This is a genomic window from Castellaniella sp. (genome assembly GCF_041677825.1).
In the GTDB taxonomy this organism is placed as follows: Bacteria; Pseudomonadota; Gammaproteobacteria; order Burkholderiales; family Burkholderiaceae_B; genus Castellaniella.
The window spans coordinates 1-57,671 of sequence record NZ_JBAYPG010000011.1; the positions used below are offsets into that span (position 1 = coordinate 1).

Consider the following 57,671-nt stretch of genomic DNA (forward strand, 5'->3'; position numbering starts at 1 on the left):
ACCATCTTTCTTGGCGGCCCGCCATTGGTCAAGGCGGCCACGGGCGAAGTGGTCTCGGCCGAAGACCTGGGTGGCGGTGACGTCCATACCCGCCTCTCGGGGGTGGCCGACCATCTGGCTGAGAATGATCTCCACGCCCTGCGCCTGCTGCGCGATGCCGTGGCACGCCTGAACCGTCCCGCCCTGCCGGATGCAGGCCCCTGGCAGGCGCCGGCCTACGACCCGGCCGAACTCGATGGCATCATTCCGGGCGACACCCGCAAGCCCTACGATGTGCGCGAGGTGATCGCCCGCATCGTCGACGGTTCCGAGTTCGACGAATTCAAGGCGCGCTTCGGCACCACGCTGGTCACGGGCTTTGCACATCTCTATGGCATGCCCGTGGGCATCGTGGCCAACAACGGCATCCTGTTTTCCGAAGCGGCCCAGAAAGGGACCCATTTCATCGAGCTGTGCTGCCAGCGCAATATCCCGCTCATTTTCCTGCAGAACATCAGCGGCTTCATGGTCGGGCGCAAGTACGAGAACGAGGGCATTGCCCGCCACGGCGCCAAGATGGTCACCGCGGTGTCGACGGCGGCCGTGCCCAAGTTCACGGTGATCATCGGCGGCTCGTTCGGGGCCGGCAACTACGGCATGTGCGGCCGGGCCTTCGACCCGCGTCTGCTGTTCCTGTGGCCCAATGCGCGCATTTCCGTGATGGGCGGCGAACAGGCAGCCAGTGTGCTGGCCACCGTGCGCCGCGACAACATCGAACGCCAGGGCGGCCACTGGTCGGCAGCCGACGAAGAAGCCTTCAAGGATCCCGTGCGCGCGCAATACGAGCACGAAGGCCATCCCTACTACGCCACGGCACGCCTGTGGGATGACGGCATCATCGCGCCCGCCGACACCCGCCGGGTCCTGGGCCTGGGGCTGGCCGCAGCCCGTCAGGCTCCGCAGCAGCCCACCCGCTTCGGCGTCTTCAGAATGTAAGGAGTTCCCACCGTGTTTCAGACCCTGCTGATCGCCAATCGGGGCGAAATCGCGTGCCGTATCGCAGCCACAGCCCGCCGCCTGGGCATGCGCACCATTGCGGTATATTCCGCTGCCGATGCCCAGGCGCGCCACGTACAGGCCTGTGACCAGGCCGTGCACATCGGCGGCGCGGCACCGGCCGACAGCTATCTGCGTGCCGACGCCATTCTGGAGGCGGCACGCCGTACAGGTGCCGAGGCCATCCACCCCGGCTATGGGTTCCTGTCCGAAAATGCCGATTTTGCCCGGGCCTGCGCGCAGGCCGGCCTGATCTTCGTCGGTCCGCCCGCAGACGCCATCGCGGCCATGGGCAGCAAGGCCGCAGCAAAGCGCATCATGGCAGAAGCCTCGGTGCCCCTGGTCCCTGGCTATCATGGCGAGCGGCAAGAGGCCGGATTCCTCCAGGAACGCGCACAGGAGATCGGCTTCCCCGTACTCATCAAGGCCAGCGCAGGCGGGGGCGGCAAGGGCATGCGCATCGTCCACGAAGAGGCGGCCTTCGCGGCCGCCCTGGCGTCCTGTCAGCGCGAAGCGGCCAGCAGTTTCGGCGATGCCCGGGTGCTCATCGAGCGCTATCTGCTCAAACCCCGGCACATCGAGATCCAGATCTTCGCCGACACGCACGATCATTGCGTGCACCTGTTCGAGCGCGACTGCTCGGTCCAGCGGCGCTACCAGAAAGTCATCGAAGAGGCCCCCGCACCGGGCCTGACGCCTGAGCGTCGCGCAGCCATGGGCGCTGCGGCCATCGCCGCAGCCCGGGCGGTGGGCTACGTGGGCGCCGGTACGGTCGAATTCATCGTCGAACCCGACGGGCGTTTCTACTTCATGGAGATGAACACCCGGCTGCAGGTCGAACACCCGGTCACCGAAGCGATCACCGGCCAGGATCTGGTCGAATGGCAGTTGCGCGTGGCGGCCGGCCAGCCGCTGCCGCTCACCCAGGAGCGCCTGAAGATCCACGGCCATGCGATCGAGGCGCGGATCTACGCCGAGAACCCCGACAATGACTTCCTGCCCAGCACGGGCCAGCTGGATGTACTGCGCTGGCCCGAACACACTGCGTTTCGAGTCGGCGCCTTGCGGGTCGATGGCGGGATACGCGAAGGCGACACCATCACTCCGTACTATGACCCCATGGTGGCCAAGCTCATCGTCCATGGTGCCGACCGTGCCCAGGCCTGCCAGCGCATGCGGCGTGCATTGCAGGCCATCCGCTGCACCGGGGTGCATACCAACATTGCCTTTCTCGACCGCCTGATCGCCAATCCGGCCTTTGCCGCGGCCGATCTCGATACGGGCCTGATCGTGCACGAACACGAGCGTCTCTTTCCAGGCGCCCGTCCGGCACCCGAACAGGCGCTGGCCCTGGCCACCGCGCGCATCCTGCAGCACACCGGCCAATCGATGCGCCCGGCCGCAGTACAGCCCGGTACCCCCTGGGCCGTGCTCGATGGCTGGCGTGTGGTGGGCGCACATGAACAATCCTTCGTCTTTGCCAGCGCCACGGGCGAACACACCGTCCATGTGCGGCATCGCGGGTCACACTGGGCATGGCAGGCCGACCAGGGCCCCGAACATGACTTCGAATGGCACGCCGATCCTGCAGGCGGGGCCGGGCTGCGTATCCGGCTGGGTGACGTCGTCAGTCAGGGGGAAGCCTGGCTGCACGGTGAGCGCCTGGACGTATTTTGCGATACGGGCCGCCACACCCTGAACTGGGTGGATCCCATCGCCCAGGCTGTGGGCACGCTGGATCAGGCCGCCGGTGGCCTGAGCGCGCCCATGCCCGGCAGGATTCTGTCGGTGTCGGTGGCTGAGGGCGACACCGTGACGCGTGGCGCGGCCCTGATGGTCATGGAAGCGATGAAGATGGAACACACCATCGAAGCGCCACATGATGGCATCGTGGGCCAGATCCTGTTTGCGGTGGGCGACCAGGTCCAGGAAGGCGATACCCTCATCGAACTGCAGGAATCGGAATCCGGTACACTGTAAGGTGTTTCAAGTGTGCCGCCGCCATGTACGACATTCTGGTTTACCTGTTCGAAAACTATCAGGCACCCCAGGCCTGCCCACGGGCCGAGATCCTGGCCAGCAAGCTGGCTGCCGAAGGCTTCGAACACGAGGACATCGACGATGCCCTGCGCTGGCTGCAGGGCCTGGCCATCACCACCGAGCACTGCCAGTTGCTGTCGGCCGAAGGCCGGCAGTCGGCGCAGGCCAGGCGCATCTACACCCACGAGGAATACCGTGACCTCGGCACCGAGGCCATTGGCTTCATTGCATTCCTCGAGCACTCGGGGGCACTGCCGCCCTCATTGCGCGAAATCCTTGTCGAATGCGCCTGCTCGGCCAACCACGGCCCGCTGTCGCTGTCCGAGATCAAGGTACTGGCTCTGATGGTACTCTGGAGCCAGCAGGCCGAAGTCGAACACCTCATCTTCGAAGAGCTGCTGGCCCACGAAGAAGACCCGCCGCTGCACTGATCGCCATGGCCTGCGGCCGCGCCCCGCAACACCAGCCATGCGCTGGCCAGGCCGGTGTCAACAGCCACCGGGGTCGGCCCATGGACATGGGGGCGGTGGGCACGTGGGTAACAGGCCTGTGGGCCGTGCCATGACACCTTACGTTGGCCGTTTCGCGCCCAGCCCCAGCGGCCCCCTGCATGCGGGTTCGTTGCGCGCGGCCCTGGCCAGCCATCTCGACGCCCGTGCCCATGGTGGACGCTGGCTGCTGCGCATCGAAGACATCGACGAACCCCGAACCGTGCCGGGCGCAGACCGCACCATCATGCAGCAGCTGCAGGCATTGGGCCTGCACTGGGACGCACCGCCGGTCTGGCAGAGCCAGCGCCACCCCCTGTATGCACACGCCTTTGCACAACTGCAGCAGGCCCGCCAGGTGTATCCCTGCCACTGCCACCGCAAGGACCTGCCGCCCGGGCCCTATCCCGGTACCTGCCGGCCCGGCCGACACAATGACCCGCGGCAGCGTGACCTGAAACAGCGGCCTGCCGCTGATCTTGCATCGGACACCCCGCCTGCGCTGCGCCGCGGCGAGTCCGGGCAAGCAGCCCAGGCCACCTGCAGCTGGCGCTTCCAGGCACCCCATGGCCAGGAATCCTTTGTCGACCGCTGGTATGGCCCATGCCACCAGGACGTGGCGGCCGAAGTGGGCGATTTCATCGTTCGTCGTGCCGATGACCTGTGGGCCTATCAGCTGGTGGTCGTGGTCGATGATGGCGCGCAGGGTGTGACCGATGTGGTGCGCGGCAAGGACCTGCTGCCGTCCACGGCACGCCAGCGATGCCTGGCCCGCGCGCTGGGCCTGCAACCGCCGCGCACCTTGCATGTCCCCCTGCTGTGCGACAGCCAGGGCCACAAATTGTCGAAACAGAACCACGCACCGGCGCTGACCATACAGCAGCCCCTGACCTGCCTGCAACAGGCCTGGCGGGGCCTGGGCTTTGCCCCGCTGGCGGGGGTGCGCTCGGTGCCCGGTTTTCTGGCCCAGGCCACGGCCATCTGGGCCAGACGGTTCGGCCCCCGGAGCCACGGCGGCCATCCGGGCCAGCAGGCTGACCCAAATGTACGGATCGGGTAGGCCACGCTCGACCAGACGGGCCGAGCCGCGGGCCGGCAAATCACCCACCAATGACCGGATTCATGCCCACCCTGGCCAATCTGACGGGGCGGACCGAGGCCCAGTGCGTCAGCCGTCGGCCGGCTCGCCGGCCGGTTCGGCCGCCCCGGCCCGGGTCGTGGCTTTTCTGGCCGTGGTCTTCGCCGTTGCCGCTTTCTTTGCCGTGGATTTCGTCGTGCCAGGCTTCGTTGCAGCAGATCTGGCCGAGGCCGTCCCGGTCGCTGCTGCTTTCGTAGCTGCTGCTTTCGTAGCTGCTGCTTTCGTCGCTTCTGCTTTCGTGGATGCCGCCTTCGTGGATGCCGCCTTCGTGGATGCCGCTTTCGACGTGGCTGCTTTCGACGTGGCTGCTTTCGTCGTGGCCTTTTTGGCCGGCCGCGGTTCGAACTCGAAGCCGATCTTGCCATCGGCCTGGCGCACCAGAAAGGCCTTGAACTTGCGATGCGTACGGCTGGAGACGAAGCCATCGAGCAGATCGGTCTTGCCGTCAGCCAGGAGCTTGCGCATCTGGTCGGCGCTGATCGCCTGCTGGAGGATCACCTTGCCACTGCGGAAATCGCAGGTCTTTTCGGGGCCCACCGAGCGCTCGCAGACGTAGTTCATGCCGTGTTCGTAGACGCTGGCCTGGCAGCGCGGGCACGGTCCCAGGGACGTCTGGCCGGAAAAATCCACCGGCTCGGCATCGTCGTCGTCTTTCTGGCCGAAATCGAATTCCAGCTTGTACTCATCGTTGATGCGCAGCACCGCAGCGAATGGCCGGCCCATCTTGCTGATGAAACCGGTCAGTGGCCCGAGCACGCGATCCTTCAGCAGCGCCTCGACCTCGGCCACCTCGAACGTACGCCCACCGGGGTGCTTGCCTATCGAGAAATCGCAGGCAGTGCAGGCATAGCGCCGGTAGTTCTCGCGCACCACGCCGCCACACCGCGGGCACGGCGTCTGCAAGGTGACATAATCCCCCGGCACCGTATCACGCTCGTATTCCTTGGCACGCTTGACGATCACCTGCGTCATCTGCGCGATCTCGCGCATGAAACTGTCACGGTCCAGCTTGCGCTGCTCGATCAGTTTGAGCTGATGCTCCCATTCACCGGTCAGTTCGGGCGATGTCAATTCGCTGACCCCCAGGCCGGCCAGCAGCGTCATGAGTTGCCGGGCCTTGGCACTGGGCACCAGTTCGCGCCCTTCACGACGCAGATAGGCTTCGTTGAGCAGGCCTTCGATGATGGCGGCGCGGGTGGCCGGTGTCCCCAGGCCGCGCTCGGACATGGCCTCGCGCAAAGCCTCGTCATCGACCCGCTTGCCGGCACTTTCCATGGCCGACAGCAGCGTGGCTTCGGTATAGCGGGCCGGCGCACGGGTGGCCAGGCCACGCGCTTCCATGTCTTCGGTGCGGACCCGTTCGCCATCGGCCACGGCCACCAGCGAGCCCTCTTCGCCTTGCGCCTCGCGCCCGTAGATGGCCAGCCAGCCGGGAGCCACCAGCACCTTGCCTTCAGTCTTGAAGTGATGCCCTGCAACCTGGGTAATGCGCGTAGTGATCCGGAACTCCGCGGCTGGAAAAAAGACCGCCAGGAAGCGACGGGTCACCAACTCGTAGATCTTGAACTCCGCCTCGGACAGTTCGCGCGGAATCTGCAGCGTGGGAATGATGGCAAAGTGATCCGACACCTTGGCATCATCAAAGATACGCCGGTTCGGCCTGACCCACTGCTGCGCGACCACCTGGGCGGCAAAGGGCTGCACCGTGCGGGCCGTACCCGCCTCGCTGGCGGCCAGACCCGCCATGGTCTGCTGCACGGTCGACAGATAATCCTGGGGCAAGTACCGTGAATCGGTACGCGGGTAGGTCAGGGCCTTGTGGCGCTCGTACAGGGTCTGAGCGATGGACAGCGTGGTCTTGGCAGAAAACCCGAAGCGGGCATTGGCCTCGCGCTGCAGCGTGGTGAGATCGAACAGGGCCGGCGAGAGCTGGGTGCTGGGCCTGGACTCTTCCTGCACCGTGCCCGACTGCCCGCGACAGGCCGCCACGACGCTTTGCGCGGCAGCGGCCGACCACAGGCGGGATTCGCGGGCCTCGGGGTCGTTCTCGTTCTTCCTGAAGGCCGGATCGAACCAGCGCCCTTCGTAAAGGCCAGCCGCCGCAACGAATGTGGCATGCACCTCCCAGTAGTCGCGCGGCACGAAGCGGCGGATCTGCTCTTCACGCTCGTTCACGATCGCCAGCGTGGGGGTCTGCACCCGCCCGACCGGCGTCTTGAAGAAGCCGCCATCCTTGCTGTTGAAGGCCGTCATGGCCCGGGTGCCATTGATACCCACCAGCCAGTCCGCCTCGGCCCGTGAACGTGCAGCGGCCTCGAGCGGTTTCATGGCCTCGTCGTCGCGCAGGTTCTCGAAAGCCTCGCGGATTGCGGCCTGGGTCATGGAGCGCAGCCACAGGCGCCATACGGGCTTGTTGACCTTGGCATACTGCATGATGTAGCGAAAGATCAGCTCGCCCTCGCGCCCGGCATCGCAAGCGTTGATGACCGCAGTGACATCCTTGCGCCTGATCAGCTTGACCAGCAATTTCAGGCGCTCGGTCGAGCGCTTGTCGACAGGCCCCAGTTCGAACTGCTCGGGGATGACCGGCAAATGGGCAAAGCTCCACTTGCCGCGTACCGGGTCATTTGGGGCCACCAGGCCCAGCAGATGCCCGACACTGGAAGAGAGCACATATTGCTCGCTTTCGAAATAATCGCCCGTACGCGTGAAGCCGCCCAGGGCCCGGGAGATATCCAGGGCAACCGAAGGCTTTTCTGCAATGATGAGTGTTTTGGTCATGAAGTTCCACAGGCGGCACATGTGGGGCCGCATTGGCACGGATCATACGAGCCAGCCGGGCAGCGTGCAAGTTCGGCGGGTTCCGCGCGCCCTGCACGCCACCACCGCCCGTACTGGAAATTCATGCCGCTGGCCCGGCCCCGGCATGACCCGGCATGATCCCTGCCGGGGCGCCGGCGCGGGCCGCCCCGGCGATGCCCGCAAGGCCGGATGCACCAATGCGGAGCTGCTCAACGCGTGCCGCGCAAGGCGTCGATCAGTGCCTGGCCAAAAATATCGACATAGGCCGGGTACACGGCCTGCGTTGCGTGCACGAAGGCTGCGCGATCGACCTCATTGAGCTGCATGCCCTGGGCCTGCAGGGTCGTGGCGCCATCATGAATCTGGATCTTGCTGACGAAATCACGCATGTCCTGAGCGGCCTTGCCGGCCGCCTGGCGCATCTTGGCCTGGTCTGCGGGTGTGAGCCCGGCCCAGGTCTTGGCCGACATGACGATCAGCGCCGGTTCGTAGAACATATTGGTGGCAGACGCATATTTCTGCTCTTTCCAGATGCGTGTCGGCAGCAGCACGGCGTAGGGGTTGACTTCGCCATCGAGCGTGCCCGCGCGCAGATCGGCCACGATGCGCGGCCAGTCCTGTATCACGGGCTTCGCACCCAGGGCCTGCAGGGTCGCCTTGTGCAGCGGATTGTCGGCAATCCCCACCGTCATGCCCTGCATGTCGCCCGGCACCCGGACCGGACGCTGATTGTTGGTGACCTGGGTGAAGCCCTGATCACCCCACGCCAGGGCAACCAGATCGTGGTGGCCGAGCTCGGCCAGGATCTTCTGGCCAGTCTCGCCATCCAGCGCGCGGCGCGCGTGATCCAGGTCTGCGAACAGGTAGGGCAGGCTGAAGACTTCGATCTGCGGCACCATGTCACGGACTGCATTGCCCGGCACCACCGCCATGTCGAGCGTGCCATCCTGCAGGCTGCGCAGCATCGCGGAGGGATCGGCACCATCCGTGTTGGGACGCTGCTGTACGTGAAAACCCGAGTGCTGACCTTCCAGCGCGTCCTGGAAGGCCTGGGCCGCAATGCCGAAATGCGAGAAATTCGACAGCGGATAGGCAACGGACAGCGTTTTCTGCGCAAGTACCGGGGTACTGACGGTCAGACCGGCCAATGCCGCAGTGGCCAGCCAGGCCTTGATTCTATGACTCTGAAACATGGTGGAATCCTCCGGATGATAGCGTTCGGAACGCCGGGACAGGGGCTTGCGAGCCCGATGTTACATTTCTAGCATGAAGATACATCGAACCTCAACGAAAATATGCCCACTGTTTGATCTGCATCGAACCTGCATGCCGCGCGCAGGACACGGAAAAACTGCTAGAGTAGGCACCTGCTCCAATCAGGTGACCCTATGATGACACACAACATCGCCGTGATCCCGGGTGACGGGATCGGAATCGAAGTCATGCCCGAAGGCCTGCGCGTATTGCAGGCCGCGGGCACGCGTTTCGGCTTCGCCCTGCATTTCGAGACCTTCGACTGGGGCAGCGATCATTACATGCGCCACGGCAGCATGATGCCCGACGACTGGAAAGACCAGATCGGCGGGCATGATGCCATTTTCTTCGGCGCCGTGGGCGACCCCGGCCGCGTCCCCGATCACATTGCGGTCTGGCAGTCCATCCTCACCATCCGGCGGGAATTCGATCAATACATCAACCTGCGTCCGGCCCGCCTCATGCCGGGCGTGCCATGCCCCTTGGCCAACCGTGCCCCGGGCGACATCGACTTCCTGATCGTGCGCGAAAATACCGAGGGCGAATATTCGAACGCGGGCGGGCGCCTGTTCGCAGGTACCGAGCGCGAGATGGCCATCCAGGAATCCGTTTTCACCCGCACCGGCACGGACCGCGTGCTGCGCTACGCATTCGAACTGGCTTCGAAGCGGCCCCGCAAGCACCTGACCGCCGCCACGAAGTCAAACGGCATCTCGATCACGATGCCGTTCTGGGATGAGCGCGTGGCGGCCATTGCGGAAGAATTCCCGGATGTCACCTGGGACAAGTTCCACATCGACATTCTCTGTGCCCACATGGTACGGCACCCCGATCGCTTCGACGTCGTGGTCGCTTCCAACCTGTTCGGCGACATCCTGTCCGACCTGGGCCCCGCCTGCACCGGCACCATCGGTATCGCGCCATCGGCCAACCTCGATCCCGAACGCCGCCATCCGTCGCTGTTCGAACCCGTGCACGGCTCGGCGCCGGATATCGCCGGCCGGGGCATTGCCAATCCGGTCGGCCAGATCTGGTCAGCCGCCCTCATGCTCGACCACCTCGGGCACGCCGATGCGGCCTCGGCCATCGTGCAGGCGATCGAAGCCGTGCTGGCCCAAGGGCCCCGCACCCCCGACATGGGTGGCCAGGCCGTCACCACAGAGGTGGGCCAGGCCGTCACCCGTCAGGTGCTGGCGGGCTGAAATGCCTGCCGGCTGCGCCACAGCAGCCACAGGCTGGCGCCCGCCGGCACCACCAGCACGGCATAGGCCAGGACATAGCTGTGCAGGCCGCCCGCCACCAGCCCGAAGGCGGGCGGGCCGAGCACATTGCCCAGAAAGGTGATGGACAGCGTGCCGCCCGTGGCGATGCTGGCTTTTCCTGCCGGCGCCTGACGCGCCACTTCGGCCAGATAGACGCCATTCCAGCCGATGGCACAGAAGCCGAACACCAACAGCAGGGCCCCCAGCAACCAGAGCGGCCCTGATGGGCTGACCGGCATCAGGACAGCGCACAGGGCGACCAGCAGGGCAATGGCCCCCAGCGCACGCAGGGGGCCCAGAAAACGGTCGGATGCGTACCCCCAGAGAATGCGGCCTGCCACCCCCGCCATCTGCGACAGCGCCGCCAGCAGGCCGGCCGTCACCAGGTCGATGTCCATGTCCTCGTGCAGGCAGGTCACCAGATACGTCACCAGCGACAGCTGGGTGACCGAGAACAGAAAAGACACCGCGGCCAGCGCCCGCAGACTGCGTTGACCGAACACCAGGCGCAGCGGCCCGGCGAGATTGCCGATCAGCGACACCGGATGCGCCGGGTCCCGATCGGCATCCAGCGTACGGCACAGCGGCTGGATCAGCAGGGCACAGGCAAGGCTGCAGGCGGCCACCATGGCAAAGGCCATCTGCCAGGAGCCGAACTCGGCCAGCCCCGGCACCAATGCACCCGCCAGCACGCCTCCCAGCGGCACGCCGGTCTGCTTGATGGAAAAGACAAAGGACAGGCGATGCGCCGGCGTACTGCGGATCAGCAGGTGCGAACTGGCCGGTGTGATGGGGCCATAGCCCACGCCGATGAGCAGGGCCCCCAGCGCCGTGACGGCCACATGGGGCACCAGGCTGACCAGCAAGCCGCAGGCACACAGCACCAGACCCGCCTGGCTGGCGCGTATGGCTCCATAGCGCCGCACGAGGCCGCCCGAAACCAGACTGGAGGCCATGGCCGCGGCATAGGCCAGGGCGACATACAGGCCCACGTGCACCGGCGAGACCCCCAGCGAACGGGCCACCACCGGGGCCACCACGGGCAGCGTGAGCAGGCACATCGCCACCAGCGACTGCACGGCCAGCGTGGCCAGCAGAACAATGAGCCCCGAATCCGCCCGGGCACCCTGCGTTCGACGGCCGTGCACCCCGGGCATCTGCGGATCAGTCTTCGACGTACCAGGTGTCTTCGGACAGCATGACCTGCTGGTGTCCATAGCCCGCCGGCATCATGGGAAAGCAGTTCTGCAATGGCACCACGGCCACATCCAGAAAATAGGGCCCGTCATGCGCCAGGCAGGCCTCGAGGGCCGCATCGAGATCACGCGGGTGGGCGACGCGCGCCGCGCCCCAGCCAAAAGCACCGGCCAGGGCCACGAAGTCGGGGATGGATGCGTTGTAGCTGTGGCTGTAGCGCCCGCCGTGTATGAGTTCCTGCCACTGCCGTACCATGCCCATGTGCCCGTTGTTGCACACGATCACCTTCACCGGTGCCCGGTGCTGCATGGCCGTGGCCAGTTCCTGGATGTTCATCAATACCGAGGCATCGCCACTGATGCAGACCACGGTCTTGTCCGGATGGGCGATCTGCGCCCCGATGGCCGCCGGCAGGCCATAGCCCATGGTGCCGGCACCCCCCGAGGTCAGCCAGCGATTGGGCCGGTCGATCGAAAGGTACTGGGCAGCCCACATCTGGTGCTGCCCGACATCTGTGGACACCACGGCATCCTGCCCCTGCAGGCAGCGATCGATGCGCAGCATGAGATCCTGGGGCAGGATCACGTCTTCGGCTGGTGCCACCTTCAGGCAATCGCGCGCCTGCCACACCGCAATGCGCTGCCACCATTCATCCAGCCGCCCGCAGGCCAGCGGCCAGGCGCCCAGTTCCTTGTGCAGGGCGCGCAGCAGAGGGTAGCAATCACCCACCAGCGCCACATCGGCACGCACCACCTTGTCGATCGAGGCCGGGTCGATGTCGAGGTGGATTTTCTCGGCATGCGGGCAGAAATCGGACAGGCGGCCGGTGATGCGGTCATCGAACCGGGCCCCCACGCAGATGATGAGATCGGCATGGTGCATGGCCAGATTGGCCTGCAGGGTGCCGTGCATGCCCAGCATGCCCAGAAATTGCCCGTCGCCCGCCGGATAGGCCCCCAGGCCCATGAGCGTGAGCGTGCAGGGTGCCCCGGTGGCCTGCACCAGGCTGCGAAACGCATGGCAGGCATCCTGCCCCGAATTGATCAGCCCGCCGCCGCCATAGAACACCGGGCGGCGAGCACGGGCGATCAGGGCCGCCGCCCGCTTCAGGGCCGCCTCGGTACCCGGTGAAAACGGCTCGGGTGCATCGGCCTCGATCTGCACGACGGTGTGCTCTGGCTCGACGGCCGCCATCTGCAGATCTTTGGGAAAATCGAGCAGTACGGGCCCTGGCCGCCCGCTGTGGGTCAGGCGCAAGGCCTTGGCGGTCAGCTCGGCCACATCCTGTGCGCGCCGGACTTGCGCATTCCACTTGGTGACCGGACGGGAGATCGCCACGGCATCGCATTCCTGGAAGGCATCGGTGCCAATCGCACTGGTGGCCACCTGGCCGCTGATGCACAGCACGGGAATCGAGTCGCACAGCGCATCGAGCAGGCCGGTGGTGGTGTTGGACATGCCCGGCCCCGAAGTGACGAACACCACTCCGGTACGCCCGGTGCTGCGTGCGTAGCCTTCGGCAGCGTGCACGGCCGCCTGCTCATGGCGCACCAGTACGTGCCGCAGGCGGGGCTCGGCGTACAGCGCGTCATAGAGGGGCAGCACCGCACCCCCAGGGTAGCCGAATACCGTATCGACGCCGTGGGCAATCAGGGTATCGAGCAGGACTTCAGCGCCGTTGCGCTGTGTTGGCGCACAGGGAGTCGCCGGCCGGGCCGGGGACAGGATCGAGGCAGTCTGGGGAGCATTCACGGTACGACCTGTTTCGGGTGTGGGCCCGCCACGACGACGTGCGGGCTTGTGGCCCGGCGGCGCCAGAACGGGCAGGACAATGGCGAAGGACGCGCTGACCACAGTGGATGCTGCGCGGCCAAGAGCGATCGCCCCAGTGTATCGCTTTTCAGGCCGCTGGTACGGGTAAACCCATGGCCGTGAAACCACCATCCACGGCAATCACCTGCCCCGTGACGTAGGAAGAACCGTCGGGGTCGAGCAGCCAGCAGACCGGCCCGACCAGTTCATGGTCTGCGCCGTAACGCCCCATCGCCACCACCCGGTTCCAGTTGTCGCGCGTGACCTGCGTATGGATTTTGCGGGTGAGCGGCGTATCGATGGGGCCCGGTGCCACCGTATTCACCCGCAGCCCGCTGTGCGCCCACTCGACCGCCATGATGCGCGTCATGTTCAGCAAGGCCGACTTGGATGACCCGTACGCGACCCGGCCATAATTGCCGCGCATGCCCGACACCGAGGAAATCAGCACGATGGAACCGCTGCCGCGTGGCTGCATGACACGTGCCACCGCGCGCGCCGTGATGAAGGCGCCCGTCACATTGACATCCAGTATGCGGCGGAACATGGCCACCTCGGTTTCCAGCGCCGGCACCTCGGCCGCAATGCCAGCCGAGTGCACCAGACCGTGCAAGGGCCCGAAATCGGCTTCGCAGTCGGCCACCACCTGCTCGATGCGCGCTTCGTCGGTGACATCGGCCTGGGCAAACTGCAGCCGCCCGGCAGAGGCCCCGGCCAGCGCCTGACGCGCAGCCTCGATCTGCCCGGCCTGCACATCCACCGCGAGCACCCGCCAGCCTTTGGCCAGCAGCCCCTGCACCAGGGCCAGGCCGATGCCCGACACCCCGCCCGTCACCATCACGACCCTGTCTTCACTGGTATTGCGCATCGTCTGAAAGCTCCATTCGTTGTTCCACACACCATTCCTCGAGCACGACCTCGATCGTCATGCACGCTGGATTGCGCCCGCGCACAAACCGGCCGGCATGAAATTTCCCCTGCAGGTCCATCACCACCCCGGCCAGCAAGGCCTGCGGCAGACCATCGGCTGCAGCGCGGACCTCGCCCTGCAGGCTCATGATCTCGAGGGCCGGACCCGGGAGGTCGAGGCGACGCCCGCCCGCCACCTCGAGACAGGCATGCGCGAGGCTGCCCACACTGCTGCGCACCATGGCCACCGCCAGACCCGCCTCGCGTGCCGTGTGCTCGACGCTGCGCAGGAGATCCTCATTGGGATGGATGCGCACGTAGAAAATGCGCCCGGGAGCGCCCTGCTCAATGATCGCCATGAAGATTGTCCTCGGACAGGATGGGGTGGAAGACGGGCGTGCAGATTTCAGGATCATCGCCAATGACCAGACGCATGTGATCCAGTGCCCATAGCCAGGCCACGCCGGTTTGAGCCAGCATGCAGGCCTGCGGCAACAGGTGCCCGCCCACGAAATGGCCTGCGCGGTCGACCGTGAGCGCATGGCAATGGATTGCGGGCTGCCCTGCGGCCGTCTGGCCCACCGTGGCCCCGGCGCAGATCAGTTCCAGCGGCCCGGTGCGATCCCGCGGCGTGGTGTAGTGGGCCACCGGCACGACATCCGGGCTGGTCGCGATCTCGAAGTAGCGCAGGTGCGAAAACACCGCCTGCTGCAGCCCCAGACCGGCCGTGGAGACCTTCAATTGGCGCATGGCCGCCAGCACCGAAGTCTGCAATGTCTGGCCGGCCACCAGCGGAATACGCCAGACCTTCTGGCCATGCCCGGCCAGCACGTTGCGACGTACGGCATCGGGCGGCCCCGGGTGCTGCAGCACAGGCACGCCGGGATCGGGCCGGGTCGCGCTGTCGGGCCCGCCGGCCCAGGCACGGTTGCGATTGGCGAAATCAGCGATCATGATTCGATCAAGCTCAGGCAGCCGGGAACAGGCCGCGTTCCACGAGGGCCTCGCGCACGATCTTCTTGGTGATCTTGCCATAACCCGACTTGGGCAGCTCGGGCCAGATCACGCAGTGGCGCGGCTGCTTGTAGCGCGCGATGTGGGCATCCAGCCAGTGCTGGAAGGCGTCGGCATCCCAGGTGGCACCCTCTTCGAGCACCGCCACCATCACCCCGATTTCGCCCCAGACGGGATCCGGCATGCCCAGGATGCAGATCTCCTGCACCCACCCCGCTGCCAGGATCTTTTCTTCGATCTCGCGCGGGTAGATATTGGAGCCCCCCGAGATATACATGTCGGATTCGCGCCCGGTAATGGTCAGGTAGCCTTGCGCATCCAGATAGCCGATATCCCCCGTTCTGAACCAGCCATCGCGAAACGACTTGCGGTTGGCTTCCGGATTGTTGTAGTAGCCGGCAAACACCGCTGGCCCGGATACGCAGATCTCGCCTTGTTCGCCCGCAGGCAGATGGCGGCCGTCGGCATCCTGTATGCTGATTTCCATGCCCGTGCGCGGCCGGCCGCAGGACCCCGCATGCGGCATCAGGGCGTCATCGGCCGAGTGTTCCTCGGGCGGCAGCACCGTGATGTTGCCGGTGACCTCACCCAGGCCGAAATACTGCACGAGCACCGGCCCCAGCTTTTCGAGCGCCCGCTTCTGATCGGCACGGTACATGGGCGCGCCGGCATAAATGACATGACGCAGTGAGTCGTGGGCGTAGCGGTCCACACTTTCGTGTTCGACCATCATCTTGAGTATGGTCGGCACCGTGAAGAAATTGCTGATCCGGTGGCGTTCTATGGTGGCCCAAGCCGCCTCGGGTGAAAACCGCGCTTGCGTGCCAAACACCGTGGCCGCCCCGCGCGCCACCTGCGTCAGGTAGTGGATGCCGGCCCCGTGCGACAGCGGCGCCACCACCAGGCTGCGGTCGCGATGCGTGGTGCCGGGCATGAGATCGGCCAGGTGGTTGGTGAGCACGAACGCCATCTGACCGTGGGTCAGCACCGCCGCCTTGGGTTTGCCCGTGGTGCCCGAGGTGAAGAAGAACCAGCACGGGTCGTCGTACTCTACGGCCTGGGTGGCCCGGGCCTGACCCGCAGCAAGGGCGGCATCGATGCGCGCGCCAATGCCATCGGGGCCCGCCTGCGGGCCCAGGCCGGCCACCAGCCGCAGGCCATCGAGCGTGGAGGCCAGGGCGGCATGTTCGGGGTAGCCGGCATGACAGATGAAGGCCGCCACCCCCGCACTGCGCGCCAGATGATCGACCTCGTCGGGGGTGATGCGAAAATTCGTGGGCACCCACACGGCACCCAGGCGAAACGTGGCCAGCATGACCTCGATCTGCTCCACGCCGTTGGGAGAATGGGTCAGGATGCGATCGCCGCGCCCCAGGCCCGCCTGGGCAAACACCGCAGCCAGGGCGGCCACCCGCGACTCGAGGGTGCGCCAGGTGATCACCTGCTCGTCGACGATCAGGGCCGGTTCGTCGGGCAGGCGCGCCGCCGCCTGGCTGACGAACGTCGCCAGGTTCATGACCCGGCGCGATACGGGCACCAGGCCACCCAGTGGCGCTTTCGGGGCGTGTGCTGTCATTATTTGATCCGCTCGAGAATGCTCACGTAATTGGCGACGGCCGCCCCGCCCATGTTGAACACCCCGGCAAGGCGGGCGTCCGGGATCTGCATGTCGCCGGCCGTGCCAGCCAGCTGCATGCAGGCCAGCGCATGCATGGACACGCCCGTGGCACCCACCGGATGCCCCTTGGCCTTGAGGCCGCCAGACGGATTGACGGGCAGGCGGCCATCCTTTTGCGTCAGGCCCTCGCGCACCACCTTCCAGCCCTCGCCGCGCGCGGCCAGGCCCATGGCCTCGTATTCGATCATTTCGGCAATCGTGAAGCAATCGTGGGTTTCGACGAAGCTCAGGTCATCGAGCGTGACACCGGCCTGTTGCAGCGCCTGGCGCCAGGCCCGGGCAGCGCCTTCGAAGGCGAGCGGATCGCGCCGGCTGAGGGGCAGGATGTCGTTGACCTGCTGGCGCGCCCTGAAGCGTATGGCGCGCGGAAACTGATCGACCAGCGAATCGGCCACCAGCACCAGCGCGGCCGCGCCGTCGGACACCAGCGAGCAGTCTGTGCGCCGCAGGGGCGGGGCCACATACGGATTCTTTTCGGACACCGTGTCGCAGAACTCGACGCCCAGATCCTTGCGGATCTGGGCGTAGGGATTGTCGACCCCGTTCTTGTGATTCTTGGCTGCAATGACGGCCAGCTCATGGCTGAAGTCACCGTAGCGCTCGAAATACTGCGCGGCGAGCTGGCCGAAGATGCCGGCAAACCCCCCCAGGATGTCGGCCTCTTCCTTGCGATAGCTGGCATTGAGCAACAGGTCGCCCACCTCGGGGGTGGAGCGCGCCGTCATTTTTTCGGCCCCCACCACCAGCGCGACCTGCCCACGGCCCGATTCGATGAAGTCCATGGCCGCATGAATGGCCGCGCTGCCCGTGGCACATGCGTTTTCCAGGCGATTGGCCGGGACATGGGTGAGATCGGGGTCGGCCAGCGCCACCAGGGCGCCCTGGAAGTCCTGCTTCTGGAAGCCGTTGTTCATGACCCCGACATAAATGCCATCGACCTGCCGGCCGCTGATGCCCGCGTGTGCCAGAGCCGGCCCGGTGACCCGGGCCATCAGGGATTCGGTATCCGGATCAGACAGTTTCCCGAAGGGGATGTGTGACCATCCGGCGATGACTGCTTGCGTCATGGTGATGCCTCTTGGATTGGGTGGCCGCGGCGGCGGCCGATGAGAAAAAGATCGGCGCCAGGCCGGGTGCGGATGCCCGCGCGCAGAGGATCTGTTCGAGCGCACGGGCTTCCTGTGCCAGCAGGTCACCCAGGAACTGTTCGCGTTCGGGCGTTACGCGGCTTTCCACCGTCGCGATGCTGTAGGCCCCGATGACCTGGCCTTCGGGGTTGCGTACCGGCACGCCGAAACCCCAGGAGCCTTTCAGCACCTGCCCGCGATTGACGGCAAAGCCCTGCCTGCGCGTGGCCGCCACTTGACCCAGCAGCGATTCGCGCGTGTAGCCGGGAAAGGCCAGGCGGATTTCATCCATGACCGCAGCCAGCACCTGATCGATCTCGGCATCGGCCAGTGCCGCCAGCATGGACAGGCTGCCCCCCCCGACACCCAGTGGATGGCGGTCTCCCGCCTGGAGCACATGCGACTTGAGCGGATAATTGCCTTCATGGCGCAGCAGGCACAGCGACCAGGCCCCCTGGCGCACGGAAAAGAACGCGGCATCGCCCGTATGCTGCGCAAGGCGGCGCACCGGCATGTCCACATCATGGTGCAGGCCAAAGCGCGCCGCCGCCACCAGACCCAGGGCATGGCATTCCACCCCCAGAAAATACAGGCGCGTCTGCGCGTCTTGCTCGACCATGCCAGCCGCCACCAGGGCCGAGGCCAGGCGATGCGCAGTGGACTTGTTGAGCCCCGACTGCTGGCAGATGGACGACAGCGCCACGCCCTGATCGCGCCCGCGGGCGATCACGTGCAGCACGTTGAGTGCACGGTGCACCGCCTGCGTGCCGGCCGTGCGGTTGGGATCAGGCTGGTCGCCTTGTTTCACAATATGGACCTATAAGATGCTTCAGATCGATTATTTACCAACAATCGCCAAAAATCAAACGCTCTCTTTCACTAATAGGTGTAAATCCCGATGAGATCAACCGTTCCACAAGATAAAACTAATGGTTAGAATCGATGATGTCCATATTGGCCGGAAACGGCGTTCAATCCCAAGGAGATCCCATGAAACTATCCCGCCTGCGCCTCATTGCCCTGGCTTCGGCCGTGGCCTGCCTGGGTATGGTCGGCACGGCCTCGGCCGAAACCCTGCGCCTGTCGCACAACACGTCGGACACCACCACATGGCAGAAGGGGTCCGAAAAATTTGCCGAACTGCTCGACCAGGCCACCGATGGCAAGTACAAGGTGCGCATATTCCCCAACGCCACCCTGGCGGGTGGCGACCAGATGAAACAGGCCGAAATGACCAGCCGGGGCGCCATCGATTTCGTGGTCACCTCGGCCATCAACGTGACACCCATGGTGCCCGAAATGGCCGTGTTCTCGCTGCCCTACCTGTATGCCGACTACGCCGAGGTCGATGCCACCACACAGGGTGACGCCGGCAGAAAAATGGCCGACATCATGGCCGACCATGACATCATCGTGCTCGCCTGGGGCGAAAACGGCTTTCGCGAAGTGACCAACAACGTGCATCCAATCAAGACCCCGGCCGACCTCAAGGGCCTGAAGATGCGCGTGGCCGGGCCCATGTACATCGACGTCATGAAAGACCTGGGCGCCAATCCGCAACAGATGCAATGGACGGAAACCTTCTCGGCCCTGCAGCAGGGGGTGGTCGATGGCCAGGAAAATCCCATTGGCGCCGTCATCATCCCCCAGCGCGTGAACGAAGTGCAGAAATACCTCAGCACCTGGCACTATTCGTACGACCCCATCTTCATCGGCATCAGCAAGAAGCGCTGGGATGCCCTCGATGCGGACACCCAGCAGAAGATGCGCAAGGCCGCTGAAGACGCCATGGAATATCAGGTCGACATCACCCGCAAGGCCACCGACGACGGCATTGCCTACCTGCGTGAAAAAGGCATGGAAATCCACGAATCCACGCCCGAAGAACTGCAGCAGTTCCGCGCGGCCACCCAGGGCGCATTCGACACCTGGGCGGCCAAGGTCGGTGCCGATCTGGTCAAGACCTTCCAGGACAGCATCGCCGCCAAGAAAGGCTCCTGAGCCTGAGCCGATTCTGAAGGCCCCTCTGCCCGGTTGCCGCCGCTGCGCCGGGCGCATGGGGCCCCACGGGCCCGCCCGACAGGGCCGGCCCGTGCCATGCCCCGGGAGATCCCCATGCATCTGCTGTTGCGCGACGCCGAGAAGATCATCTGCGCCGTCATCTTTTCGCTCATGACCATCCTGGGCTTCGTCAATGTGGTCGTGCGCTATGTCACCAATTACTCATTTGCCTCGACCGAAGAAATCCTTGTCAATGGCTTTCTCCTGCTGACGGTCTTTGGCGCCGCCATCGCCGCCCGGTCGGGCGAGCACCTGGCGGTGACGCTGGTCTACGATCTGCTGCCCGGCCGGCCGCGCAAGTTCGTGCTGGCGGTCTCCATCGTCCTGTCGTGCATCCTCCTGCTGCTGTCGGCGTGGTTCAGCGCCGAACTCGTCTTCAATCAGATCTCCAGCGGCATCCGGTCCTACGCCCTGCAGATTCCGGCCTGGTACTACAGCATCGGCGTCCCGTTCGCCTTCCTGCTCGTGCTGGTGCGCTTCCTCCAGCACAGCGTCGAAATGTGGCGGGCCCTGGATCAGGAGATCCAGCATGTTTGAGCTGGGCGCCGGCACGCAGATGATCATCCTGTTCTTCATCTTCCTGGCCCTGCGCGTGCCGGTTGCCTTCGCGCTGGGCCTGTCGGCCATGTATGCCATGTGGGACCTGGGCTTTGGCCTCGATCTGGTGGGCGACCTGATCGCCACCGGCGTGTCCAAGTTTTCCCTGCTGGCCATTCCCTTCTTCATCCTCGCCGGCGCGCTCATGGGCTCGCTGGGCATTGCCGAGCGCATGATCCGTTTCTTCCGCGTGCTCATCGGCCGCCTGCCCGGGGGCATGGGCGTGGTGGGCACCGTGGTGTGCCTGTTCTGGGGCGCCGTCAGCGGTTCGGGTCCGGCCTCGGTGGCCGCCATCGGCCCGTTGATCATCAAGAGCATGGAAGAAGACGGCTACAGTCGCGCCTTCGCCGCCGGCCTGGTGTGCACGGGGGCTGCGCTGTCCATCGTCATCCCACCATCCATCGGCCTCATCATCTATGGGGTGATCGCCGAAACCTCGATTGCCAAGCTGTTCATCGCGGCCATCATTCCGGGCCTCTTCATGGGGATGCTCATGCTGCTGACCCTGCCGCTGGCCAGAAGGCACCACGACGTCCATGGCACCCCCGCGCTCGATCGCCTGAGCCCCGACCCCTACCCGGGCCTGCCCTACCTTCAACGCCTCTGGTGCGCGTTCCGCGATTCGTTCTGGGGGCTGATGACCCCGGTCGTGATCCTGGGCGGCATCTACTCGGGCATGTTCACGCCCACCGAAGCCGCGCTGGTGGCCACGGTCTATGCCCTGTTCGTCGGCGGCCCCATCTATCGCACCATGGATCTCAAAGGCCTGTACAAGGCCCTGGTGGATGCCTCCTCGTCATCGGCCTTCGTCATGTTCGTGGTGGCCTATGCCAGCCTGTTCGGCTGGGTGGTCAACGTCGATGACCTCATCGGCCAGTATTCCACCCTGCTGCTGGGCATCAGCAGCAATGAGTGGGTGGTGCTGCTGGTCATCATGGTGATCCTGCTGATCGCCGGCATGTTCATGGACGCCATCACCATCATGTTCATCAGCCTGCCGATCTTCCTGCCGGTCGCCCATCAGCTGGGCTGGGATCCCATCTGGTTCGGCGTGGTGGTCACCATCAACCTGGCCATCGGGCTGATCACCCCTCCGGTGGGCATCAATCTGTATGTGGCCGCCAACATCACCCGGCTGCCCATCGAGACCGTGGCGCGCGGCGCACTGCCCTTCCTGCTCACCGCGCTGGTGGGCCTCGTCGCCGCAGCCGCGTGGCCCGAGATGTCGCTCTTCCTGGTGGGTCTGCTCGATTGAAGGCGGCCCCGTACCCTGGCCCGTACATGGGTGCGTGGCACCGGCCGGATCGGGCGGCGTACCCAGCGCAGCCTGGCCCCCGCAAGCCTCAATCTGGCCACTGCAAGCCTATTTGAAGGCCGTTTCGATGAAGCTGCGCAATTTGCGCGAATGCAGCCGGGCCGGCGGCATTTCGCGCAAGTGTTCGAGTGCCCGTATACCGATGTGCAGGTGCTGGTTGACCTGGGTACGATAAAAGGCGCTGGCCATGCCCGGCAGCTTGAGCTCGCCATGCAGGGGCTTGTCGGACACGCACAGCAGGGTGCCGTAAGGCACCCTGAAACGGAAACCGTTGGCAGCGATGGTGGCGGATTCCATGTCCAGCGCAATAGCGCGCGACTGCGACAGACGCTGCACGGGTTCCTGCTGATCGCGCAGTTCCCAGTTGCGGTTGTCTATGGTGGCCACCGTACCGGTGCGCATGATGCGCTTGAGTTCCCAGCCCGAGAGGCCGGCAACCTCGGCCACCGCCTGCTCGAGCGCCACCTGCACCTCGGCCAGCGGCGGCACGGGCACCCAGAGCGGCAGATCATCGTCCAGCACATGGTCTTCGCGCACATAGCCGTGCGCCAGCACGTAATCGCCCAGGCGCTGGGTGGTGCGCAGGCCCGCGCAATGCCCGAGCATCAGCCAGGCCGACGGCCGCAGCACGGCCACATGGTCGGTAATCGTCTTCGCATTCGACGGGCCCACCCCGATATTGATGAGTGTGATGCCCGAATGCCCCGCACGTTTCAGGTGGTATGACGGCATCTGCGGCATGGCGGCCGGTGCGGCCGGCGCCGCGTGCGCCTGCTCGGGCCTGGTGACCACGTTGCCGGGCTCGACGAGTTCGGTGTAGCCCCCCGTGCCCTGGGCCAGCGACTGACGCGCCCAGCGCACGAATTCATCCACATAGAAAGGATAGTTGGTGAACAGCACGAAATCCTGAAAGTGCTGCGGGGACGTGGCCGTATAGTGCTGCAGTCGGTGCAGCGAATAGTCGATGCGCGGTGCCGTGAAGGGCGCCAGGGGGCGGGGCTGGTTGGCCCGCCCGCGCCACGTGCCGTTGACGATGGCATCATCGGTGACGGCCAGATCGGGCACGTCGAAATGATCGCGCAGCGTGTGCCCGGGGACTTCGGAGATTTCGCCCTCGACATATTCGCCCTCGGGGAAGGCAAAATGCAGGGCAATCGGCAGGTCGGACTCGCCGATCTCGACGGGCACGCGATGGTTGCGCAGCAACAGCCGCACCTGCTCGCGCAGATAGTCGCGAAACAGGTGCGGCTGGGTAATGGTGGCCATGTACACGCCCGGTTCGACCAGATGCCCGTACGACAGGCGGCTGTCGACTTCCTGATAGGTCTGGATGCGGATGCGCAAAGCCGGGTAGCAGGCCCGCACCCGTTGCCCGGTTTCGAGGCCGCGGGCACAGTATTCCCGAAAGGCGTCACGGATGAAAGCCGTATTGCGCCGATAGATTTCGATCAGGCGGGCCACGGCCTGGTCGGCATCGTCGACGCTGGCAAAGGGGATCAGCGGCGGCAGCCGGGTCGGGCGGTTGAGTTCGAACTGCAGGTCCATGCCGCAGATTATGGCACGGGCGCGACGCTGGCAAGCGGATCGCGTCGATGAACCTCGCGCCCGGCTGCATACGTGGCAGCGACCACCCGATCATCACCCAGCATGGCCAGCGCGAACAGCAGCTCTTCCAGTGACCCGGCCCGCTCGCTGCGGCGGGCAAGCAGAGGCGTGGCACGCGGATCCAGCACCACGAAATCCGCCTCGGCGCCCGCCGCCAGCGTACCGATGCGCCCCGACAGCCCGAGATGACGGGCCGCCCCCTGGGTCGCCAGCCAGAACATGCGCTGCGCGCTCAGGTGATGGCCCCCCAGACGGGCCACCTTGTGCGCCTCATTCATCGTGCACAGCATCGAGAGCGACGTCCCGGCGCCCACGTCCGTGCCCAGCGCGACGGGCACACCCAACGCACGGGCGGCGCCATGGTCGAACAGGCCGCTGCCCAGGAACAGGTTCGACGTGGGACAGTGCGCAGCCACTGCGCCGCTGTCATGCAGCCGCCGGCGGTCATCGTCATCCAGCCAGATGCAGTGGCCGTAGACGGCCCCCGGGCGCAGCAGGCCATGGCGATCGTAGATGTCCAGATAGCTTCGATGGCCGGGGAACAGCCCCATCGCCCAGTCGACCTCGGCCCGGTTCTCGGCCACGTGGGACTGCACGTAGACATCGGGATGGGCCTGCGCCAGTTCGCCACAGCGCCCCAGCTGTGCGATGCTCGACGTGGGTGCAAAGCGCGGCGTGAGCGCATACAGCTGCCGCCCCGTGCCATGCCAGCGCTGCAGCAGCGCTTCGCTGTCACGGGCGCTCTGCTCGGCTGTGTCCTGCAAATAGGCTGGGCAGTTGCGGTCCATCATGACCTTGCCGGCGATCATGCGCAGGCCGCGGGCGTGACTGGCTTCGAAAAACGCGTCCACCGATGCCGGATGCACACTGCAATACACCAGCGCCGTGGTCGTGCCGCAGCGCACGAGTTCATCAAGAAAAAAACCCGCCACCTCGCGCGCATGCGCGGGGTTCTCGAAGCGCCGTTCGGTGGGAAAGGTCCAGGTGTCCAGCCACGGCAACAGACCCTCGGCGGGCGATGCAATCATGTCGGTCTGCGGATAATGGACATGGCTGTCGATGAAACCCGGCATGATCACGCATCCGCGCCAATCGTGCCGCTTCACCTCGGGGCCCAGTGTGGCCGCCAGCGGATCATGCTCGCCACAGGCCACGATATGGCCATCCTGAACCACCAGCAAGCCATCCCGGATCCAGACCACCGCCTGTTCGTCCTGCTGCGGGTCATCGACGAAATACAGCATCTGGGCACGGTACGCAGCGCGTCCGGGGTCGGGTGACTGCTGATGCATCAAGCGTTCTCCTGTGAGTGCGATACGTTCAAAATGGCCGGCACCGTGCAGCGCAGCGCTGTACGGCCCCGGCATGGGCCATGGCCTTCACGGCTGCAGGACAGGCAGGGCGCCACGGGCCTGTGGGGCCCGATCTGCAGCGTGCAGGCGCAACAGTTGCGCCGCCACGGCGACGGCGATGATTTCCGGCTGCTTGCCTGTGATGCCGGGCTCGCCGATCGGGCACGTGATGCGCTGCTGGCGCTCGATCGGAATCCCCTTGGCACTGAACCGCTGCTGGAATCGATGCCATTTGGTCGCCGAGCCGATCAGACCGCACCAGGCAAAGTCATTGCGCCGCATCAGATATTCGCACAGGCGCTGATCCAGCGCGTGATCATGGGTCATGATCAAAAAATAACTGCCGGCGGGCGCCTCGTCCACAACCGCTTCAGGGGTATCCGTGGCCTCTATGGTGACCGTGCTGCCGACCCGGTCAGGAAACTGGTCTTCGCGGGCATCCACCCACGTGACCCGGCACGGCAGGGTCTGCAGGATGCGCACCAGCGCACGCCCCACATGGCCGGCGCCAAAGATCACGACATGCTGCCCGTGCGGCGCCACCGGTTCGGTCAGCACCGGGCAGCCCCGGGCATCGTGCAGATCCAGCAGACAGGCGGCCTGGACACGGCCCGCGGGCCGGGAGGCCAGGCCGGCCGGCCGCAGGCGTACCCAGGCGGTCTGCCCGGCGGCCCCCAGGCCGACCTCGCGTTCAAAGGCCTGCTGATGGGCCAGGCGCGCTCGCGCATCGTCGAGCCATGGGCGGTCGGCCTCGTTCAGGCGCTCGAACAGCAAATGCACCAGGCCACCGCAGCACTGCCCCAGCGAGGCCGCCAGTGGCACTTCGAGCACCTGCCGGTCGGCAGCCCGATCCGGGCCGCGGGCCGCCTGCAGCATGGCCCGCCCACGAGCCATGGCCAGCCATTCGAGCTGGCCGCCGCCTATGGTCAGCCACTGATGGCCGGCCGACACCAGCATCTTTGCGCCCGCTTCGCGCGGCGCAGAGCCCCGCACCGCAGCCACCGTGATCAGCACGACCGGCTGTTGCCGATCGAGGCACCAGAGTGCCTGGTCAATCCAGGCGGCCATTATGCCGCACAGGTCTGGCGCACACCCTCGATGGCTCGCAGGATGGCTTCAGGCGTTGCGGGGGCATTCAGATCGGGGGACTGGCGGCCGTTGCCCACCGCCGCCACGGCATCGGCGATGGCGTTGAAGACGCTGATGCCATGCAGCAAGGGCGGCTCGCCCACCGCCTTGGAATGATGCACGCTGTCCTTGTGGTTGCGCGCCTTGTACAGGCGCACCCGGAAGTCACGCGGGCAATCGCTGACCGCCGGAATCTTGTAGGTGGACGGTGCATGGGTCATCAGCCGGCCATCGGCGCGCCACACCAGCTCTTCGGTGGTCAGCCAGCCCATGCCCTGAATGTAGCCGCCTTCGATCTGACCCAGATCGATGGCCGGATTGATCGAGGCACCCACATCATGCAGGATGTCGGCGCGCAGCAGTTTCCATTCGCCGGTGAGCGTATCGACCACGACTTCGGACACTGCCGCCCCAAAAGCAAAGTAATAGAAGGGGTTGCCATGGCTGGTCGCCTTGTCCCAATGAATGCCCGGGGTGGCATAGAAACCGTCGGACCACAACTGCACCCGCTCGAGGTAGGCGTCCTCGACCAGTTGTGCAAATGGAACCGTATGCCCATTGACGCTGACCTGACGCCAGGCAAACACCACGTCTTCGGGCTGGCCGCCATACTGGCGTGCAGCCAGGCCTGCAAGGCGCGCCCGCAGCGTGAGTGCTGCGTCTTCGGCGGCCTTGCCATTCAGGTCCGTGCCGGTGGATGCCGCAGTCGCCGAGGTATTGACGACCTTGTAGGTGTCCGTGGCCGTGATGCGCACACAATCCAGATCCAGCCCCAGGGTGTTGGCCACGATCTGGGACACCTTGGTGTTCAGACCCTGGCCCATTTCGGTGCCGCCATGATTGATCAGCACGGAGCCATCGCGATAGATGTGCACCAGCGCCCCGGCCTGGTTGTAGGCCGGCACATTGAAGGAGATGCCGAACTTCACCGGTGTGAGCGCCAGACCCTTCTTGAGGATCGGGCTGTGGGCATTGAATTCGGCAGCGGCCCGACGGCGCGCCCGGTAGTCGGCGCCGTGCTCGAGTTCATCGACCAGCGGACCGATCAGGTTGCCTTCGACCACCTGCCCATATGGCGTGACGTTGCGCGTATCCGTGCCGTAGAAATTGCAGCGGCGCACATCCAGGGCATCCTTGCCCAGGAACCGGGCGATCCGGTCGATGACCACCTCGGTCACCAGAGCCCCCTGCGGCCCGCCGAAACCACGAAAGGCCGTGTTCGACTGGGTATGGGTCTTGCCGCACAGCGTGTGGATGTCAGCCGCAGGAATGTAATAGGCGTTGTCGAAATGACAGAGCGCACGACTGGCCACGGCCTCGGACAGATCGGCTGAAAACCCGGAATGCAGCGTCATGTCGAGGCGCACGCCCAGGATGCGGCCATCGTCATCGAAGCCATAGTCGAATTCGTACCAGAACCCGTGCCGCTTGCCGGTGATCAGGAAATCATCGTCCCGGTCCATGCGCAGCTTGACCGGACGCCCGAGGCGATGGGCGGCCACCGCCGCCAGACAGGCGAACAGGGCAGATTGGGATTCCTTGCCACCAAAACCACCCCCCATGCGCCGGCATTCGACCTGCACCTGGTGCGCCTGCCAACCCAGGGCATGACCCACCACGGCCTGCATCTCGCTCGGGTGCTGCGTGGAGCACAATACCAGCATGCCCTCTTTTTCCTGCGGGATGGCGTAGGAAATCTGGCCCTCGAGGTAGAACTGCTCCTGGTCGCCGCACTGGAAGGTGCCGCGCATATGGTGCGGCGCAGCATCAAGGGCGGCCTGTACGTCGCCCTGCTGCAGCCGCAAATCGCCCAGGGTGGTGCGGGCACCGGCCGCCCGGGCGTCCCGGGCGGTCAGCCGGTGCGGCAGGCTGTCGTACTGCACGCTGCCGAGTCGGGCGGCATGGCGCGCAGCATGAATGCTGCGCGCCACCACCATGAAAACGGGCTGGCCCACATACTGGACCAGGCCGTCGGCCAGCAGGGGATCGTCATGCAGCACGGGACCACAGTTGTTTTCGCCCGGAAGATCCCCGGCCACCAGTACATCGATCACGCCCGGTGCGTCGCGCACGGCCTGCAGATCCATGTCCAGAATGCGGGCGTGCGCCTGCTGCGACAGGCCCAGCGCAGCGTACACGGTACCGCGCAGTTCAGGAATATCATCGGTGTACAGCGCTGTGCCACTCACGTGCAGGGTGGCGGATTCGTGCGGACTGGCGGCGCCCGCGACGGGCTCACCGGCCACGGGATGTGGAATGTGGTGGTTGCTGACAGCCAGACGTTCGAGTTCGGTGGGTCTATTGACGTGGATATCCATGTCGGTCTCCCGGGGTACGCACGCAGCCGTCGGACGCTGCGCCGCGCGCCCCTACAGTGTTTCGGCCAATGCCACGGCATGCACCTGCCGGGGTGCCAGTGCGCGGCCTGGTACGGTCTCGAGGTAGAAACGGTACAACAGGTTGCGGGCCGCAGTCAGGCGGTAGTCGCTGCTGGCACGCAAGTCGCTGAGCGGCTGGAAATCATCGGCCAGGCACTGCATGGCCGCCCGCACCGTGGGCTCGTTCCAGGGCTGCCCCTGCAGGGCGGCTTCGGTCGCCCGCGCGCGCGCCGGCGTGGCCGCCACCCCGCCGAAGCCGGTGCGTATCGTCTGCACCCGGCCCGTGGCATCGAGCGTGATGGCAAAGGCCACGCAGACCGCAGAGATATCCTGGTCATACCGCTTGGACAGCTTGTACGTGCGGAACCGCCGCCCGGGCACATCGACCGGCACCCGCAGGGCCTGCACGAACTCGCCCGCCTCGAGCGCCGTTTTCTGGTAGGCCAGGTAGAAGTCTTCGAGCGGCATTTCGCGCAGGCTGTCGCCGCGCCGCAGGATGACCCGCGTGCCCAGGGCAATCAGCGCGGGCATCGAATCCCCGATGGGCGAGCCATTGGCCACATTGCCACCCAGCGTACCGGCATTGCGAATGGGAAAGGATGCAAAGCGCTGGCGCATCTCGGAGAGCCCCGGCAGATACGCCACCAGCGCATCGAAAGCCTCGTTGAGCAGGGCCCCGGCGCCGATGATCAGATCGGTGCCTTCTGCCCGGATGCTGCGCAACGCCTCGACCCGGCCGATGTAGATCAGCTCGGGCAGTTCACGGTACTGCTTGGTGACCCACAGCCCGACGTCGGTGCTGCCAGCCAGCAGACGGGCATCGGGGTACTGCTCACGCAGACTGGCCAGTTGCGCGAGCGTGCGGGGTGCGTGGAAGCGATGGCCGGCATGTTCGTACACGAAGACACCGTCGTCCTGCAAGTGAGCCAGCACCCGGGCCAGCCCGGCCCGATCGAAGGGCACCACCGGCCAGGAAAACATTTCGCTCGCTGCCCGGATGATGGGCCGGTATCCCGTGCAGCGACACAGGTTGCCGGACAATACGTCATCGATCTGCTTGCGTTCCGGCACAGGGTCACCCGGCGTGTGCGCCAGATACATGGCCCACAGCGACATCACGAAACCGGGCGTGCAGAAACCGCATTGCGATCCGTGGTGATCCACCAGGGCCTGCTGCACCGGATGCAGCGTGCCATCGGACTGACGCAGGTCCTCGACCGTATACAGCGCCTTGCCATCGAGCGTCGGCAGGAACTGAATGCATGAATTCACAGCCCGCAGAACCACGCCACCCTGCGGGTCGAGCTCGGCCACCACCACCGTGCAGGCCCCGCAATCCCCTTCTGCACAGCCTTCTTTCGTGCCTGTGCAGCCCAGGTCTTCACGCAGGTACTGCAGTACGGTGCGGGTCGTGGGCTGGTCTGCCACAACCTGCGTCGTGCCGCGAAAATGAAAGCGGATGGGGCGTGTCTCCATGGTCTTGCCTTGTTTTGGGGTTCATGTTCTTTCATCCATGGATGAAGATAGCACCAATAGGACGCAAAACCATTCAGGAACGATGATGGTGCATATCAGAAACCATCGGAAATCGAGCTCGGGGCACGCTTGAGGACACCGTCGTGCACGCACAGCGCACCCGCGGGCGGCGCCGGGACATCGCTCATGGACGCCTTGCGCACAAACATGAATAATGCGCTCATGCCCAGACCTCGTGAATCCATGGACAGCCATTTGTTGCGGATGCTGCAGACCCTGCTCACCGAGCAAAGCGTCTCGCGCGCCGCGGTGCGCCTGGGGCTGTCGCAACCCGCGCTCAGCAACGCGCTGCGCAAGCTGCGCGATCTCGCCGGCGACCCCATTCTGGTGCGCAGCAAGAATGGCATGGTGCCCACCGAGCGCGGCCTCGAACTGCTGGCCCACGCCAACGATGCGCTGGCAGCCATCGAGTGCATCACCAGCCCACCCCGCGTCTTCGACCCGTCCACGACCCGGCGCGTGTTTCACCTGGGGGCACCCGATTATCTGGATGCCATGTTCCTGCCCAATATTGCCGCCATCCTGCGCCATGAAGCACCTGGCGCGCGGTTCAGCATCCACACCATCCACGCCGAGCATGACTATATCGGTGCCCTGGAAGACGGCAGTCTGGATGTGGTCATCGGCAACTGGCTGCAACCACCGCCGCAGATGCATCTGTCACGGCTGTTCGATGACGAGGTGGTCTGCATGGTCGGCAGCCAGAATCCGGTGGCCCATCGCCACCTCACGCTGCAGCAGTATCTCGAATTGCCTCATCTGGCGCCTTATCCCTATGTGTCCGAACGGCACAGTTTCATCGACGGCTGCCTGGCCGCCCAGGGCCTGCAGCGCAACATCCAGATGACCATCCCCTATTTCGGCCAGGTGGCCGGCATGCTGCTGCGCACCGACCTGATCTTCACGACGGGCCGGCAGTTTGCGCGCCATTACGCGGGTTATCTGCCGATCACCCTGCTGCCATCGCCATTCAGGTTTCCGCCCATGCGCTTTTATCTCCTCTGGCACCGGCGCACGCACGGTTCAGCCGAAGCGATCTGGCTGCGGCAATGCATCAACCGGGTGGCGGGGATGCTGCAGGCCAGCCAGAGTGCCTCCCTACAACCTTCACCTCCGTTGCCATGACGCCGAAAGAATTGTCCACTTTGTCACAGGATGCCTTCACACGCCAGCTCGAAGCGGTTTTCGAACACTCGCCGTGGGTGCCCCGGCGCGCCTGGCGGGCGCGTCCTTTTGCGGATCTGCCCGCTTTGCACCAGGCCATGATGGCCGTCGTCCTCGAGGCCAGCCCGACAGAACAGCTGTCACTGATTCGCGCGCACCCCGAGCTGGCAGGCCGTGAAGCCCGGGCTGGTACCCTGACTCAGGCGTCCACCGGCGAGCAGCGCGGGGCGGGGCTCGATCAATGCAGTGCCGCAGAACTGCTGCAGCTGCGCACCCTGAACCGCCGCTACCGCGAGCGCTTTGGCTTTCCGTTCGTGATTGCCGTCAAGGGGCGCGATCGCCATCAGATCATGGCCGCGATGGCGGCCCGCCTCAACCATGACCCCCAGGTCGAGCAGGCCACCTGCCTCGAACAGATCGGGCAGATTGCGCTCTTCAGGCTGCAGGCCATGCTGGCCACCTGATCCCCCGGGCCAGCAGCGCACAGCCCTGAACCGGTGCGCCGCCATTCCGCCACGAACCCCCACCGCATGAGGCCCAGAATGCCCACCCCCCATGTTCTTTCTGTCGAACCACTCACCCGCAGCGCCTTTGCCCCATTTGGCGATGTCATACAGGCCGATGGGCACACGGTGCACTACAGCATCAACGAGGGCAACACCGAACGGTTCCATGATCTGGCGCAGATCGACCCGGGCCCCCAGGGGCGGGCCATCGTCTCCATTTTCCGCGGTCACGCGCGCAGCCTGCCCTTTGCCATCCGCATGATGGAACGCCACCCCAAAGCCAGCCAGGCCTTCATTCCGCTCTCCGGGCGTCCGTGGCTGGTGGTCGTGGCAGCGCGCGACACCCGGCCACAGGCCCAGAACCTGCGCGCCTTCCTGTGTACGGCCCACCAGGGGGTGAACTATGCGCCCGGCGTCTGGCACCACCCCTTGCTGGCCCTGCAGGACACCAGCGACTTTCTGGTCATCGATCGCGCGGGCCCGGGCGAGAACTGCGATGTGGTAGCGCTCGCGCCACACGCCCTGCTGACACCCTCTGAAGGCCGAGGCTTGCCGCACATCGGGTCAACGCTTCAATGAGCGCAGGCTGAGCACGACCAGGGCCCCCACGATCAGGAACATGCCCGCCAGTTCCATGCGCGCCGGCGCTTCGCCCAGTTGCAGCCAGGCCGACAGCGTCCCCACCACAGGCACGCCCAGCGCCGACAGGCCGACCACGCCGGCCGACAGATGCTGCAGGGCGAAGACCCACAGCGCCCAGGCCAGTGCGGTGGAAATGAATACGTTATAGAGCAGGGCCCCCCAGAAATAGGGCGCCGGGTCGATGGCGCGCTCGGGCACCAGCCAGGCAATGACGCACAGCACCAGGGCGCCGTACAGCATCTGCCAGGTGGTCAGGGGCAGCACATCCATCGGGCAATCGCGCTTGATCCATTTGGCCGTGATCATGGCCAGTGCCCAGCACAGGCCGGCCAGCAGTGCCATGACCTCACCGACGATGGACGCCTGACCGTGCCAGGGCTCCAGCACCAGCACCAGCCCTGCAGCCGCCAGGGCCAGCGCCAGCCACTGCACGCCCCGAATGCGCTCGCCGAAGCTGACCCAGGCCATGGGAATGACCCAGAATGGCATGGTGTAGGTCAGGATGGAGGATTTCCCGACATCCCCGTGGACCAGCGCCAGCTGCACGAACACACTGAACCCCGTCGTCTGCAGCAGACCGAACAGGAACACCCGGCGCCAGGCGGTGACCCGCAGCGGCATGCGTCTGAGCAGCACGATGGCCAGCAGCACCAGCGCGCCGAGCAGATTGCGCAGCGCCTGGAAGTCCATCGGGCCGACATAGCGCAATACGTTCTTCATGATCACCCAGTTATAGCCCCAGGTGATCGCCATGGCCGCCAGCGCCAGCAGGGCCAGGCGCTGATTGCGGGCGGCTGCAGCCGTACCGGCAGTCACGGGTGCCGATGCCGGCACCGCCGCGGACGCCGTGGCGGATGGCCCGATGGGGCTGCCGGGATCAGAATGGGGCATCAGAATGGGGCGACGTCGTGGTGTCGGGTGGTTTCAGGGTCGGCTGAAAATCATGCCTGCAGTGTAACAATGAATATCACCGTGGACGCTGCATGCACCGATCTGTCGTACAAATCTGCCGTACTATTGTCACCATGTACCCTGACATGAGCCGCCAGAAGGAGACCCTCGATGCCCCGCTTCGCCGCCAACCTGTCCCTGTTGTTCACCGAGGTCGACTTTCTGGACCGTTTCCAGGCTGCAGCACAAGCCGGTTTCAGAGGGGTCGAATACTTGTTTCCCTACGCCTGGGACAAGGCCGAACTGGCCGCCCGCCTGAAGGAACACGGGCTGACGCAGGTGCTGCACAATCTGCCCGCAGGCCACTGGGACGCCGGCGAACGGGGCATCGCCTGCCTGCCCGGGCGCGAAGCCGAGTTTCATGACCAACTGAGCCTGGGGATCGAATACGCCCGGGCACTGGGCTGCCCGCGCGTCAACTGTCTGGCGGGCATCCTGCCGCAGGGGCTGGATCGGGTCGAGGCGCGCCACACTCTGGTAGCCAACCTGCGCTTTGCCGCGGCCGAACTGCAAAAGGCCGGCATCCTCCTGGTGATGGAAGCCATCAACCAGTACGACATGCCGGGCTTCTTCGTTTCGCGCACCGCCGATGCCCTGGACATTCTTGCCGACGTGGGCTCGGACAACCTGAAGCTGCAATACGATATCTACCATGCCCAGCGGACCGAGGGCGAACTGGGCAACACGCTGAGCCGGCATCTGGCCCACATCGGGCATATCCAGATGGCCGACAATCCGGGGCGCCATGAGCCTGGCACGGGTGAAATCAACTTCCCGTGGCTGTTTCGCCACCTGGATGCCATCGGCTACCAGGGCTGGATCGGCTGCGAATACCACCCGCTGGGCACGACCACAGAAAGCCTGGGCTGGCTGCAGTCCGCCGCCCTGCCGCGCAGAGACTGACCGTGCATGCAGACACAGACCCGCGCAGCGTGCTCAGGCGGCTGTTCACGGCGGCCGTACAGTCGGCCCAGCCTGCACATGTACTGGCCGCCCACTTGCCCGAACCCCCACGGGGCCGCACCATCGTCATCGGTGCCGGCAAGGCATCCGCCGCCATGGCCCAGGCACTCGAAGCCGTCTGGCCGGGTCCGCTGGAAGGTACGGTGGTCACCCGCTACGGCCATGCCGTCCCCTGCCGCCACATCCGCATTCTCGAAGCGGCCCATCCGGTACCCGATGCCGCAGGGCAACAGGCCGCCCGGCAGCTGTTCGACCAGGTCCGCGGCCTGGGCCCGGATGACCTGGTCATCAGCCTGATCTCGGGCGGCGGTTCTGCTCTGCTGCCCCTGCCGGGCGCGGGCATCACGCTGGCCGACAAGCAGGCAATCAGCAAGGCGCTGCTGCGATCAGGCGCCAACATCCGCGAAATGAACTGCGTGCGCCGCCACCTGTCGGCCATCAAGGGGGGGCGCCTGGCGGCCGCCTGCGCCCCCGCACGCGTGCTCAACCTGCTCATCTCGGATGTGCCGGGCGATCGCCCCGAGGATATTGCCTCGGGCCCGACCGTAGCCGACCCCAGCACCTGTGCCGATGCGCTCGGGATCGTGCAGCGCTACGGCATCCATATGCCGGATGCCGCCCTCAGGCTGCTCGAATCCGGGGCGGGGGAAACCCTCAAGCCCGGGGACCCCCGTCTGGCCCGTGTCCAGACCCGCCTGGTTGCCACCCCGCAGCATGCGCTCGAAGCCGCGGCCCGCGTGGCCCGGGCCGCCGGGATCACCCCGGTGCTGCTGGGCGATCGCATCGAAGGCGAAGCGCGCGAGGTCGGCAAGGTGTTGGGCGGCATTGCGTTGCAAGTGCAGCATCACCACCAGCCCGTGGCGCCCCCCTGCGTTCTGCTCTCGGGCGGTGAAACCACCGTCACCGTGCGCGGCCAGGGCCGCGGCGGGCGCAACGTCGAATGTCTGCTGTCGCTGGCCCTGACACTCGATGGCTGCCCGGGCATCCACGCGCTGATGGGCGACACCGATGGGGTGGACGGCCAGGAAGAAATCGCCGGGGCGCTGCTTGCGCCCGACACCCTGGCACGGGCGTGGCAGCGCGGCAGATCACCGCGCGAGGCCCTGGACGACAACGACGGGCACGGCTTTTTCGAAAGCCTCGGCGATGCACTGGTCACCGGACCGACACTGACCAATGTGAATGACTTTCGCGCCATTCTGATCCTGTGAAGGCCATTCTGGCCCGAAATCCCGTACACGCCCACGTCCGTACGACCACGCGAACCAGCCGACCATCGCATCGGAATTGATTTTGTCATTGATAATCAATGTATTGGCAGGTATCGGGTACACTGCTGGCTCTATCGCAGAGGCCGTACCCTTCTGCCGGACTCCTTATAATCAGTGGCAAGACCACGGTACGATCTTCCAGAAACATTCGAGCAAGGACCTCCATGACTGACCGCATATCCTGCCACGGGCTGCAAGTGGCCACCGTACTCCATCGATTCATCGAACACGAAGCCCTGCCCGGCACGGGCATTCAGGCCGATGCCTTCTGGGCCGGCCTCGCAGCCCTGATACGCGATCTGACCCCCGAAAACCGTGCCCTGCTGGCCGAACGCAAGCGCCTGCAGAAGGCGCTCGACACCTGGCATGCCGAGCATCCGGGCCCCGTGGCCGACCCGGCGGCCTACCGCCGATTCCTGCAGGACAGCGGCTATCTGCAGCCGGCACCCGCACATGTGGCCGTACACACGTCAGGGGTGGACACCGAAATCACCCGGCAGGCCGGGCCGCAGCTCGTGGTGCCAGTCACCAACGCGCGCTACGCGCTCAATGCCGCCAATGCCCGCTGGGGCAGCCTGTACGACGCCCTGTATGGTACCGACGCCATCCCCGAAACCGGGGGCGCCGAGCGCAGCGGCGCCTACAATCCAGTGCGTGGCGCGCAGGTGATTGCCTTTGCGCGCAACGTCCTCGACGCCCATTTTCCGCTCCGGCACGGCACCCACGCGCGTGCCACAGGCTACCAGGTGGCCGACGGGCAACTGCTCGTCACACAAGAAGACGGCAGCCAGACGGGGCTGGCCGACAGCGCGGCCTTTCTGGGCCACCGCGGCCCGGCCAATCAGCCCGACGCGGTCATCCTGCAGCACCATGGCCTGCACGTCGAAATCCAGTTCGATGCCACGCACGCCATCGGGCGCACCGACGCGGCCCACATCAAGGACGTGCTGCTCGAGGCCGCCGTCACCACCATCATGGACTGCGAAGACTCGATCACCGCTGTGGATGCCGACGACAAGGTTCAGGCCTATCGCAACTGGCTCGGCCTCATGCAGGGCACGCTCAGCGCGCAACTCGAAAAAGGGGGCAGGACCATCACGCGCACGCTGAGTGCAGACCGCCGCTATACGGCACGCGACGGCAGCGAGGCGAGCCTGCATGGCCGCTCGCTCATGTTCGTGCGCAACGTCGGCCACCTGATGACCACCCCCGCCATCCTCGATGCCGAGGGCCACGAGGTCTTCGAGGGCCTCCTGGATGCCGTCTGCACTTCGATGATCGCCATGCACGATCTCGAATCGCGCCGGAACACCCGCACCGGCTCGATCTATATCGTCAAACCCAAGATGCACGGCCCTGCCGAAGTCGCCTTTGCCGACACGCTCTTTGGCCGGGTCGAACAACTGCTCGGCCTGCCGGCACAGACCGTCAAGATGGGCATCATGGACGAAGAACGCCGCACCAGCGTCAACCTCAAGGCCTGCATTGGCGCCGCCGCCGGGCGCGTGGTGTTCATCAACACCGGCTTTCTGGATCGCACGGGCGATGAAATGCACACTGCCATGCACGCCGGCCCCATGGTCCGCAAGGGCGACATGAAGGCCCAGGAATGGATCCGCGCCTATGAACTGAACAACGTGCAGACCGGCCTCGAATGCGGCCTGCGGGGCCATGCGCAGATCGGCAAGGGGATGTGGGCCATGCCCGATCTCATGCACGCCATGCTCGAGCAGAAGATCGACCACGTCAAGGCCGGCGGCAACACCGCCTGGGTGCCGTCACCCACGGCGGCCACCCTGCATGCCCTGCATTACCATCAGGTGGATGTGGTTCAGGTACAGAAGGCGCTCGAGAGCCGGCACGAAGACTACACCGGCCGCATTCTCACCGTACCCGTGGCGACCCGGCCCGATTGGTCCGAAGCCGAGCGCCAGCAGGAGCTCGACAACAATTGCCAGGGCATCCTGGGTTATGTCGTACGCTGGGTCGACCAGGGCGTGGGCTGCTCCAAAGTGCCCGATATCCATGACGTCGGCCTCATGGAAGACCGCGCCACCCTGCGCATCTCCAGCCAGCACATCGCCAACTGGCTGTTGCATGGCGTGGTCAGCCGCGAACAGGTCGAAGCCACCCTGCGCCGCATGGCGGCCGTGGTCGACCAGCAGAACGCCGGCGACCCGCTCTACGAGCCCATGGACGGCCATTTCGACACATCCTGTGCCTTTCTGGCCGCCAGCGACCTGATCTTCAAGGGCCTGGAGCAGCCCAACGGCTACACCGAACCCCTGCTGCACCACTGGCGCCAGGTAAAGAAGGCGCGGCAGGCCGGCACACCCGCCCAGGCTGGCTAGGGCCGGGCATCGGCGGCCCAGTCGATCGCGAAGCGGCCGTTGGGCCCCGATATGACCCTGCAGGCCGATGGCTGTGCAAAGTGCGTTGGAAACAGGCGTGTATCGCGATCCACGGACGCTTCCAGGATGCGCTGGCGGGTGCGCAGTGCCTGCTGGCTGTCATCATCGAACACCGAACACACCTCGGGGTAGTGGACCTGAATCGGATGGTGCAGGATGTCGCCTGTGAACAGGGCTTCCTGGTCCCCCACTCGCAGCCGCGCACAGGCATGGCCCGGGGTGTGCCCGGGTGATGCCTCCACGCACAGCCCCGGCTCGATTTCATGGCCATCATCGATCAGTTCGACCAGCCCCGCCTCGAGCACGGGCAGAATGCTGTCTTCGAAGGCGCCCTCATTCAGGGCCGTGGGCTGGTAGTCGGGCCGGCGATCATCCCAGCGACTGAACTCGGTGCGTCCGAAGAGATAGCGGGCCTTGGTGAAGGTCGGCACCCAGCGGCCATCCTGCAGCCGGGTATTCCAGCCGATATGATCCGCATGCAGATGGGTGCAGAAGACGACATCGATGTCTTCAGGTCGCAAACCGACCGTGGCCAGACGCTCCAGCCAGGGCGCGTTGCGCATGTGAAAGCTCTCGACCGCCGGCCTGTGCTTGTGATTGCCCACACAGGCATCGATGAGCACGTTGTGTCGCCCGGTCTGCACGACCCAGCTGTGTACGCTGGTGCGCAGGCGATCCAGATCCGGGTAGTAAAAATCGGGTACCAGCCAGGCCCATTGTTCCTGCAACATCCTGCGTTCGATGTTGGGGAACATGCCCTCGGGCACGAACCCGGGGCCCTGATAGTCTTCGATGCGGTGGATGCGCACATTGCCGCAGTGAAACACGTCGGCCCCACCGGCATACACAACGGACAAGGTGTCACTCCCCGATCAGCTGGAAACGGCCATCCTCGACCCGCGTGAGGTAGATGGCACGATCATCCAGCCCCAGATGATCCTGCGGCGTGAAATTGAATACGCCACTGACCCCCTTGTACTCCTGCAGGGCCTCGATCGCCTGACGCAGTGCCTGACGCCTCTCGTCGGATCCGGACGCTGCAGCCGCCTGCGCGTCATCCAGCCCTTCGTAGGCCGCCACGATCATGCGCACGGCATCCCAGCTGTAGCCCGCATACTGATCGGCCTTGTTCTTGCCATACTGCGCGTCGTAGGCCTGCACGAACTCATCGAGCACGGGCAGCAGCGGATTGTCCCCCGGCAGCTGCGTGTAGGTCTGTATGGGCCCGACGGGAACGATGGTACCCGCCACGGCCGACTTGCCCACATCGATGAAGGCCTGGTTGGCAGAGCCACCGGATTGATAGACCTGCCCCTTGAAGCCGACGCGGCTGAGCGCATCCTGCATCAGTGCCGCCGAAGGCGGAATCGCATGCACATACACGGCGTCGGGCCGATGCTGCTTGATGCGCAGCGATTGCGGTACGAAGCTCGTGTCATCGCGCGAAAAGCGCTCGCTGGCCACGATCTCGAGCCCGCTGTTGCCCGCGGCCCGCTGGAATTCTTCCCAGCCGCCATCGCCATAGGAATCATTCAGCCCCAGGAAGGCGGCCCGCTGGTACCCGCGCGCCAGCATGTCCTTGACCACATGTTCCATCATGAGCCGGTCGGTGATCGCCGTCTTGAAGACGTACTGGCGCTCATCGGCCGGTTCGATGATGCTGGTGGCCAGCGCCAGCGAAATCGTCGGCACCTGGGCCTCCTGAACCACCGGCACCACCGCCATCGACGCCGGCGTCGCCGTGCAGCAGACAACGGCATCGACCTGATCGCGCTGGATCAGGTTGCGCACCGCGTTGACGGCCCGGGTCGGATCCGATGCGTCATCCATGACGGTGATTTCGAGCTCGTATGGCCGATCGGCCGCGCTGCTGGCGTACTGCTCCTGGAGCAATTTCACGGCATTGGCCTCTTTGGTCCCCAGGGACGATGCACCGCCTGAAATGGAGATGACTGCACCGATGTGCAGTTTCTTCGGGGTCTGGGCGTGAGCCGCCGGCAGACCGTTTGCGCACAGCAGCGCTGCAGCGAACCAGAGCAGCGATTTGGATGACATCATGATTTTCTCCACGAAACCCTCACCCCTTGAGGGTTGAACGACTTGCCAAGGGTTCAGTATTTTTGTCCAGACTCGGGAACTCTGCTGTATCCCCGGATACAAAACACGTGGCCGCGCAAGGGGCGCCCTCGGCCCGGACACTGGCCTATGTATAATGAATCCGGATATTTCCCGTTCCAACGACCATGGCCAAGCACTCGAATGTCTCCAGCCACCGGCTGGCGGCGGAAACCTGGCTCCCCCAGAGCCCGCAGGCCTCGTATCTCGCATCCCTCCGGCACCTGGCCACCACCATCGAGGTGGCGGCGGGCGACTCGCTGTTCGACCAGGGGCAGATCGACAAGTCATTCTATGTCGTGCTGAGCGGGAAAATCCACGTATCGACCATCAGCGAACACGGCTCGGAAGCCATCCTGAACATCATGGGCCCCGGCAGCGTCATTGGCGAAGCCGCGGCATTCCTGCTCAAACCCAGGTTTTCGCGCACCCGGGCCGTGGTCGATTCAACCCTGCTGCGCTTCGAATCCGACCAGATCCGGCGGTTCATCATCGAAGACCCGGACTTCGCCATGGCGCTGCTGTATCTGCTGAGCATCAAGCAGCGCCAGATGGTCGAGCGCCTGCGCCAGGCGATCTTCGACACGCCCGAGCGCCGCATCCTGGATTTTCTGCGTCAGTTCTATTTCACACACCAGGAAGAAGACACACCCGACAATGCCGTCGCCGTGAATCTCACGCATGAGCAGATCGGCAACCTGACCGGGCTATCACGCGTGACCGTCACACGCATCCTGAACCGCCTCAAGACAGAAGAGATCCTTGCCTTTTCAGGCAAGCGCATTCTCCTGCCCGCCGGTTTTCCCGACGGCCCGGCATTCAGCACCTTGCGCTGAACCCGGCCTTGCGCAAGGCCGCGCAGCACGCGCCACCAGACCAGACAGTCAATTGCCGGATCAGCCCGGCCGTTTCAGGCCGACTATTTCAGGCTGACTATTTCAGGCTGACTGTTTCAGGCTGCCCGCTGCCCGCTCGGGCCGGGCGGCCCGGTGCCTGCATCAGGGGTGCTCGAGCCCCCAGCGGGGGATCGGGTGGCTGCCCATGGACACGCAGACGTTCTTGACTTCACAGAAGGTCTCCAGGCTGGCATCGCCCCCTTCGCGGCCCACGCCCGAGTCCTTGATGCCGCCGAACGGCTGGCGCAGGTCGCGCACATTCTGGCTGTTGACGAACACCATGCCCGCCTGGATACCAGCAGCGAGCCGGTGGGCCTTGCCCAGATCCTGGGTCCAGACATACGACGCCAGGCCGTAGCGGCTGTCGTTGGCCAGCGCCAGACCATCGTCTTCATCATCGAACGGAATCAGGCAGACCACGGGGCCGAAGATTTCTTCCTGGGCAACGCGCATTCGATTGTCCACGCCCGTGAGCACGGTCGGCTGGATGAAATGGCCGCCCGCCACCCGCGCCGGCAGATTGGCCGGTGTTGAACCGCCCGCCGCCACCTGCGCGCCCTCGCGCTGGCCCAGTTCGATGTAGCCCATGACCTTTTCCCAGTGCTGGCGCGTGATCATGGCACCCACGTTGGTATCGTACTCGCGCGGATCGCCGACCACCAGCCGCCCGGCCCGTTGCGCGAACTCGCGCGCGAAGCTGTCGTAGATGGAGCGCTGGATGAAGATCCTCGAACCTGCCGTGCAACGCTCGCCATTGATGGAAAATATGGTGAACAGGGCGGCATCGAGGGCCCGCTCGAGATCGGCATCGGCAAAGATGAGCACCGGCGACTTGCCGCCCAGTTCCATCGACAGGCGCTTGATGCCCGCCTGCGTGCTGATGCGCTGCCCTGTGGCGGTACCCCCCGTAAAGGAGATGGTGCGCACGTCGGGGTGCCTGACCAGCGCCTCGCCGGCCTCCGTGCCGTAGCCATGCACGATGTTCAGTACCCCGGGCGGCACGCCCGCCTCGAGGGCGATCTGCCCGAGGCGGTCGGCCGTCATGGGCGACAGTTCGGACATCTTGAGCACCGCCGTATTGCCCAGGGACAGGCAAGGGGCGACTTTCCAGGTGGCCGTCATCAGCGGCACGTTCCATGGCGAAATCAGACCGCACACCCCCACCGGCTGCAACAGGGTGTAGTTGAGCATGGTCCGGTCCACCGGGTAGGTATGGCCATTGACCCGCGTGGCCACCTCGGAGAAAAAACGGAAGTTCTGGCTGGCCCGTGGAATCAGCTGATGCCTGGTCTGCGTGATGGGCAGGCCGGTATCCTCGGTTTCCAGTTCGGCCAGCTCGGGCACGTATTGATCCAGCAGGTCGCCCAGGCGGCGCATGATGCGGGCCCGTTCCGCAGCCGGCGTATTGGCCCAGCGCGGAAAGGCGTCCCTGGCCGCCGCAACGGCCGCCTGGATCTCCTGCTCGCCCCCGCGTGCGATCTCGCCGATCACCTCGCCCGTGGCCGGACTGCGATTTTCGATGACCGCGGCGCTTTCCACGGCCTTGCCGTTGATCAAGTGTGGGATCATGTCGATGCCCCCTTCCTGCGGTAGGCAATGACCTCGATTTCGACCTTCAACCCGGGCCGGGCCAGATGGGCCACCCCCACCGTCGAGCGCGCCGGGGGGTTGTCCGGGAAGACATCGCGAAACACGGCATTCATGGCCTGGAAATCGGCCGACATGTCGGTCATGAACACCGTGGCCTTGACCACGTCCTGCATGTCGGCACCCGCCGCCGCCAGCACCGCACGGATGTTGTCGAATGTCATGCGTGTCTGCTCGGTGATGTCGTCCGAGAACTCGCGGGTCACCGGATGCGCGCCCGTATGCCCGGAAACAAACAGGAAATCGTCGACGAGTATCGCCGGCGAATAGGGGCGGTGCGGCAGCAGCCCTGTTTCTGGCACGATGACCCTGCGATCCATGTCAGGTCCTCCTGGGGGTGATGGGTTGATCAGTCGACGTAGGCCGGAATGGCGCGTTGCGTGGGTGCCACCTTGGGCACGGCCTGCCCATCGAGCGTATAGACGGTCATGGATTCCTCATACCAGCGACGCGGCGGTGGGGCACCCCACAGGCTCTGCCTGCGGGGATCGTCCAGATCCCAGGCAATGGGCTCGCGCTCGCGGTCAACCGTGAGGTAATCGCCGGTATACAGCTCGAAGCGGTTGCCATCAGGGTCGCGCAGGTACACGAACAGCGCATTCGAGATCCCGTGACGCGCCGGCCCACGCTCGATGCTGTCGGCATAGCCCGCGGCCGCCAGCGCATCGCAGGCCCGGATGACACCCATGGGCTCCAGCAGGGAAAACCCCGCATGGTGCACGCTTGGCCCGGAGCCGGTCATCACCGCGATGTCATGGATCGTGGGCTTGCGAAACAGCCACGAGCCATAGACCGAATCCGAGGGCGCGGCGGCGCGCGTGTATTCGGAACAGTAGAAGCCCAGTTCGCGCGTGTACCATTCGTAGCCGACCTGGGCATCGGGTATCAGTATGTTCAGGTGATCCAGGCGAGTGGGGCAGCCATGGCGATGCAGATGATAGCTCTGCAGCAGCCAGGGCACGGATTCCATCTCGGCAAAATACTCGACCTGGAACCCGAGCGGATCCTGCACGCGCAGCGCCCGCCCCTGACCAAGTTCTTCACCCGGCTCCAGCCAGCGCATCGGACAACCCAGGCCCTTGAACTTGTGCGCCAGACGTTCCAGATCCTCTTCGCTCGCCACCTTGAAGCTGAAATGCCCGATGCCCGCAGTGGGCGAGCGCGTCAGCACGACGCTGTGGTGATCGCGATCTTCGATACCCCGAAGGTAGATGTGGTTCTCGTCGCGCGCGGTCTCGAACAGGCCGATGGCATCGACATAAAATGCCCGCGCCCGATCCAGGTCCTGGACGAAGTATTCAATATGCCCCAGCCGCAGGATATTGAAATCGGTCTTTCCTACACGATATTCCATTGGGAGTCTCCTTGGCCACCAAAGTGGTGCTGATGAGTGATTTATTGTGCACGCTCCCGTGCGTTGGGTCTGTATCGACCGATACAGAACAGGAAAGCCGGCATCACGCGGTTTCTGCACCCAGATAACTGCGCAACACATCGGGATCCCGGGCCAGGCTGTCGCCAGGGCCCGATTTGATGATGCTGCCCAATTCGATCAGATAGCCCAGGTCGGCATCGCGCAGCGCAACCTTGGCATTCTGCTCGACCAGCACGATGGTCAGCCCGTCGCGCTGGCGCAGTTCGACGATCACTTTCATGATCTGGTGCACGATCAATGGCGCCAGACCTATCGATGGTTCGTCGAGCAGCAGGATCCGGGGGCGGGCAATCAGCGCCCGCCCGATCGCCACCATCTGCTGCTCGCCCCCCGACAAGGTGCCCGCCAGTTGCCTGCGCCGCTCGCGCAGCACGGGGAACAGGTCGTAGATGCGATCGAGCTCTTGTTTGAAATGCGTCGTCCGGCGTTTCGAATAGGCGCCCAGGCTGAGGTTGTCCTCGACCTTCATCGAGCCGAACAGCGAGCGGGTCTCGGGCACCAGACAGATGCCGCGGCGCACGCGCTCTTCCACGGACATCATGTCGAGACTGACGCCATCCATCTCGATCGTCCCGCTGCGCGCCGGCAAGGCGCCCATCAGGGCCTTCAGCAACGTGGTCTTGCCAGCCCCGTTGGCGCCGATCAGGGTGACCAGCTGTCCCGAAGGGACATCGAAACTGATGCCGTCGACGGCATTGACCTGCCCATAGGACACCACCAGATTCTTCACACTCAGCGAGCTCATGCGTCATTCCCCCAGGTAGGCTGCGATCACCAAAGGATTCTGCTGCACGTCCCGCCGCGTACCCTCGGCCAGCAATTGGCCGTAGTTGAGTACGAACAGATAATCCACGCAGCGCATGACCAGATCCATGTCATGCTCGACCAGCAGCACGGCCATGCCCTGCTCGTCGCGCAGGCGCTGCATCAGCCCGATCAGGGTCTCTTTCTCGGGCCCGCGCAGGCCTGCCGCGGGCTCATCGAGCAACAGTATCCGCGGGCCCGACATCAGCGCGCGGGCCACCTCGACCAGACGCTGGCTGCCCAACGGCAGGCTGCCGACAGGGCGCAAGGCCTGGTCATCGAGGCCCACCTGGGTCAATGCCGCGTGGGCCGCGCTGCGCAGGCGCGCTTCCTCCTGGCGATCGAGGCCAAACGCTGCGGCGAACAACCCGGCCCGGCCGGTGACGTGACCACCCAGCATCACGTTGTCGAGCACATCCAGTTCGCGCACCAGTTGCACGTGCTGGAATGTCCTGGCCACCCCCTGGCGGATCACCCTGTGAGCCTGCGCCGGCATCGTGGCGCCATCGAGTACCACCTGCCCGTCGCTGGGCGGAAATACCGACGTGAGTACATTGAACAGCGTGGACTTGCCGGCACCATTGGGCCCGATCAGGCCGGTGATGCGACCGGCCGGCACTTCGATGGACACGTCCCGAAGTGCCTGCAGACCGCCAAAACGCTTGCCGACGGCCTGCGTGGCCAGCAAGGTGTCGCCCTCAGCCCGTTGCGCGGCGGGCAGGGCCGCAGTGGAATCCGACCCGGACGCCTTGCCACGACGGCTGAGATAACGCGGATTCATCCAGGTCAACAGGCCCTGCGGCCAGCGCAGCAGCGCCACGATCAGGATGAAACCGAACAGAATGGTCTCCATCTGCCCGGGGATGCCCAGCAGATTCGCAAAGACATACTGGGCACCCAGTTCGATCAGGGTAAAGGCAATCACGCCCAGAACCGCGCCCAGAGGATGGGCATAGCCCCCCAGCACCACCATGATGAGCAGATTGAACGACTCGAAGATGCCGAACGAGCTCGGGCTGACGAAGCGCATGTAGAAGACATACAGGCCCCCGGACAGGGCGGCGAGCCCCGCCGAGAGCACGAAGATGCGGATCTTGACGCGGGCGACATCGACCCCGACGGCCGCGGCCATCATGGGCGCCGACTTGATGGCCCGGGCGCCGCGCCCGATACGCCCCTGATAGATGCGGCAAAAGGCCAGATACGTCAGCCCGACCAGGAGCCACGTCAATGCCGACATGCCGCGCACGCCTTGCTCGACGCCGAAGATCTTCAGCGCCGGAATGCCGGACAGCCCGGATGCGCCCCCCGTGACATCGATGGCCGCCACGAAGCAGACATAGATGGCGATGCCCCAGGCCAGCGTGGCAAGGGGCAGGTAGTGGCCGCGCAAATGCAGCGTCAGGCGCCCGATGACATAGGCCAGCACCAGATTCGCCAGCAGGGTGACGAAGATGGCGAGCACCGGATCGACGCCGTAGTCACGCGCCAGAATGGCCGAACCATAGGCCCCCAGGCCCACGAAGGCCACGTGCCCCAGCGACAGCTGGCCGGCCGCCAGCAGAAAGCCCAGCCCGATGCACACCAGGATGTTGGTGCCCGCGATGGTCAGCACCCCCACGTGATAGGTGGACAGCGTTGCGATCAGCAGCCCCACGACGACCGCAGTGACCAGAAAACCAGTTCGGTGTGTATCCATGTCCAGATGAGTCCAGTACCGCATGTGTCCCCGCTAGTCCAGGTTGTCCAGATCGGCACCCGCACGGGCATTGCGCCAGATCATGATGGGAATCACCAGGGCAAAGACCACGGCGTCCCGGTAGGAACTGCTCAGGAACGAGGCAAAGGATTCGAAAATGCCCACCAGAAAGACCCCCAGCACGGCCAGCGGGTAATCCACCAGACCGCCGGTGGCCGCGCCCACGAAGCCCTTGAGGCCCACCACGAAGCCCATTTCGTAGTGGGCCGTCACCAGGGGGGCCAGCAGCATGCCGCTGGCGGCCGAGAGCGCCGCGGCCAGAAAGAAGCTCAGGCGCCCCGCCATGATCACCGGAATGCCGCAATATTGCGCGCCACTGCGGTTGATGGACGCCGCGCGCAGCGCCTTGCCCGTCAGCGTGTAGTTGAAGAACAGGAACAGCGCGATCGCCGCCAGCAACGAGAAACCCATGATGAACAGGGACTGGGCTGCGACATCCACCCCGCCCACGTCGAACCATTGGTCGCTGATGGCCTCGACCGGTATGGGATCGGCGCCCCAGAGCAAGAGTGCCAGCGGATGCATGATCAGCGAGACCCCGATACTGATGATGACCAGCACGATGATGGGATTGTCAGGCTTGGGCTCCACCGTCAACCTGTAGATGATGGGCCCCAGCGCCGCCACCAGCGCGAGCGTGGCCACCATTTGCAGGACCAGCCAGCCAGTGGCCAGGGCCAGCCAGGTCAGTACCGCCAGCACCACGGCCGCCAGGACGTAGATGGTCGCCAGGCGCCAGGGATTGTGATGCTGGCGCCGCGCGCGCACCACATCGAGCACCAGGCACACCGCCCCGGTGATGGCGACGACGTAGATCACGGGGGCAAGCCGCCCCTCCATGAAGGTGGCGAAGGTCAGCGCGCCAAAGGCCACGAATTCCCCCTGGGCGATGTTCACCACCCGCGTGGTGGTGTAGACCAGCACCAGGCTCAGCCCCACCAAGGTATAGACGGCCCCATTGGTGAGGCCGTCGACCAGCAGGAACAGGCTTGTCAAAGCATCCATCAATCGGCCAGAAGCTTGAATTGCCCGTCTTCGACTTCCACCAGCAGCGTGCTGCGTTCATCGATACCCAGGTGGTTGTCAGGCGAGAAGGTGTAGATCCCGTTGACGCCCTTGAGATCCTTGACGTTCTCGAGCGCGTCGCGCACCGCCACGCGCGCGGCCGGCAGATCATTCGCATCGACACCCGCCTGGGTCGCCAGCTTCAGGGCCTCGATGGCCACCAGCATAGTGTCGTTGGCCTGGGCCGAGAACATGTCGACCTTGCCCGGCCCGTACTTCGCGTCGTAGCTCGTGACGAACGCCTCGATCACCGGCCGCAATGGGTAGTCTGCAGGCAGTTGCTCGCGCACGGTGAAGGGGGTGGCCCCGACGATGGCGCCTTCGACGGCCTTCTTGCCCACGGCAATGAAGGACGGTGTAGGTGTACCGGCCCCATGGAAGATCGGGCCCTGGTACCCCACCCTGCGCAGCGCGGCCGTGGCCAGCGCCGAAGAGGGCGGAATGGCGTGGAAATAGACGGCATCGGGCTTCTCCCTGGAGACCTTCAGCGCCTGGGGCGTGAAGTTGGTATCGCCGCGCGCAAAGCGCTCGTCGGCCACGATGTTCAGGCCCTTGTCGGCCGCGATATTCTTGAATTCGACCCAGCCCCCCTCGCCGTAGGAGTCATCCAGCCCCATGAAGGCCACGTTCTTGTAGCCCTTGTCGAGCATGTAGTCTATCGTGTAGGCGATCATCAGACGGTCGGTCAGCGGTGCCTTGAACGTGAACGGGTGCTCGGCCGCCGGGTCGATGACCGAAGCCGCAGAAGCAAGCGACAGATTGGGGGTGCGGGCTTCGTCGACCACCGGGTTGACGGCCAGCGAAGCCGGTGTGGTGGTGCAGCAGATGACCAGGTGCGCGCCGTCTTCCTGAATCAGCTTGCGCACGGTATTCACCGACTTGGCCGGATCGGAGCCGTCGTCGTAGTTGATGAAGCGCACCTTGAAGGGCAGCGTGTCATCCTTGGCGTAGCGATCCTCGAGCAGGTCGAACGTCGAGACGGCACCGGCCGCGATGGCGGATGCGCCGCCCGTGACGGAATTCACGACCCCGACGACAAACTCCGGGCGCTGCTCTGCCGCCTGGGCAGACTGCGCCAGGCACAATGCGGCCAATGAGGCTGCACAAAAAGACAATCCGAACTTGTTCATGGCTTCTCCGAGTAAGGTCATGCGAGCCCAGGCACGACGGTCATGCGAGCCCGGGCGCGACGAATTGCCGCTGTTTTGCATGATGACATTGGACACCGCGACGCCAGTCTAGCAACGCCCGGCCATTGGGGATGTATCGGCCGATACAAAGCCGGACCCGCATGAATGGGTATTTTCCCGCACTCGGGCTGGGGGCCGCCGATGCATTTGACCGATGCGCCGCGACAGTGCAAAGATACCGCGAGATTTCATACACCCGTCGCAACCAGAGGCTTGCCGTGAACCCATTTGCCCTTCCCTTGAACGACACCTATCTGTGGCGCTGCGACCAGCCCGCCCCCGTTGACGTCCCTCTTGAAACCGCACGGGGCTGGCTCGCGGCAGGGGTGGCTGTGCATGCGCCGGTGCGAGGCTCGGTGTACGGTACGCTGCTCAATGACCGCCGCGCCCTGCAGGCGCTGGGCGATGCCGTACACCAGCCGCCCTACAAGGCGCCTCCGCAGGCCCCGGTGCTGTACATCAAGCCGCGCAACACGCTGTGCGCCCATGGCACCCGGGTCGTCGTGCCTGCGGGGGTCGAAGGCCTGCTCGCGGGTGCCGCCCTGGGCGCGGTGATCGGCACGACGGCCTGCCGGGTGCGCGAACAGGACGCCCTGGCCTGTGTGGCAGGCTATGTCATCGTCAACGACCTGACCGTGCCGCACGACAGTTTCTACCGCCCGGCCCTGCCCTTCCGTGTCCGCGACCACAGCTGTCCCATGGGGCCCTGGATCCGTGCGGCCCGCCTGCTGCCCGACCCCGATGACGTCACGCTGTCGGTGTATGTCGACGGCATCCGGCAGCAACAGGCCAGCACCGCCGGCTTCATACGCCCTCTGGGCCGACTGCTGCAGGACATCACGGCCTTCATGACGCTGGTTCCGGGCGACGTGCTGCTCACTGGCGTGCCTGCAGAAGCCCCCCTGGTCAGGGCCGGCCAGTCCGTGGCCATCGAAATCGCCGGCCTGGGCCGGCTGGAAAACCACCTGATCCCGGAATCGCCCTCATTCACTGGAAACAAGCCATGAAACACGCACGCGTCGCCTACGCTGGCGCAATCCATCATGCGACCCCCCACCCTCGTGGCCTGCAGCTTGCCGACGGCCGCGTGCTGGCCGAAGAGGCCGTCGTCTGGCTGCCGCCCATCGAGGTCGGCACGGTTTTTGCACTGGGCCTGAATTACGCCGATCACGCAAAAGAGCTGTCCTTCGACAAGCAGGCCGAGCCCCTGGCCTTCATCAAGAGCCCCCAGGCCATCATGGGCCATCGCGGGCAGACCCGCAGGCCCGCCGACGCCACATTCATGCACTACGAGTGCGAACTGGCCGTGGTGATCGGCCGAACGGCCCGCAACGTGCCCCGCGAAGAGGCGCTGTCGGTGGTGGCCGGCTATACCGTGGCCAATGACTACGCCATACGCGACTACCTCGAGAACTGGTACCGACCCAATCTGCGCGTCAAGAACCGCGACACCTGTACGCTGCTGGGCCCGTGGCTGGTGGATGCTGCCGACATCCCGGACCCCGGCAGGCTGCAACTGCGCACCGAAGTCAACGGTTCGACGACCCAGGAAGGCACCACGGCCGACATGGTGTTCGACATCCCCGAAATCATCGCCTACCTGAGCGGCTTCATGACCCTCGCGGCGGGTGACGTCATCCTCACGGGGACCCCGAAGGGCGTGGTCGACGTCCAGGTCGGCGATGTGGTGACCACCGAAATCGAGCACATCGGCCGGCTGGTGAGCCATATCGTGGGTGACGAGGTCTTCGGCATTCCGGCCGCACCCACCGCAAAAGCCTGACGAGCCCGTCCCGACAGGTCCATCACATCAATTTCATCCAGGAAAGACCATGCCTCACCTCACGCTTGAATACAGCGCCAACCTGCGCCCCCTGACCGACATCCCGAGCCTGCTGCGCAAGCTCTCGCAGGTGCTCGTCGACGAACGCGCCGATGGCCAGCCCGTCTATCCGGTGGCGGGCATCCGCGTGCGCGCCGAACCCCGTGAAGCGTATTGCATTGCCAACGACCGCGTGGCAGATGCCGCCTATGTCCACGCCACCCTGCGCATCGGCAACAAACGCCCGGCCCAGGTGCTGCAGGCCACCGGAGACCACCTGTTCGAGGTGCTCAAGCAGCATTTTGCCGATCTGTACGAGCGCCAGGGTCTGGCCCTTTCGCTGGTGGTCGAGGAATTCCCGCCGCCGGGCGCCTGGAAGCACAACAATCTGCACCAACGCCTGAAGGACTGACCATGCTCGCCGACCATCTGATTCATCAGCTTGCCCAGGAACTCTACGACGCGCGCAAGACCCGCACGCCGGTGCGCCATTTTTCGGCCCGCCATCCCGACATGACCATAGAAGACGGCTACCGCATCCAGCAGGCCTGGGTGCAGCGCGAACTGCAGGACGGTCGCCGCATCCGGGGGCGCAAGATCGGCCTGACTTCGCGTGCCATGCAGCAGGCCTCGCAGATCAGCGAACCCGATTACGCGCCGCTCATGGACGACATGTTCTTCGAGGGCAACGGCGATATTCCCTTTGCGCGCTTCATTGCACCGCGCGTCGAGGTCGAGCTGGCCTTCATCCTCGCACGCGATCTCAAAGGCCCGGGTGTCGATCTGTTCGACGTACTGCGGGCCACCGAATACATCGTCCCGGCGCTCGAGATCATCGACGCCCGCATCGAGCAATACGACCGCGAAAGCGGGGCACCGCGCAAGGTCTACGATACGATTTCCGACTTTGCCGCCAACGCCGGGATCGTCATCGGCGGCACACCGGCGCGCCCGGACGCACTGGACATCCCCAGGGTGGGTGCCATCCTGCTGCGCAACGGCATCATCGAGGAGACCGGGCTGGCTGCCGGCGTGCTGGGGCACCCGGCCACCGGGGTCGCCTGGCTGGCCAACAAGATCGCACCATTCGACGAACACCTCCAGGCGGGCGATGTCGTGCTGTCGGGATCCTTCACGCGTCCGATCACCGGTCAGGTGGGCGATACGCTGCACGCAGACTACGGCCCGCTGGGGCATATTGCCTTCCGCTTTGCCTGACGGGCGAGCAGACTTTGAACCACCGGATTCCAACCCCATTTTCGTCAACGGCTGCCTTTCATGAAACCCAACGCCTTCAAACAGGCCCTGCGCTCGAACCAGGCCCAGATCGGCCTGTGGGCCGGCACGGCCGATCCCTACGTGACCGAGATCCTGGCCGGCACCGGCTTCGACTGGCTGGTCATCGATGCGGAACATGCCCCCAACGACCTGCGCACCATTCTCGGGCAATTGCAGGCCATGGCGCCCTATCCCACAGCACCCGTGGTGCGCACCCCGTCAGCGGATCCCGCCGGCCTCAAGCAACTGCTGGACATCGGCGCGCAGAACCTGCTGATTCCAATGGTGGACACGGCCGAACAGGCCCGGGCGCTGGCGGCCGCCACGCGCTACCCGCCGCAGGGTACGCGCGGCGTCGGCACGGCACTGGCCCGGGCGGCCCGCTGGAAACTGATCCCCGACTATCTGCAGCGGGCCAATGACGAAATCTGCCTCATGGTGCAGGTCGAATCGGTACGCGCGCTGGAAAACCTCGAGGCCATCACGGCAGTGGATGGTGTCGATGGCGTGTTCTTTGGCCCGACGGACCTGGGTGCCTCGATGGGCCATATCCACGACCCTGGCAACCCGGCCATCCGCCAGGCCGTCGAAGACGGCATGCGCACGGTACTTTCGATGGGCAAGGCCGCTGGTGTGCTGACCACCAGCCAGGCCTTTGCGCAAAGCTGCCTGGCGCTGGGTGCCCAGTTCGTCGCCGTGGGCCTGGACACCCTGCTGATCATCGACGCCGCCAAGGCGCTGCTGGAAAAATACCGCCCAGCGAAGCCCTGATCACGGGCAGGCCATGTGGCCAAAGCCTGCCGCCTGCTGCGGCAGCTGAATCACCCGAGCCCGCCGCAGGCGCAGACGGGCCAGCGCGCATGCCCGCTGGCCGGCCGTGGCCGGCCGCTGCCGGCGCTTGCAGCTACGCCGTGCACACCTGACCGATCAGGCCATCGAGCCACTTCAGCAGGGTCTCGATTTCATCGGCAGTGACATTCAGGGCCGGCATGAAGCGCAGCAGATTGTTGCGCGGGCTGTTCAGCAGCAGACCTTCGGGGCTGCGTTCACGCGCCGCCTCAACAAGGGCCGGCCCGTGGTCGCCGTCCAGTTCGAGCACCCGCAGCAGGCCCAGGCCGCGTTCACCCGGCAGGCCCCATTTTTCACACAGGGACAGCAGCCCGGTGGACAGCAGCTGCGCCCGGGCATTGACGTCATCCAGAAACCCCGGGGCCGTCAGCGCATCGAACACCGCCACGCCAACGGCCGTCATCAACGGGTTGCCATTGTAGGTGCCCCCCTGGTCGCCCGGGTCGAAGCAGCTGACCGCCTCGCGCGCGCACAGAGCGGCCAGCGGCACGCCGCCACCGATCCCCTTGCCCAGGGTCATGATGTCGGGCTCGACATCGGCATGCTGGTAGGCAAACAGCCGACCGGTCCGGCCCATCCCGGTCTGCACCTCATCGACGATGAGCAGCAGGCCATGCTCGCGGGTCAGCGACCGCAGGGCCTGCATGAACGCCGGCGTGGCCGGTATGACCCCCCCTTCGCCCTGCACCGGCTCGAGCATCACGGCCACGGTCTGCTCGTCGATCAGGGCACGTACGGACGCCAGGTCATTGAGCCGGGCCTTGGGAAAACCCTCGACCTGTGGTGGAAATTTTCGATCCCAGCCTTCTTTGCCGGATGCCGACATGGTCGCCAGGGTGCGCCCATGAAAGGCATGCTCGAAGGTGATGATCCGATAGGCGCCATCGCGGTGCTTCTGCCCCCATTTGCGGGCCAGCTTGATCGCCCCTTCGTTGGCCTCGGCACCGCTGTTGGCAAAGAATATCCGGTCGAAACACGAGGCCTGCACCAGCCGCAGGGCCAGATCGATGGCCGGCTGGTTGTAGAACGCTGCAGACGGGTTGATCAGCAGGCGCGCCTGGCGCTCGAGCGCCGCGACGATCTCGGGGGCCTGGTGCCCCAGGCTGTTCACCGCCCAGCCCTGTACGAAATCGAGATAGCGCTTGCCCGCGTGGTCCTCGAGCCAGGAACCCTGCCCGCGCACGAATATCAGTTCGGGGCGGGCAATGATTTCCATCAGGGCGTCGAACCCTTTGCGATGCATGGACATGGTAGTGACCTCATTCAAAGTTTTTTCAGGAATCCCGGCTGCAGCCAGCGCCAGCCAAACAGGTTGACGGCGAGCCCCACGAGAATCACGAGGCCGCCCAGCCATTGCAGCAGAACCAGGTGCTCCCCCAGAAACACGCTTGCGCACAACAGCCCGACGATGGGGATCAGCAGGCTGAGCGGCGCCACACGCGCCATCGGGTGGCGTGCGAGCAGCTGCCCCCACAGCACATAACCCACCAAAGTCGCCAGAATCGAAAGATAGGCGATCACCAGCACGCCCTGCAGGCTGACGTGGGCAAGGCTGTACATGATGTTTTCCCTGCCTTCGAACAGCAACGACAGCAGGCCGAACGGCAACGGTGCCACCAAGGATCCCCACACCACCAGCGACAGCATGCGCACCTGGCCCGCGCACTTGAGTGCCACATTGCCCACGGCCCAGCTGAACGCCCCCATGAGGGTCAGCAGCAACCCGACCAGCGGCACTGGCGCAGCCCCCTCACTCCAGGGATACAGCATGAGCAGGCCCACCACCGCCAGCAGCATGCCCCAGAGGTGCTGGGCCTGCAGGGTTTCGCGCAGCACGATGGCCGCAATGCCCACGGTCATGAAGGCCTGCAACTGCATCACGATCGATGCAAGCCCCGCGGGCATGCCCAGCCATAGGCCCAGGAAGAGCAGCATGAACTGGCCCACGCAGATGGTGGCACCGTACAGCAGCACATGGCGCCAGTGTATGGCCGGGGGCGGCACGAACAGAATCGCCGGAAACGCCACGAACACGAACCGCAAGCCGCCCAGCAGCAGTGGAGGAAATTCTTCCAGCCCCAGCTTCATGACCACGAAATTGGCGCCCCAGACCACGATCAGGATCAGGGCCGCCAATATATCTCTGGGGGGCATCCGGGCTCCCGATGGTTGCAAGCGGCAAAACCTGCATCATACGCTTCCGGGATCCAGGCACGGGCTGCAGCGTCGGCAGCCGCGGCGTGGCATGTTCAGATTTCACCCACCAGTTCGGTCCCGGCCCGCGGGCTGCGGCGATACGAGTAATGCATGAAGACCAATGACACACAGACCGTACCATAGAGCAGCATGAAGGCACTGGAATAGACCCCGGTGAGATCGAGCAGAATACCGAACAGGATGGGCAGCACAAAGCCGCCCAGGCCGCCGGCCAGCCCCACCACCCCGGAAACGGCACCGATGTTTTCGACATAGTCATCGCTGATGAACTTGAAGACCGATGCCTTGCCGATCGCCATGGCCACCCCGACGATGAACAGCAAGGCCGTGAACAGGCCGGCATTCAGGCCGATGTTCAGCGACAGGGGGCCGTGCAGGGTCTGGACCGTCATGCGGGTCTGGGGATATGACAGGATGAAGAAGCACACCCAGCACACCCACATCACCCACCAGGTGACAGGGTACGCCCCGTAGCGGTCGGAAAACCAGCCGCCCAGTGCCCGCAGCACCCCGCCAGGCAACGAGAACACCATGGCCAGGAACGCCGCGAGAGTCAGGTCGAAGCCATATTCGGCCACGTAGTATTTGGTGATCCACAGGGCCAGGGCGACATAGCCGCCAAACACCACCGAGTAGTACTGGCAATAGCGCCACACGCGCGGATCCTTGAGCACCTGGAGCTGTTCCAGCATGCTGACCCTACCCGCCGAGCGATGCCCCGGGTCGGAGTGGCTGAAGAGCCAGAACAGCACCGCCGTGCCCAGCATCAGGCCGGCGTATACCTTGGGCAGCATGGTCCAGCCAAATGCCGCGATGATCAGCGGGGCCACGAACAGGTTCAGCGCGGAGCCCGAATTGCCGGCACCGAAGACCCCCATGGCAAAGCCGCGCCGTTCGGGGGCGAACCAGCGCGCCACGTAGGGTGTGCCGACAGAAAACGTGCCGCCGGCCAGGCCCACGAACAGGGCCAGCACCAGGAACTGCATGTAGCTGTCGGCGTGCGCCATCAGGTACAGCGGCGGCACGCAGACCAGCAGCACCAGGAAGAATACGATGCGCCCGCCAAAGCGATCCGTGAGCATGCCCAACGGCACGCGCACCAGCGAGCCCGTCAGGACCGGCGTGGCAATCAGCAGGCCGAACTGCGTCTCGTTCAGATCGAGATCTGTCTTCAGCGGCACACCCAGCACCGAGAACATCGTCCAGATGGCGAAGCAGATGGTGAAGGCGAATGTACTGGAAAACAGCACGGACAGGGCCTTGCGCGAAGCAGGCACGGCAGGTGCGGCAGCATTGGATGGCATGGTGGCCTCATGGGTCAGGATATGTGCGGACCCATGATAACCACATTGATCACATCGTTATTTGACCTGCATCAGACAGCCTGCATCAGGCATGCCCGCAGGAAATTCGCGCGCCAGGCTACTGTACGGTGAGTGTGACGCGGATGTTGTTCTGGGTGGCGTTGGAATAGGGGCACACGACGTTGGCCTTCTGCACCAGACTTTCCAGCACGGCCTTGTCCACCCCTGCTGCGGCGATCGTCAGTTCGACGGCCAGGCCAAACCCGGTTGCATTCGGGCCGATGCCCACGGCGGCGCTGACCGTGGCATCATCGGGCAGGGTCACCTTGTCCTGGCCAGCCACCAGCTTCAGCGCCCCCAGGAAGCAGGCCGAATAACCACAGGCAAACAGCTGCTCGGGGTTGGTGCCCGACCCCCCGCCGCCACCGATCTCGGTCGGCGTGGACAGGGTGACCGACAGGCGCCCGTCGTCGGTCTTCGCGCTGCCCTCGCGCCCGCCGGTGGCGGTCGCATGGGCGGTATACAGTACTTTCTCTGGTGACATCATGGCACTCCTGTAAAACAGATTCATGAGAACGATACTCATTCTACGCTTCAGGAGACTACGCGCCTGTCATCCCCCACTTGCTGCAGTGGGCATTCCAGGGCCACGCGTTCATGGATCCGGCACATGAATGACCAGGCACCCGTGCCATAATGCAACGAAAATGGAGGAGGACCCGATCATGGCCGAGCCCGTACTCACTGACGCCGAAAAAATCCTCAAGGCAGAATCCGGTGGGCGTGAACCCGACAAAACCTGGCAGCGCTGGCTGATCGTACTCATCGCCGTGGCCTGGTCCCTGTTTCAGGTCTATGCCAGCGACACGGGCTCGCTCGATCCCCAGAAAGTCGGCTCCATCCACCTGGCCTTCGGTTTCGCACTGGCTTTTCTGGCGTATCCCGGCAAGTCCGGGCCGATGAACCGCATCCCGTGGCTGGATTGGTTGCTGGCCATCGGCGGCATCGTCACCTCACTCTATATTTTTGTCGATTATTACAACCTGATCGCCGTCCAGGGCGGGGTGCCCATCGAGCGCGATGTCTGGATGGGCACGGCACTGCTCATCATTCTGTGCATCGCGGCCGCCCGCATCGTCGGCTACGCACTGCCCATCATCGCCGGGCTCATCATCCTGTACGGGGCCATGGGTCCGGCCGGCATCATCCCGGTCACGCCACCCGACGTGCTGTATCTGCACAACGGCTACAGCTGGAACGAAATCATCCAGCAGCTGTACATCACGGCCGAAGGCATCTGGGGCACCCCCATCCAGGTGTCGGCCACCTTCGTGTTCCTGTTCGTGCTCTTCGGGGCCCTGCTCGACAAGGCGGGCGCAGGGCAGTATTTTGTCGACCTGGCCTACAGCGCGCTGGGTACGTACCGAGGCGGGCCGGCCAAGGCCGCAGTGGTCGCGAGCCTGCTCACCGGGGTGATCTCGGGCTCGTCCACGGCCAATGTGGTCACCACGGGCACCTTCACCATCCCGCTCATGAAGCGCGTCGGCTACCCGGCCGTCAAGGCGGGGGCCACCGAATGCGCCGCGTCGGTCAATGGCCAGCTCATGCCGCCGGTCATGGGCGCGGCCGCCTTCATCATGGCCTCATTCCTGAA

Annotated in this window: 51 protein-coding genes (1 of these 51 running past the window's edge); 21 read left to right on the forward strand and 30 right to left on the reverse strand. The window is 65.1% G+C overall.

The window, feature by feature from the left end:
• The 4 genes from WCY17_RS06250 to gluQRS all read left to right on the forward strand — a co-directional run.
• A partial coding sequence (locus WCY17_RS06250) for a carboxyl transferase domain-containing protein (protein WP_372701318.1) occupies positions 1-975 on the forward strand: 975 nt, incomplete at its 5' end.
• Between the two features lie 12 nt (positions 976-987).
• On the forward strand, positions 988-3,015 hold the full coding sequence (locus WCY17_RS06255; RefSeq protein WP_372701319.1) for a biotin carboxylase N-terminal domain-containing protein: 2,028 nt from the start codon (positions 988-990) through the stop codon (positions 3,013-3,015).
• A 23-nt stretch (positions 3,016-3,038) separates the two neighbouring features.
• The gene (locus WCY17_RS06260; protein WP_372701320.1) at positions 3,039-3,506 is read left to right on the forward strand and encodes a DUF494 family protein; all 468 of its coding nucleotides are present in this window, start codon (positions 3,039-3,041) and stop codon (positions 3,504-3,506) included.
• A 130-nt stretch (positions 3,507-3,636) separates the two neighbouring features.
• A complete protein-coding gene (gene gluQRS / locus WCY17_RS06265; RefSeq protein WP_372701321.1) occupies positions 3,637-4,623 on the forward strand; it encodes a tRNA glutamyl-Q(34) synthetase GluQRS in 987 nt (328 codons plus the stop codon).
• Positions 4,624-4,731: 108 nt separating this feature from the next.
• Here the strand turns inward: gluQRS and WCY17_RS06270 are convergent, their stop codons facing one another.
• A complete protein-coding gene (locus WCY17_RS06270; protein WP_372701322.1) occupies positions 4,732-7,482 on the reverse strand; it encodes a DNA topoisomerase III in 2,751 nt (916 codons plus the stop codon).
• 230 nt (positions 7,483-7,712) lie between these two features.
• On the reverse strand, positions 7,713-8,696 hold the full coding sequence (gene dctP / locus WCY17_RS06275) for a TRAP transporter substrate-binding protein DctP (RefSeq protein ID WP_372701323.1): 984 nt from the start codon (positions 8,694-8,696) through the stop codon (positions 7,713-7,715).
• 195 nt (positions 8,697-8,891) lie between these two features.
• Between dctP and WCY17_RS06280 the strand changes: the two genes are divergently transcribed.
• Positions 8,892-9,959 (forward strand): tartrate dehydrogenase, encoded by a 1,068-nt coding sequence (locus WCY17_RS06280; RefSeq protein WP_372701324.1) that lies wholly within the window; start codon positions 8,892-8,894, stop codon positions 9,957-9,959.
• Here the strand turns inward: WCY17_RS06280 and WCY17_RS06285 are convergent.
• The 8 genes from WCY17_RS06285 to WCY17_RS06320 form a co-directional block, all read right to left on the reverse strand.
• Entirely contained in the window at positions 9,941-11,176 is a 1,236-nt protein-coding gene (locus WCY17_RS06285; RefSeq protein WP_372701325.1) for an MFS transporter, read from the reverse strand. The two genes, WCY17_RS06280 and WCY17_RS06285, sit on opposite strands and share 19 nt — an antisense overlap.
• Positions 11,177-11,183: 7 nt before the next feature.
• Complete coding sequence (ilvB, locus tag WCY17_RS06290) at positions 11,184-12,944, reverse strand: biosynthetic-type acetolactate synthase large subunit (protein ID WP_372701386.1); 1,761 nt, start codon at positions 12,942-12,944, stop codon at positions 11,184-11,186.
• Between the two features lie 172 nt (positions 12,945-13,116).
• Positions 13,117-13,896: an SDR family NAD(P)-dependent oxidoreductase gene (locus tag WCY17_RS06295; RefSeq protein ID WP_372701326.1), complete on the reverse strand. Its 780-nt coding sequence runs from the start codon at positions 13,894-13,896 to the stop codon at positions 13,117-13,119.
• Positions 13,880-14,296, reverse strand: coding sequence for a PPC domain-containing DNA-binding protein (locus WCY17_RS06300; RefSeq protein ID WP_372701327.1), 417 nt, complete (start codon positions 14,294-14,296; stop codon positions 13,880-13,882). The genes WCY17_RS06295 and WCY17_RS06300 overlap by 17 nt, the downstream gene beginning before the upstream one ends.
• Positions 14,283-14,891: a hypothetical protein gene (locus WCY17_RS06305; protein ID WP_372701328.1), complete on the reverse strand. Its 609-nt coding sequence runs from the start codon at positions 14,889-14,891 to the stop codon at positions 14,283-14,285. Before WCY17_RS06305 ends, WCY17_RS06300 begins: the two co-directional genes overlap by 14 nt.
• A 13-nt stretch (positions 14,892-14,904) precedes the next feature.
• Positions 14,905-16,527 (reverse strand): acyl-CoA synthetase, encoded by a 1,623-nt coding sequence (locus tag WCY17_RS06310; protein ID WP_372701329.1) that lies wholly within the window; start codon positions 16,525-16,527, stop codon positions 14,905-14,907.
• Entirely contained in the window at positions 16,527-17,696 is a 1,170-nt protein-coding gene (locus WCY17_RS06315; RefSeq protein ID WP_372701330.1) for an acetyl-CoA acetyltransferase, read from the reverse strand. Before WCY17_RS06315 ends, WCY17_RS06310 begins: the two co-directional genes overlap by 1 nt.
• Entirely contained in the window at positions 17,641-18,564 is a 924-nt protein-coding gene (locus WCY17_RS06320; protein WP_372701331.1) for an IclR family transcriptional regulator, read from the reverse strand. Before WCY17_RS06320 ends, WCY17_RS06315 begins: the two co-directional genes overlap by 56 nt.
• Positions 18,565-18,746: 182 nt before the next feature.
• Between WCY17_RS06320 and WCY17_RS06325 the strand changes: the two genes are divergently transcribed.
• From WCY17_RS06325 to WCY17_RS06335, 3 genes are all read left to right on the forward strand, one after another.
• Complete coding sequence (locus WCY17_RS06325) at positions 18,747-19,757, forward strand: DctP family TRAP transporter solute-binding subunit (protein ID WP_372701332.1); 1,011 nt, start codon at positions 18,747-18,749, stop codon at positions 19,755-19,757.
• Positions 19,758-19,871: 114 nt separating this feature from the next.
• On the forward strand, positions 19,872-20,354 hold the full coding sequence (locus WCY17_RS06330; RefSeq protein WP_372701333.1) for a TRAP transporter small permease: 483 nt from the start codon (positions 19,872-19,874) through the stop codon (positions 20,352-20,354).
• On the forward strand, positions 20,347-21,669 hold the full coding sequence (locus tag WCY17_RS06335) for a TRAP transporter large permease (RefSeq protein WP_372701334.1): 1,323 nt from the start codon (positions 20,347-20,349) through the stop codon (positions 21,667-21,669). Before WCY17_RS06330 ends, WCY17_RS06335 begins: the two co-directional genes overlap by 8 nt.
• A 108-nt stretch (positions 21,670-21,777) precedes the next feature.
• On the opposite strand, the gene WCY17_RS06340 is transcribed toward WCY17_RS06335, so the two are convergent.
• The 6 genes from WCY17_RS06340 to WCY17_RS06365 all read right to left on the reverse strand — a co-directional run bounded on the left by WCY17_RS06340 (position 21,778) and on the right by WCY17_RS06365 (position 29,892).
• Complete coding sequence (locus tag WCY17_RS06340) at positions 21,778-23,274, reverse strand: AMP nucleosidase (RefSeq protein ID WP_372701335.1); 1,497 nt, start codon at positions 23,272-23,274, stop codon at positions 21,778-21,780.
• Between the two features lie 8 nt (positions 23,275-23,282).
• Complete coding sequence (gene guaD, locus WCY17_RS06345; protein WP_372701336.1) at positions 23,283-24,626, reverse strand: guanine deaminase; 1,344 nt, start codon at positions 24,624-24,626, stop codon at positions 23,283-23,285.
• Positions 24,627-24,713: 87 nt separating this feature from the next.
• Entirely contained in the window at positions 24,714-25,754 is a 1,041-nt protein-coding gene (xdhC, locus tag WCY17_RS06350; RefSeq protein WP_372701337.1) for a xanthine dehydrogenase accessory protein XdhC, read from the reverse strand.
• The gene (xdhB, locus tag WCY17_RS06355; protein WP_372701338.1) at positions 25,754-28,132 is read right to left on the reverse strand and encodes a xanthine dehydrogenase molybdopterin binding subunit; all 2,379 of its coding nucleotides are present in this window, start codon (positions 28,130-28,132) and stop codon (positions 25,754-25,756) included. The genes xdhC and xdhB overlap by 1 nt, the downstream gene beginning before the upstream one ends.
• 51 nt (positions 28,133-28,183) lie before the next feature.
• Positions 28,184-29,668, reverse strand: coding sequence for a xanthine dehydrogenase small subunit (gene xdhA, locus WCY17_RS06360; protein WP_372701339.1), 1,485 nt, complete (start codon positions 29,666-29,668; stop codon positions 28,184-28,186).
• Between the two features lie 95 nt (positions 29,669-29,763).
• Entirely contained in the window at positions 29,764-29,892 is a 129-nt protein-coding gene (locus tag WCY17_RS06365; RefSeq protein WP_372701340.1) for a hypothetical protein, read from the reverse strand.
• On the opposite strand from WCY17_RS06365, the gene WCY17_RS06370 reads away from it, so the two are divergent.
• The 3 genes from WCY17_RS06370 (at position 29,891) to WCY17_RS06380 (ending at position 31,977) form a co-directional block, all read left to right on the forward strand.
• Positions 29,891-30,853: a LysR family transcriptional regulator gene (locus WCY17_RS06370; protein WP_372701341.1), complete on the forward strand. Its 963-nt coding sequence runs from the start codon at positions 29,891-29,893 to the stop codon at positions 30,851-30,853. The genes WCY17_RS06365 and WCY17_RS06370 overlap by 2 nt on opposite strands.
• Complete coding sequence (gene uraD, locus WCY17_RS06375) at positions 30,850-31,356, forward strand: 2-oxo-4-hydroxy-4-carboxy-5-ureidoimidazoline decarboxylase (RefSeq protein WP_372701342.1); 507 nt, start codon at positions 30,850-30,852, stop codon at positions 31,354-31,356. The genes WCY17_RS06370 and uraD overlap by 4 nt, the downstream gene beginning before the upstream one ends.
• 78 nt (positions 31,357-31,434) lie before the next feature.
• A complete protein-coding gene (locus tag WCY17_RS06380; protein ID WP_372701343.1) occupies positions 31,435-31,977 on the forward strand; it encodes an ureidoglycolate lyase in 543 nt (180 codons plus the stop codon).
• On the opposite strand, the gene WCY17_RS06385 is transcribed toward WCY17_RS06380, so the two are convergent.
• A complete protein-coding gene (locus tag WCY17_RS06385) occupies positions 31,963-32,931 on the reverse strand; it encodes a DMT family transporter (RefSeq protein ID WP_372701344.1) in 969 nt (322 codons plus the stop codon). The genes WCY17_RS06380 and WCY17_RS06385 overlap by 15 nt on opposite strands.
• A gap of 171 nt (positions 32,932-33,102) precedes the next feature.
• Here WCY17_RS06385 and hyi point away from each other — a divergent pair, with 171 nt between their 5' ends.
• The 3 genes from hyi (at position 33,103) to WCY17_RS06400 (ending at position 37,576) form a co-directional block, all read left to right on the forward strand.
• The gene (gene hyi / locus WCY17_RS06390) at positions 33,103-33,894 is read left to right on the forward strand and encodes a hydroxypyruvate isomerase (RefSeq protein WP_372701345.1); all 792 of its coding nucleotides are present in this window, start codon (positions 33,103-33,105) and stop codon (positions 33,892-33,894) included.
• Positions 33,895-33,896: 2 nt separating this feature from the next.
• Positions 33,897-35,165 carry a glycerate kinase gene (locus WCY17_RS06395; RefSeq protein ID WP_372701346.1) on the forward strand — a complete coding sequence of 423 codons (1,269 nt, stop codon included), beginning with the start codon at positions 33,897-33,899 and terminating at the stop codon, positions 35,163-35,165.
• A 224-nt stretch (positions 35,166-35,389) separates the two neighbouring features.
• Positions 35,390-37,576 carry a malate synthase G gene (locus tag WCY17_RS06400; RefSeq protein WP_372701347.1) on the forward strand — a complete coding sequence of 729 codons (2,187 nt, stop codon included), beginning with the start codon at positions 35,390-35,392 and terminating at the stop codon, positions 37,574-37,576.
• On the opposite strand, the gene WCY17_RS06405 is transcribed toward WCY17_RS06400, so the two are convergent.
• The gene (locus WCY17_RS06405; RefSeq protein ID WP_372701387.1) at positions 37,573-38,484 is read right to left on the reverse strand and encodes an MBL fold metallo-hydrolase; all 912 of its coding nucleotides are present in this window, start codon (positions 38,482-38,484) and stop codon (positions 37,573-37,575) included. The genes WCY17_RS06400 and WCY17_RS06405 overlap by 4 nt on opposite strands.
• A 13-nt stretch (positions 38,485-38,497) precedes the next feature.
• Positions 38,498-39,694, reverse strand: a complete 1,197-nt coding sequence (locus tag WCY17_RS06410; protein WP_372701348.1) for an ABC transporter substrate-binding protein — start codon at positions 39,692-39,694, stop codon at positions 38,498-38,500.
• Positions 39,695-39,879: 185 nt separating this feature from the next.
• On the opposite strand from WCY17_RS06410, the gene WCY17_RS06415 reads away from it, so the two are divergent.
• A complete protein-coding gene (locus WCY17_RS06415) occupies positions 39,880-40,587 on the forward strand; it encodes a Crp/Fnr family transcriptional regulator (RefSeq protein ID WP_372701349.1) in 708 nt (235 codons plus the stop codon).
• 162 nt (positions 40,588-40,749) lie between these two features.
• Here the strand turns inward: WCY17_RS06415 and hpaE are convergent, their stop codons facing one another.
• The 7 genes from hpaE to WCY17_RS06450 form a co-directional block, all read right to left on the reverse strand.
• The gene (hpaE, locus tag WCY17_RS06420) at positions 40,750-42,216 is read right to left on the reverse strand and encodes a 5-carboxymethyl-2-hydroxymuconate semialdehyde dehydrogenase (protein ID WP_372701350.1); all 1,467 of its coding nucleotides are present in this window, start codon (positions 42,214-42,216) and stop codon (positions 40,750-40,752) included.
• A complete protein-coding gene (locus WCY17_RS06425) occupies positions 42,213-42,614 on the reverse strand; it encodes a RidA family protein (RefSeq protein ID WP_372701351.1) in 402 nt (133 codons plus the stop codon). Before WCY17_RS06425 ends, hpaE begins: the two co-directional genes overlap by 4 nt.
• A 29-nt stretch (positions 42,615-42,643) precedes the next feature.
• Positions 42,644-43,648, reverse strand: a complete 1,005-nt coding sequence (gene hpaD, locus WCY17_RS06430) for a 3,4-dihydroxyphenylacetate 2,3-dioxygenase (protein ID WP_372701352.1) — start codon at positions 43,646-43,648, stop codon at positions 42,644-42,646.
• A 103-nt stretch (positions 43,649-43,751) separates the two neighbouring features.
• Positions 43,752-44,474, reverse strand: a complete 723-nt coding sequence (locus WCY17_RS06435; protein WP_372701353.1) for an ABC transporter ATP-binding protein — start codon at positions 44,472-44,474, stop codon at positions 43,752-43,754.
• A 3-nt stretch (positions 44,475-44,477) separates the two neighbouring features.
• Positions 44,478-46,232: an ATP-binding cassette domain-containing protein gene (locus WCY17_RS06440; RefSeq protein WP_372701354.1), complete on the reverse strand. Its 1,755-nt coding sequence runs from the start codon at positions 46,230-46,232 to the stop codon at positions 44,478-44,480.
• 33 nt (positions 46,233-46,265) lie between these two features.
• Positions 46,266-47,297 (reverse strand): branched-chain amino acid ABC transporter permease, encoded by a 1,032-nt coding sequence (locus WCY17_RS06445; protein ID WP_372701355.1) that lies wholly within the window; start codon positions 47,295-47,297, stop codon positions 46,266-46,268.
• Positions 47,297-48,487, reverse strand: a complete 1,191-nt coding sequence (locus WCY17_RS06450) for an ABC transporter substrate-binding protein (protein ID WP_372701356.1) — start codon at positions 48,485-48,487, stop codon at positions 47,297-47,299. The genes WCY17_RS06445 and WCY17_RS06450 overlap by 1 nt, the downstream gene beginning before the upstream one ends.
• A 299-nt stretch (positions 48,488-48,786) precedes the next feature.
• On the opposite strand from WCY17_RS06450, the gene WCY17_RS06455 reads away from it, so the two are divergent.
• Genes WCY17_RS06455 through WCY17_RS06475 form a run of 5 tightly spaced genes read left to right on the forward strand, consistent with a single transcriptional unit; the run spans position 48,787 to position 52,418 of the window.
• On the forward strand, positions 48,787-49,554 hold the full coding sequence (locus WCY17_RS06455) for a fumarylacetoacetate hydrolase family protein (protein WP_372701357.1): 768 nt from the start codon (positions 48,787-48,789) through the stop codon (positions 49,552-49,554).
• Positions 49,551-50,330, forward strand: a complete 780-nt coding sequence (locus WCY17_RS06460) for a fumarylacetoacetate hydrolase family protein (RefSeq protein ID WP_372701358.1) — start codon at positions 49,551-49,553, stop codon at positions 50,328-50,330. The genes WCY17_RS06455 and WCY17_RS06460 overlap by 4 nt, the downstream gene beginning before the upstream one ends.
• A 49-nt stretch (positions 50,331-50,379) precedes the next feature.
• Positions 50,380-50,781, forward strand: a complete 402-nt coding sequence (locus WCY17_RS06465) for a 5-carboxymethyl-2-hydroxymuconate Delta-isomerase (protein WP_372701359.1) — start codon at positions 50,380-50,382, stop codon at positions 50,779-50,781.
• 2 nt (positions 50,782-50,783) lie between these two features.
• The gene (gene hpaH, locus WCY17_RS06470) at positions 50,784-51,587 is read left to right on the forward strand and encodes a 2-oxo-hept-4-ene-1,7-dioate hydratase (RefSeq protein ID WP_372701360.1); all 804 of its coding nucleotides are present in this window, start codon (positions 50,784-50,786) and stop codon (positions 51,585-51,587) included.
• A gap of 60 nt (positions 51,588-51,647) precedes the next feature.
• Entirely contained in the window at positions 51,648-52,418 is a 771-nt protein-coding gene (locus WCY17_RS06475) for an aldolase/citrate lyase family protein (protein ID WP_372701361.1), read from the forward strand.
• Positions 52,419-52,551: 133 nt separating this feature from the next.
• Here the strand turns inward: WCY17_RS06475 and WCY17_RS06480 are convergent, their stop codons facing one another.
• The 4 genes from WCY17_RS06480 to WCY17_RS06495 all read right to left on the reverse strand — a co-directional run bounded on the left by WCY17_RS06480 (position 52,552) and on the right by WCY17_RS06495 (position 56,561).
• The gene (locus WCY17_RS06480; RefSeq protein WP_372701362.1) at positions 52,552-53,745 is read right to left on the reverse strand and encodes an acetylornithine transaminase; all 1,194 of its coding nucleotides are present in this window, start codon (positions 53,743-53,745) and stop codon (positions 52,552-52,554) included.
• 14 nt (positions 53,746-53,759) lie between these two features.
• Positions 53,760-54,650 (reverse strand): EamA family transporter, encoded by an 891-nt coding sequence (locus WCY17_RS06485; protein ID WP_372701363.1) that lies wholly within the window; start codon positions 54,648-54,650, stop codon positions 53,760-53,762.
• A gap of 95 nt (positions 54,651-54,745) precedes the next feature.
• Complete coding sequence (locus WCY17_RS06490; protein ID WP_372701364.1) at positions 54,746-56,017, reverse strand: nitrate/nitrite transporter; 1,272 nt, start codon at positions 56,015-56,017, stop codon at positions 54,746-54,748.
• A 118-nt stretch (positions 56,018-56,135) separates the two neighbouring features.
• On the reverse strand, positions 56,136-56,561 hold the full coding sequence (locus WCY17_RS06495; RefSeq protein WP_372701388.1) for an organic hydroperoxide resistance protein: 426 nt from the start codon (positions 56,559-56,561) through the stop codon (positions 56,136-56,138).
• A gap of 181 nt (positions 56,562-56,742) precedes the next feature.
• Between WCY17_RS06495 and WCY17_RS06500 the strand changes: the two genes are divergently transcribed.
• A protein-coding gene (locus tag WCY17_RS06500; protein ID WP_372701365.1) for a TRAP transporter permease crosses the window boundary here: on the forward strand, positions 56,743-57,671 show its 5' end (the start). It continues 1,090 nt past the right edge of the window; only the first 929 of its 2,019 coding nucleotides appear in the window; it begins with the start codon at positions 56,743-56,745; its stop codon lies beyond the right edge, outside the window.

What these genes read in the sequence shown, in the direction of transcription:
- WCY17_RS06260 (WP_372701320.1), top strand. Translation starts at nt 3,039, where the DNA reads ATGTACGACATTCTGGTTTACCTGTTCGAAAACTATCAGGCACCCCAG.
- gluQRS (WP_372701321.1), top strand. Translation starts at nt 3,637, where the DNA reads ATGACACCTTACGTTGGCCGTTTCGCGCCCAGCCCCAGCGGCCCCCTG.
- WCY17_RS06270 (WP_372701322.1), bottom strand. Translation starts at nt 7,482, where the DNA reads ATGACCAAAACACTCATCATTGCAGAAAAGCCTTCGGTTGCCCTGGAT.
- dctP (WP_372701323.1), bottom strand. Translation starts at nt 8,696, where the DNA reads ATGTTTCAGAGTCATAGAATCAAGGCCTGGCTGGCCACTGCGGCATTG.
- WCY17_RS06280 (WP_372701324.1), top strand. Translation starts at nt 8,892, where the DNA reads ATGATGACACACAACATCGCCGTGATCCCGGGTGACGGGATCGGAATC.
- WCY17_RS06285 (WP_372701325.1), bottom strand. Translation starts at nt 11,176, where the DNA reads ATGCCCGGGGTGCACGGCCGTCGAACGCAGGGTGCCCGGGCGGATTCG.
- WCY17_RS06295 (WP_372701326.1), bottom strand. Translation starts at nt 13,896, where the DNA reads ATGCGCAATACCAGTGAAGACAGGGTCGTGATGGTGACGGGCGGGGTG.
- WCY17_RS06300 (WP_372701327.1), bottom strand. Translation starts at nt 14,296, where the DNA reads ATGGCGATCATTGAGCAGGGCGCTCCCGGGCGCATTTTCTACGTGCGC.
- WCY17_RS06305 (WP_372701328.1), bottom strand. Translation starts at nt 14,891, where the DNA reads ATGATCGCTGATTTCGCCAATCGCAACCGTGCCTGGGCCGGCGGGCCC.
- WCY17_RS06310 (WP_372701329.1), bottom strand. Translation starts at nt 16,527, where the DNA reads ATGACAGCACACGCCCCGAAAGCGCCACTGGGTGGCCTGGTGCCCGTA.
- WCY17_RS06315 (WP_372701330.1), bottom strand. Translation starts at nt 17,696, where the DNA reads ATGACGCAAGCAGTCATCGCCGGATGGTCACACATCCCCTTCGGGAAA.
- WCY17_RS06325 (WP_372701332.1), top strand. Translation starts at nt 18,747, where the DNA reads ATGAAACTATCCCGCCTGCGCCTCATTGCCCTGGCTTCGGCCGTGGCC.
- WCY17_RS06330 (WP_372701333.1), top strand. Translation starts at nt 19,872, where the DNA reads ATGCATCTGCTGTTGCGCGACGCCGAGAAGATCATCTGCGCCGTCATC.
- WCY17_RS06335 (WP_372701334.1), top strand. Translation starts at nt 20,347, where the DNA reads ATGTTTGAGCTGGGCGCCGGCACGCAGATGATCATCCTGTTCTTCATC.
- WCY17_RS06340 (WP_372701335.1), bottom strand. Translation starts at nt 23,274, where the DNA reads ATGGACCTGCAGTTCGAACTCAACCGCCCGACCCGGCTGCCGCCGCTG.
- guaD (WP_372701336.1), bottom strand. Translation starts at nt 24,626, where the DNA reads ATGCATCAGCAGTCACCCGACCCCGGACGCGCTGCGTACCGTGCCCAG.
- xdhC (WP_372701337.1), bottom strand. Translation starts at nt 25,754, where the DNA reads ATGGCCGCCTGGATTGACCAGGCACTCTGGTGCCTCGATCGGCAACAG.
- xdhB (WP_372701338.1), bottom strand. Translation starts at nt 28,132, where the DNA reads ATGGATATCCACGTCAATAGACCCACCGAACTCGAACGTCTGGCTGTC.
- xdhA (WP_372701339.1), bottom strand. Translation starts at nt 29,668, where the DNA reads ATGGAGACACGCCCCATCCGCTTTCATTTTCGCGGCACGACGCAGGTT.
- WCY17_RS06370 (WP_372701341.1), top strand. Translation starts at nt 29,891, where the DNA reads ATGCCCAGACCTCGTGAATCCATGGACAGCCATTTGTTGCGGATGCTG.
- WCY17_RS06365 (WP_372701340.1), bottom strand. Translation starts at nt 29,892, where the DNA reads ATGAGCGCATTATTCATGTTTGTGCGCAAGGCGTCCATGAGCGATGTC.
- uraD (WP_372701342.1), top strand. Translation starts at nt 30,850, where the DNA reads ATGACGCCGAAAGAATTGTCCACTTTGTCACAGGATGCCTTCACACGC.
- WCY17_RS06380 (WP_372701343.1), top strand. Translation starts at nt 31,435, where the DNA reads ATGCCCACCCCCCATGTTCTTTCTGTCGAACCACTCACCCGCAGCGCC.
- WCY17_RS06385 (WP_372701344.1), bottom strand. Translation starts at nt 32,931, where the DNA reads ATGCCCCATTCTGATCCCGGCAGCCCCATCGGGCCATCCGCCACGGCG.
- hyi (WP_372701345.1), top strand. Translation starts at nt 33,103, where the DNA reads ATGCCCCGCTTCGCCGCCAACCTGTCCCTGTTGTTCACCGAGGTCGAC.
- WCY17_RS06400 (WP_372701347.1), top strand. Translation starts at nt 35,390, where the DNA reads ATGACTGACCGCATATCCTGCCACGGGCTGCAAGTGGCCACCGTACTC.
- WCY17_RS06410 (WP_372701348.1), bottom strand. Translation starts at nt 39,694, where the DNA reads ATGATGTCATCCAAATCGCTGCTCTGGTTCGCTGCAGCGCTGCTGTGC.
- WCY17_RS06415 (WP_372701349.1), top strand. Translation starts at nt 39,880, where the DNA reads ATGGCCAAGCACTCGAATGTCTCCAGCCACCGGCTGGCGGCGGAAACC.
- hpaE (WP_372701350.1), bottom strand. Translation starts at nt 42,216, where the DNA reads ATGATCCCACACTTGATCAACGGCAAGGCCGTGGAAAGCGCCGCGGTC.
- WCY17_RS06425 (WP_372701351.1), bottom strand. Translation starts at nt 42,614, where the DNA reads ATGGATCGCAGGGTCATCGTGCCAGAAACAGGGCTGCTGCCGCACCGC.
- hpaD (WP_372701352.1), bottom strand. Translation starts at nt 43,648, where the DNA reads ATGGAATATCGTGTAGGAAAGACCGATTTCAATATCCTGCGGCTGGGG.
- WCY17_RS06435 (WP_372701353.1), bottom strand. Translation starts at nt 44,474, where the DNA reads ATGAGCTCGCTGAGTGTGAAGAATCTGGTGGTGTCCTATGGGCAGGTC.
- WCY17_RS06440 (WP_372701354.1), bottom strand. Translation starts at nt 46,232, where the DNA reads ATGGATACACACCGAACTGGTTTTCTGGTCACTGCGGTCGTCGTGGGG.
- WCY17_RS06445 (WP_372701355.1), bottom strand. Translation starts at nt 47,297, where the DNA reads ATGGATGCTTTGACAAGCCTGTTCCTGCTGGTCGACGGCCTCACCAAT.
- WCY17_RS06450 (WP_372701356.1), bottom strand. Translation starts at nt 48,487, where the DNA reads ATGAACAAGTTCGGATTGTCTTTTTGTGCAGCCTCATTGGCCGCATTG.
- WCY17_RS06460 (WP_372701358.1), top strand. Translation starts at nt 49,551, where the DNA reads ATGAAACACGCACGCGTCGCCTACGCTGGCGCAATCCATCATGCGACC.
- WCY17_RS06465 (WP_372701359.1), top strand. Translation starts at nt 50,380, where the DNA reads ATGCCTCACCTCACGCTTGAATACAGCGCCAACCTGCGCCCCCTGACC.
- hpaH (WP_372701360.1), top strand. Translation starts at nt 50,784, where the DNA reads ATGCTCGCCGACCATCTGATTCATCAGCTTGCCCAGGAACTCTACGAC.
- WCY17_RS06475 (WP_372701361.1), top strand. Translation starts at nt 51,648, where the DNA reads ATGAAACCCAACGCCTTCAAACAGGCCCTGCGCTCGAACCAGGCCCAG.
- WCY17_RS06480 (WP_372701362.1), bottom strand. Translation starts at nt 53,745, where the DNA reads ATGTCCATGCATCGCAAAGGGTTCGACGCCCTGATGGAAATCATTGCC.
- WCY17_RS06485 (WP_372701363.1), bottom strand. Translation starts at nt 54,650, where the DNA reads ATGCCCCCCAGAGATATATTGGCGGCCCTGATCCTGATCGTGGTCTGG.
- WCY17_RS06490 (WP_372701364.1), bottom strand. Translation starts at nt 56,017, where the DNA reads ATGCCATCCAATGCTGCCGCACCTGCCGTGCCTGCTTCGCGCAAGGCC.
- WCY17_RS06495 (WP_372701388.1), bottom strand. Translation starts at nt 56,561, where the DNA reads ATGTCACCAGAGAAAGTACTGTATACCGCCCATGCGACCGCCACCGGC.